Source organism: Thermodesulfobacteriota bacterium (assembly GCA_035559815.1).
In the GTDB taxonomy this organism is placed as follows: domain Bacteria; phylum Desulfobacterota_D; class UBA1144; order Nemesobacterales; family CSP1-2; genus DATMAT01.
Window position 1 is genome coordinate 1 of sequence record DATMAT010000079.1, and the last position, 47,333, is coordinate 47,333.

General features: G+C 47.8%; 37 protein-coding genes, 4 tRNA genes and 1 riboswitch. Of the genes, 35 read left to right on the forward strand and 6 right to left on the reverse strand.

Annotated features, from left to right (window positions below):
• The first annotated feature begins 655 nt into the window (after positions 1-655).
• Positions 656-2,926, forward strand: coding sequence for an FAD-dependent oxidoreductase (locus tag VNN20_17940; GenBank protein HWP94069.1), 2,271 nt, complete (start codon positions 656-658; stop codon positions 2,924-2,926).
• Positions 2,927-3,194: 268 nt separating this feature from the next.
• Here VNN20_17940 and pfp read toward each other — a convergent pair whose 3' ends face one another.
• Both pfp and VNN20_17950 read right to left on the reverse strand, forming a co-directional pair.
• Positions 3,195-4,469, reverse strand: a complete 1,275-nt coding sequence (gene pfp, locus VNN20_17945; GenBank protein HWP94070.1) for a diphosphate--fructose-6-phosphate 1-phosphotransferase — start codon at positions 4,467-4,469, stop codon at positions 3,195-3,197.
• 430 nt (positions 4,470-4,899) lie between these two features.
• Positions 4,900-5,598: a rhomboid family intramembrane serine protease gene (locus VNN20_17950; protein ID HWP94071.1), complete on the reverse strand. Its 699-nt coding sequence runs from the start codon at positions 5,596-5,598 to the stop codon at positions 4,900-4,902.
• A gap of 136 nt (positions 5,599-5,734) precedes the next feature.
• Between VNN20_17950 and VNN20_17955 the strand changes: the two genes are divergently transcribed.
• From VNN20_17955 to VNN20_17975, 5 genes are all read left to right on the forward strand, one after another.
• Positions 5,735-6,244 carry a hypothetical protein gene (locus tag VNN20_17955; GenBank protein ID HWP94072.1) on the forward strand — a complete coding sequence of 170 codons (510 nt, stop codon included), beginning with the start codon at positions 5,735-5,737 and terminating at the stop codon, positions 6,242-6,244.
• 193 nt (positions 6,245-6,437) lie between these two features.
• Entirely contained in the window at positions 6,438-7,691 is a 1,254-nt protein-coding gene (gene queG / locus VNN20_17960; protein HWP94073.1) for a tRNA epoxyqueuosine(34) reductase QueG, read from the forward strand.
• A 41-nt stretch (positions 7,692-7,732) separates the two neighbouring features.
• Positions 7,733-8,155 (forward strand): nuclear transport factor 2 family protein, encoded by a 423-nt coding sequence (locus tag VNN20_17965; protein HWP94074.1) that lies wholly within the window; start codon positions 7,733-7,735, stop codon positions 8,153-8,155.
• A gap of 1,189 nt (positions 8,156-9,344) precedes the next feature.
• A complete protein-coding gene (locus tag VNN20_17970) occupies positions 9,345-9,767 on the forward strand; it encodes a DoxX family protein (GenBank protein HWP94075.1) in 423 nt (140 codons plus the stop codon).
• A 15-nt stretch (positions 9,768-9,782) separates the two neighbouring features.
• On the forward strand, positions 9,783-10,367 hold the full coding sequence (locus tag VNN20_17975) for a DedA family protein (protein ID HWP94076.1): 585 nt from the start codon (positions 9,783-9,785) through the stop codon (positions 10,365-10,367).
• A 146-nt stretch (positions 10,368-10,513) separates the two neighbouring features.
• Here the strand turns inward: VNN20_17975 and VNN20_17980 are convergent, their stop codons facing one another.
• Positions 10,514-10,882, reverse strand: coding sequence for a hypothetical protein (locus tag VNN20_17980; GenBank protein HWP94077.1), 369 nt, complete (start codon positions 10,880-10,882; stop codon positions 10,514-10,516).
• Between the two features lie 621 nt (positions 10,883-11,503).
• Between VNN20_17980 and VNN20_17985 the strand changes: the two genes are divergently transcribed.
• The 5 genes from VNN20_17985 to VNN20_18005 all read left to right on the forward strand — a co-directional run bounded on the left by VNN20_17985 (position 11,504) and on the right by VNN20_18005 (position 18,300).
• Positions 11,504-12,115: an SCO family protein gene (locus VNN20_17985; protein ID HWP94078.1), complete on the forward strand. Its 612-nt coding sequence runs from the start codon at positions 11,504-11,506 to the stop codon at positions 12,113-12,115.
• A gap of 183 nt (positions 12,116-12,298) precedes the next feature.
• Entirely contained in the window at positions 12,299-12,760 is a 462-nt protein-coding gene (locus tag VNN20_17990) for a copper chaperone PCu(A)C (GenBank protein HWP94079.1), read from the forward strand.
• 637 nt (positions 12,761-13,397) lie between these two features.
• Entirely contained in the window at positions 13,398-14,918 is a 1,521-nt protein-coding gene (locus VNN20_17995; protein HWP94080.1) for a multicopper oxidase family protein, read from the forward strand.
• A 566-nt stretch (positions 14,919-15,484) separates the two neighbouring features.
• A complete protein-coding gene (locus VNN20_18000; protein ID HWP94081.1) occupies positions 15,485-16,036 on the forward strand; it encodes a GNAT family protein in 552 nt (183 codons plus the stop codon).
• 491 nt (positions 16,037-16,527) lie between these two features.
• On the forward strand, positions 16,528-18,300 hold the full coding sequence (locus VNN20_18005) for an alkaline phosphatase family protein (GenBank protein ID HWP94082.1): 1,773 nt from the start codon (positions 16,528-16,530) through the stop codon (positions 18,298-18,300).
• Between the two features lie 139 nt (positions 18,301-18,439).
• Here the strand turns inward: VNN20_18005 and VNN20_18010 are convergent, their stop codons facing one another.
• Complete coding sequence (locus VNN20_18010) at positions 18,440-20,344, reverse strand: potassium transporter Kup (protein ID HWP94083.1); 1,905 nt, start codon at positions 20,342-20,344, stop codon at positions 18,440-18,442.
• Positions 20,345-20,557: 213 nt separating this feature from the next.
• A riboswitch (cyclic di-AMP (ydaO/yuaA leader) is annotated at positions 20,558-20,696 on the reverse strand.
• A gap of 529 nt (positions 20,697-21,225) precedes the next feature.
• On the opposite strand from VNN20_18010, the gene VNN20_18015 reads away from it, so the two are divergent.
• From VNN20_18015 to VNN20_18050, 8 genes are all read left to right on the forward strand, one after another.
• A complete protein-coding gene (locus VNN20_18015; protein HWP94084.1) occupies positions 21,226-21,780 on the forward strand; it encodes a hypothetical protein in 555 nt (184 codons plus the stop codon).
• A 382-nt stretch (positions 21,781-22,162) separates the two neighbouring features.
• The gene (locus tag VNN20_18020) at positions 22,163-23,848 is read left to right on the forward strand and encodes a chloride channel protein (GenBank protein HWP94085.1); all 1,686 of its coding nucleotides are present in this window, start codon (positions 22,163-22,165) and stop codon (positions 23,846-23,848) included.
• A gap of 75 nt (positions 23,849-23,923) precedes the next feature.
• Positions 23,924-25,030 carry a glucose 1-dehydrogenase gene (locus VNN20_18025; protein HWP94086.1) on the forward strand — a complete coding sequence of 369 codons (1,107 nt, stop codon included), beginning with the start codon at positions 23,924-23,926 and terminating at the stop codon, positions 25,028-25,030.
• Between the two features lie 458 nt (positions 25,031-25,488).
• Positions 25,489-26,172 (forward strand): HAD family hydrolase, encoded by a 684-nt coding sequence (locus tag VNN20_18030; protein ID HWP94087.1) that lies wholly within the window; start codon positions 25,489-25,491, stop codon positions 26,170-26,172.
• 78 nt (positions 26,173-26,250) lie between these two features.
• A complete protein-coding gene (locus tag VNN20_18035) occupies positions 26,251-26,841 on the forward strand; it encodes a DMT family transporter (protein ID HWP94088.1) in 591 nt (196 codons plus the stop codon).
• A gap of 14 nt (positions 26,842-26,855) precedes the next feature.
• Positions 26,856-27,755 (forward strand): SMP-30/gluconolactonase/LRE family protein, encoded by a 900-nt coding sequence (locus VNN20_18040; protein HWP94089.1) that lies wholly within the window; start codon positions 26,856-26,858, stop codon positions 27,753-27,755.
• A 59-nt stretch (positions 27,756-27,814) separates the two neighbouring features.
• Positions 27,815-28,315 carry a gluconokinase gene (locus VNN20_18045; GenBank protein ID HWP94090.1) on the forward strand — a complete coding sequence of 167 codons (501 nt, stop codon included), beginning with the start codon at positions 27,815-27,817 and terminating at the stop codon, positions 28,313-28,315.
• Positions 28,316-28,798: 483 nt separating this feature from the next.
• Positions 28,799-29,332 (forward strand): hypothetical protein, encoded by a 534-nt coding sequence (locus tag VNN20_18050; GenBank protein HWP94091.1) that lies wholly within the window; start codon positions 28,799-28,801, stop codon positions 29,330-29,332.
• 429 nt (positions 29,333-29,761) lie between these two features.
• Here VNN20_18050 and VNN20_18055 read toward each other — a convergent pair whose 3' ends face one another.
• Positions 29,762-30,253 carry a hypothetical protein gene (locus tag VNN20_18055; GenBank protein HWP94092.1) on the reverse strand — a complete coding sequence of 164 codons (492 nt, stop codon included), beginning with the start codon at positions 30,251-30,253 and terminating at the stop codon, positions 29,762-29,764.
• 139 nt (positions 30,254-30,392) lie between these two features.
• Here VNN20_18055 and VNN20_18060 point away from each other — a divergent pair, with 139 nt between their 5' ends.
• Both VNN20_18060 and VNN20_18065 read left to right on the forward strand, forming a co-directional pair.
• Entirely contained in the window at positions 30,393-34,805 is a 4,413-nt protein-coding gene (locus VNN20_18060; protein ID HWP94093.1) for a DEAD/DEAH box helicase, read from the forward strand.
• 12 nt (positions 34,806-34,817) lie between these two features.
• Positions 34,818-35,045, forward strand: a complete 228-nt coding sequence (locus VNN20_18065; GenBank protein ID HWP94094.1) for a hypothetical protein — start codon at positions 34,818-34,820, stop codon at positions 35,043-35,045.
• Positions 35,046-35,339: 294 nt separating this feature from the next.
• Here VNN20_18065 and VNN20_18070 read toward each other — a convergent pair whose 3' ends face one another.
• Positions 35,340-35,951, reverse strand: a complete 612-nt coding sequence (locus tag VNN20_18070) for a CVNH domain-containing protein (protein HWP94095.1) — start codon at positions 35,949-35,951, stop codon at positions 35,340-35,342.
• 119 nt (positions 35,952-36,070) lie between these two features.
• On the opposite strand from VNN20_18070, the gene VNN20_18075 reads away from it, so the two are divergent.
• From VNN20_18075 to VNN20_18140, 14 genes are all read left to right on the forward strand, one after another.
• Entirely contained in the window at positions 36,071-37,342 is a 1,272-nt protein-coding gene (locus VNN20_18075) for an MgtC/SapB family protein (protein HWP94096.1), read from the forward strand.
• Between the two features lie 259 nt (positions 37,343-37,601).
• Positions 37,602-38,792, forward strand: coding sequence for an MFS transporter (locus VNN20_18080; GenBank protein ID HWP94097.1), 1,191 nt, complete (start codon positions 37,602-37,604; stop codon positions 38,790-38,792).
• Positions 38,793-39,110: 318 nt separating this feature from the next.
• Positions 39,111-39,530 carry a PaaI family thioesterase gene (locus tag VNN20_18085; GenBank protein HWP94098.1) on the forward strand — a complete coding sequence of 140 codons (420 nt, stop codon included), beginning with the start codon at positions 39,111-39,113 and terminating at the stop codon, positions 39,528-39,530.
• 190 nt (positions 39,531-39,720) lie between these two features.
• The gene (gene lysS, locus VNN20_18090) at positions 39,721-41,184 is read left to right on the forward strand and encodes a lysine--tRNA ligase (protein HWP94099.1); all 1,464 of its coding nucleotides are present in this window, start codon (positions 39,721-39,723) and stop codon (positions 41,182-41,184) included.
• Positions 41,181-42,479: an FtsX-like permease family protein gene (locus VNN20_18095; GenBank protein HWP94100.1), complete on the forward strand. Its 1,299-nt coding sequence runs from the start codon at positions 41,181-41,183 to the stop codon at positions 42,477-42,479. The genes lysS and VNN20_18095 overlap by 4 nt, the downstream gene beginning before the upstream one ends.
• Positions 42,472-43,158: an ABC transporter ATP-binding protein gene (locus VNN20_18100; protein ID HWP94101.1), complete on the forward strand. Its 687-nt coding sequence runs from the start codon at positions 42,472-42,474 to the stop codon at positions 43,156-43,158. The genes VNN20_18095 and VNN20_18100 overlap by 8 nt, the downstream gene beginning before the upstream one ends.
• Complete coding sequence (gene bamA / locus VNN20_18105) at positions 43,148-45,448, forward strand: outer membrane protein assembly factor BamA (protein HWP94102.1); 2,301 nt, start codon at positions 43,148-43,150, stop codon at positions 45,446-45,448. Before VNN20_18100 ends, bamA begins: the two co-directional genes overlap by 11 nt.
• A gap of 19 nt (positions 45,449-45,467) precedes the next feature.
• Entirely contained in the window at positions 45,468-45,995 is a 528-nt protein-coding gene (locus VNN20_18110; GenBank protein ID HWP94103.1) for an OmpH family outer membrane protein, read from the forward strand.
• Between the two features lie 47 nt (positions 45,996-46,042).
• On the forward strand, positions 46,043-46,495 hold the full coding sequence (fabZ, locus tag VNN20_18115) for a 3-hydroxyacyl-ACP dehydratase FabZ (protein HWP94104.1): 453 nt from the start codon (positions 46,043-46,045) through the stop codon (positions 46,493-46,495).
• 147 nt (positions 46,496-46,642) lie between these two features.
• A tRNA-Thr gene (locus VNN20_18120) sits at positions 46,643-46,717 on the forward strand.
• A gap of 62 nt (positions 46,718-46,779) precedes the next feature.
• Positions 46,780-46,862, forward strand: a tRNA-Tyr gene (locus tag VNN20_18125).
• A 91-nt stretch (positions 46,863-46,953) separates the two neighbouring features.
• Positions 46,954-47,027, forward strand: a tRNA-Gly gene (locus VNN20_18130).
• Between the two features lie 13 nt (positions 47,028-47,040).
• Positions 47,041-47,113 (forward strand) — tRNA-Thr (locus VNN20_18135).
• A gap of 46 nt (positions 47,114-47,159) precedes the next feature.
• A partial coding sequence (locus VNN20_18140) for a GTP-binding protein (protein HWP94105.1) occupies positions 47,160-47,333 on the forward strand: 174 nt, incomplete at its 3' end.

Sequence of the window (47,333 nt, forward strand, 5' to 3'; positions counted from 1 at the left end):
AAGGTAACAGTCAGTATGGTTATGCACGGCGAGACCGACCCGGACTGTTGTCCGACGTTAAAAGTGGTTAAAACTTATCAGTTACAAGGTGGCAACTTGGTAGAGCAGTGATAACCGGATGTTTTCTTTTTCCTTTCATTCTTGACTTTCGCTGGCTTCTTTTAGATGTAAGCCAGAGTCGTTCTACAAAAAATAATTTTTACAATTCTAGTTTAACTGGATAGTTCCATGTGGCTTAGAAGTTGCTGCATGGTTTCTGCTCTCATCGCTATCCCTACTCCTCCCTGTCATTGCGAGCCGCCGTCTTTTTGGCGGCGCGGCAATCTCGTCTTTCTTTCAACGGATTGCTTCGGTCGTTTCATTCCCTCGCAATGACGTACCTGAGGGGGATCGCTTCGTCGCGGAGTCTACCCTGAGCCTGCCGAAGGACTCCTGGCAATGACCTGTAAGACCGCTTGCGCGGGTATTAATAGTCTGCGGCTTGCCGAAAGGAGCTTCATTAGTTAAGAGTTAAAAACTCTAGTTATTTAGTCAGGTATATCCACATTCTCTTCACCAATATTTGATCCACATCGGAGACCGTGATGGGATTCACCAGGTAGAATAAATCCTTTAGATAAATCATTCATCAAATAGTTCTAAAGGGGTATCGTCGATGGTAAATACGGTCGATTATTTACTGATTGGAGGGGGGCTGGCCAGTGCAACTGCTGCGGAGACATTGAGGAAAGAGGGGGCAGGGGGAAGAATCGTTATCGTATCGGAAGAAAACTATCCACCCTATCATCGTCCTCCGCTCTCCAAGCGTTTTCTCCTCGGCAAACAGAAAAAAGAGAGGATCGTAGTTCTCAAAGAAGGTTATTATAGAGAAAACGATATCGAGCTGGTACTCGGCACTAAAGCCCTCTCGGTTGACCCTAGGGAAAGAATAGTCAGGACCGATAATTCTGGAGAGCTTCGTTATAAAAAACTACTCATAGCTACTGGCTGTAGAATAAGCAAACTATCCGTTCCTGGTTCGAGCTTACCCGGCATATATTATCTTAGGACGTTGGATGACGCCGAGGCATTGAAACAAGCTATTGAAATAGCGAGCAGGGTTGTGGTCATCGGGGGAAGTTTCATCGGAATGGAGCTTGCGTCGACCTTTAGGCAAAAAGGTAAAGAGGTGACAATTATCACCCAGGAAGAAATCATCTTCGATAAGCTGTCCTCCCCGGAGGTCTCTGAGTTCTTCAGGGACTACTATAAAGCACACGGCGTGAGCGTAATTTCCGGGGAAACGGTGAAAGAATTTATAGGAAAAAATAGTGTAAATGGTGTTATTACAAACACCGGAAAGGAATTTCCCTGTGACCTGGTTGCAGTCGGGATAGGGGTTGTTCCCAACACTGATTTTCTACTGGGGAGCGGAATAAAGCTGGATGATGGTGTAGTTGTGGATGAATACATGCAAACAAATAACCCGGATGTCTTTGCTGCGGGGGATGTAGCCAATTTTTTCGACCGGGTATTTGGGAGACGGCGCCGAGTCGAACACTGGGATAATGCTATGAAGCAGGGACAAGTTGCCGCTAGGAATATGATGGGGCACAAACAGCCGTATCGTACCGTTTCCTATTTCTTTTCGGATGTGTTTGATCTTACTTTCAATTTTCTCGGAGACACGGCGGATACAGGTGAAAGGGTGGTGAGAGGTTCTATAAAGGAGAAGTCATTCTCCGTTCTTTATCTGAAGGATGGAGTCTTGAAGGCGGCATTTTTGTTGCGAAGACCGCCCGACGAGGATAAATCGGCGGGCTCGCTCATACAAAACCGGGTTAATCTGGAGAAAGTAAAAGGTAAATTATCGGAAGTTAGTTTCAAGCTCCACAGAATACCGACTCAGACGGTGCTCATTCTTCAAGGGGGCGGCGCCCTGGGGGCATTCCAATGCGGTGTGGTTAAAGCGATGGAGGAGAAACAAATCTACCCGGATATCGTGGCCGGTGTCTCCATAGGCGCATTTAACGGGGCAATAATAGCCGCGAATCCAAGGAATGCGGCAAATGCTCTAGAGGCGTTCTGGGATGAGATTACTGTGAATATTCCCAACGTCCCAAAGGAAGGAAATCGTCGGCTAGTCTCATCTTGGTATTCGCTTATTTTTGGCTCACCCAAGTTTTTCCGCCCCAGGTGGTTGATGCCCGTTTTTAATCCTAATGAATTGCCCATAAACTGGACCAGTTTTTACGATCCCTCTCCGGTGAGGGAGCTTCTTCTTAAGTACGTTGATTTTGACAAATTAAGAGATAGCCCGACTCGGCTGATCATAGGCGCCGTGGACGTGGAGACATCAGAGCTTGTGGCTTTCGACAGTTACGTTGACGAGATTACACCGGAGCATATTATGGCCAGCGGCAGTTTGCCCCCAGGATTTCCGTGGACGACGATTGATGGAAAACACTACTGGGACGGCGCCCTTGTAAGCAATACGCCCCTTGATTTGGTCACCGAGCTATGCGGTTTAACCCAGAAAAAGGTGTATGTGGTTAATCTCTATCCGACAAGGAAGGCCCTCCCCCAAAACTTGCCGGAGGTGCTTGCCAGGAGGGATGAAATCTTTTTCTCGGAGAAAATAAGGAGAGACATACATACCAAGGAGCTTATCGAAAACTACAGAAAATTGGTCGAGGAGATAATGAGCTACATCGAGCCGGGGGTGGCCCAGCAGATAATGCAGAGGCCGCTCTATATTCGTACGATGGGAGAGCTTACCCCGATCTCCATAACTAGGATCGTTCATGAAGGAGAGGAGGGTGAACCCTCATCGAGGGATTATGATTTCTCCTGGAGGACAGCCCGTCAGCACATGGAGGAGGGTTATAGCGTGGCTAAGAAGGTGCTGAAGAGGGAGGAAAAAAAGAAAATGGAGAAATCTTACTGATTTTGAAGTTTAAGATTCCTTATAAACTTCCTCACAGGTGTTTATTTCTGCGCTTTGCTCAGGACAAGCTCTAAGCTATGGTTCCCCCTCTCCGCATGTCATCCCCGAATTCTTTTATCGGGGATCCATTTTGTGAGAAACTGGATTCCCACTTAAAGCATGTGGGAATGACAAAACAAGGAAAGATCTCAGTTTACGAGAAATCCCGAAAAATAACTATGTGAGTTGTCATTTCGAATACTAAAGGGAGAAATCTTAAAAAAGCAGTTCATTCTAAATAATCTCCCACCGCCTTGGAGAAATACTCCACAAATTCTTTGGGTTTCATATTTGCAGTGTGTGCGAGTTTTCTTAACTGTTTGGGATTTTCAAAATCCTCTCTTTTGAGCTTTATCATGTACTTCACCGGAACCTCGTAGGCCTCGGTTTTTATGTCGACATAGCGTATTCTCGTTGACCCGGTTTCCGGGTTTATAAGCTCGGTGAAGAATATAGGAACCATTCTGCCGGTCTGTATGCTGATCATAGCTCCGGTCCCGCCCTCGAACAAAAATTTAACCGCACAATACCCCAGGTCCCGGGCGTATTTGGCATCGAATGGGATTGGCGGAGCCGACCTGAGCTCATACCCTATGCTCTTGTCTACTATCCTGGCTTTTATCCCCTTTTTTGAAAGACGTTTCTTAGTTTCATCTTTGAGGAGCCTTCCGAGGTCAACCTCGGAGAGTCTTATTCGTCCGTGTTCGTCTCTGTCTAAATCGTCTAACTTTTCCAGTTCTTCCTGGTGCAATTTCTCTATGAGTCCTTCGGCCAGGATCGCCACCCCGTCTTCCCTACCCATGCTTAATCTTTTTATAATGGCTCCCTCAAGAACGGAGACCATCCTGTCCAGCGGGACTTTTCCCCTGCCGAACTCCTCCGGGATCATGGTGAGCGTTGCTCCAGATGCCTTTCCGATCCCCAGTGCCAGATGGCCGGTTTTCCTTCCCATGGTGGTGACGAAATACCATCTGTTCGCGGTTTTTGCATCCTCCATAAGATATTGGACAGTTATGGTTCCTAGATGCCGTGCTGTTTCGAATCCAAAAGTGGGAATATAGTCGGGTAGGGGCAGGTCGTTATCGATGGTCTTTGGTACGTGAGCTACTTTAATTTGTCTCTTTGCTTCTTCTTCTACGCGGTGAGCGAGAAACATAGTGCCGTCTCCGCCTATGGTTATAAGGTATCTTACCCCAAGCTCATTCAGGACCCTTATTGTATTTCTCATCCTCTCCGGACTGGTCAAGGGGCTTTCTCTGGATATCCCTATCAAGGAACCGCCGGTGAGATGTATACGGGAAGTGTCTTCTATGGTTAGTTTACGGATGTGGGTTTTATCTCCCTGGGCGATCCACCTGAACCCATCCAAGATTCCTATCACCGTTTTTCCCCGATTAATTGCCTCTATGGTAGCGGCGCTGATAACCCCGTTTATTCCCGGAGCAGGGCCGCCGCCAACTAGGATAGCCATCACGTCTGAAGAATTTTTGCGAGGAGAAGCCATATTCAATCTCCGTCAATTAAGATATATCGAAGTACACCGCTGTATAAGATAATTAAAAACCAATAGATTCACCCTTATAAAACAAGGTCTTTGGATAGATAAAAACAAAATCAGGTTTCTATCTTTAATGTTTGCTATGCAAGCGTTCTCCTAATCCTATTCACTTATTAGCCATTCTAACACCCTAATCCCTTCCCCCCTTGACGGGGTCAGGATGGGGGTGAATGGAAATAGCTCCCCCCACCTTAAATCCTCCCCCGCGAGGGGGAGGTGAGAAAAGGGTTCTTCTTTATCCATCATTGAAGTCCTTTGATTACCATCAGGCCAACTCTTACAATCAATCTCTTATCTAATACCGGTTTGATCAAACTACAATTTCAATTATTAAGGACGATTGCAAAACACTGGAATTAATAACTAAGAAATTCTTCTAATTATGGTACCTGCCGGACCATCCGGTGCGATAATATCCCTTCTTGATGAAGAACCTGGTTAGGACGAGCCCGACAACAAATCCCCCTACATGGGCCCAGAAGGCGACACCGCCGGTATCCCTCGATGCAGCGAGCGTTGCCACGCCACTAAAAAATTGCATTATAAACCAGATGAGGAGGAATACCGCAGCCGGAATCTCCACGATGTGTAAGAAAAAGAATATCGGCACCAGTGTAACAATCCTGGATTTTGGGAATAATAATATGTAAGCTCCCAATACTCCGGAGATTGCGCCGCTTGCTCCCACCATTGGGATTTCGGAACGCACATTGGTGATGATTTGGGTAAAAGCCGCTCCCAACCCGCAAATCAAATAAAAGAGGAGATACTTAAAATGACCCATCCGATCCTCGACGTTGTCCCCGAATATGTAGAGGAATAGCATGTTTCCTATCAGGTGAAACCATCCCCCGTGAAGGAACATAGAAGTAAAAAACGGATAAAAGCGATCAACAAAGCCTGTGTTCGAGTAGAATACTACTTTCGCCGGAATAAGACCATATTCGTGTATAAAGTGCTCCAACTCACCGCCCAGTGAGACCTCGTAGAGAAAAATAAGCGAGTTTAATACGATGAAGATAATGTTAATAAACGGGAAGCTGCTTGAAGGGATTTTATCGCGAAGAGGAATCATAGTTTAACCCATTATACATAACCCCTATTCGACTTCAAAAAAATTGTTAACACTTGTTTAACATCATGGGTCTTGCCAGGTTCTATTTTAGCACTTAAAATGACAGCCAGTTCCATTAAATCCAACCGGGTGACGAATGCTTCTAAAATTGAGGACGGACTTAAGAAATAAGCTTTCTCGGATAAGACTTATTATCATAAACGCAGACAGCTTTCTCAACGAGAACCTGGTTTCCTATAGCGTAAAGAACCTCAACCCTAGTAATGGTCATAGTGTAAGCGCATTAAAAAGGCTGGGCGTGGACACGGTGGCTTTCTCTACGAAGAGGTCAGAAGCGCTTTTGCCGATCATAGACCGGCTGGGTATCGAAACGCTGCATCAGGGGATCACTCAAAAGTCTGCCCTTTTTTCCACACTTAAGGTCCAGCACTCGGTGCAGGATAAAGAAATAGCTTTATTCAGCGGAGACTTAACCGACCTCCCAATGATAGAAAGGGTAAATTTCCCTGTGGCCCCTGCCGACGCTCCGCTTGAGGTCAAGGCTAAATCCTATTATGTGACCTACGGGGTGAGAGAGGAGGCGGTATGCGAGGTGGCGGAATTAATCATTAAAGCCAGGAATCACCCTGGTAGCTCGCACGAGTGATCCCTAATTCTGATAGACCTATTGCTTAAAGTAGACTCTTTGAAGTAGGGGCACGCTGCAGCGTGCCCCTACAAATCCTGACGCCGAAAGTTGTTATTGCCTAGCTGCTTTTTACCATTAAAAAGCATTTGACTGCTGAAGTCTCGAGTTAGTTCCAACCGTTTTATGAATTGGAGGATTGATCGAGTGTCGGATGCCAATAACGAGGCCAGGCTCCCTTAATTGGCTATGCAGTGACCACCGTGATAAACTAACCGTTGTGGACACAGCAAGCCTTACCAATTCCATCAAGGCAAAAGCGTTAGAGGTCGGGTTTGACCTGGTAGGGATATCCCCTGTCGGGCCGTTTCCGGAAAATCAGTTCTATAAAGAGTGGCTGGCTAGAGGGTTTGCCGGTGAGATGAAGTACATGGGGAGGGAGCCGGAAAAAAGAGAAAATATTCTGAACGTGCTTCCCGAGGCCAGGTCGGTTATATCCTGTGGCCTCAATTACAATACCGATTATCCCTACTCGACCAGACAGGATGATAAAAGGCGAGGATGGATTTCCCGCTACGCCTGGGGAGATGATTACCACGAGGTTTTAAAGTCAAAGTTATCGCTGGTGCTGGATTTTATTGAAGAGGTTGTTCCTCAAGAGGTTAAGTCCCGCTTGTATGTGGATACCGGGCCGGTGCTGGATAGGGTTTACGGCAAATATTCCGGCATAGGCTGGTACGGGAAAAATACCTGTTTAATAAATCAAGAAATCGGCTCTTGGATTTTTATCGGAGAGATAATAACAAACCTCGAGCTTGATTATGATAGTCCAGCCCTCGACAGATGCGGCACCTGCACGAGGTGTATTGACGCATGTCCCACCGGTGCGCTTTTGGAGCCTTATGTCCTAGATTCAAGGCTGTGTATTTCCTACCTCACTATTGAGCAGCGCGGTGGAATTCCCATAGAACTCAGGGAGAAGGTAGGTAACAACATATACGGCTGTGATATCTGCCAGGATGTCTGCCCCTGGAATAGAAAGGCCGAGGTAGCAAACGACCCATCGTTCCAGCCCAGGGATGGTCTATACAACCCCGATTTATCTACATTTTCAAATCTGTCTGAGGAGAAGTTCAGGTGGATTTTTAAGGGCAGTGCGATAAAGAGGGCAAAGAGGAGCGGATTCCTCCGGAACGTCACGGTGGCTATGGGCAATTCTGGGGATAAGGATTTTATCCCATATGTTAAAGAATATTTAAAGAATGATGACCCACTTGTTAGAGCACATGCAGCATGGGCTTTGTGGAGGCTTGATGGTGAGGGTTCTTACAGAGCCCTGTCAGACCAGCTTGATGCGGAAACCGATCCTATAGTTCGAGAAGAGATAGTTGCTATCTTAGGCGGATATGGGGATACAGAAGCCAGAATTCAGAATTCAGAAGTTAGTAAGGCTTCTTCTGACTTCTGACTCCCGACTTCTGCCTTCCTCTTTTTTATGCGAGAGGTTTTATGTCTGACCGGTTTGAAGATGTAGCCAAGGTTAATGAAACCTTTTACGTTGCCCTGGAAAGCGGGGACCTGGCGCTGATGGAGAAGGTGTGGTTAAAGGACTCAAGGGCAAAATGCGTCCATCCAGGCTGGCCCATGCTTTTAGGATGGGAAGCAATAAGACAGAGCTGGAAGAATATCTTTGACTCCGGAGGCCCGACCAAGATTCAGATTTCAAATATCAATGTGGAAATATCCGAAGACATAGCGTGGATTACCTGCATCGAGCATATAACCCATATCGTGAAGCAGAAGGTTCACAAAAGCCTGGCCCAGGCGACCAATATATACGAGCGGCGTGGCTCCCGCTGGTTCATGGTTCACCATCACGCCTCGCCCATACCGACCATGGGCGGAGACATGGCCGAGGATAAGCTGCAGTGACTTTTTAGAAGTAACACACATGTTTGTCTTGTACAATGAAGGCTGTCTTTACCAGAGACAAAGTCTCGAAGCAATCGAGGTAAGTAGCAACATTAGATATTAGGGACAGAGTCCCTAATAAGTTGCATAGATAAACGGCAATTCACAGCCTGTCATTCTGAACCGAAGGTGAAGAATCTAAATATTATTAGATGCTTCACTTCGTTCGGCATGACAACCATGACGGCCATATTCTCCGCAGAGTTCAAGCTGAATTTCAGCAAAGGATTGGGATGACAAACTAGTTTATCCTCATTGGAAAGGGTCGAAATTATTTGGATAGGGTATTCAGATTTAACTTGTGGAGACATTGTCCATCTGATCAAAATCAGACTTTCGCACCTTGAAATATGAGATCGCTTCGCTAACGCTTGCGATGACAACATCGGGTTTTAAATCTTTTCCTACAGTTTCCTGTCTACAATACCAATTGCTAGAGTCTTTAGCGGATAATTTGTTTAATCCAACTCTCATAGGCTTTCTGGGAAGTTTCGGGTTGTTCATAGGTGTACTTAACGCTGTATTATAAAGTTATCATTCCCGTACGTTCCTCGATTATACATTCGATTACAGGCTTTAGCGGAAATCCACCGATTAATCATTCCCACGGAAGTGGGGATCCAGTCTTTCAAAAAATGGATCCCCGATTAATACGTTCGGGGATGACATGCGGAGAGGATCCCCGATAGCCTCCTGGTTTAATCGGGAAAAGGACAGGTATGACTAAATGAATGATGCACTTTGTGAGTCGCTTAGCTTATAAGCTTCAATACATCTCGGTGTGGAATTACTTCAGATGGTTTTCTTAACCTTTGCTCTAATCGTTTTCTAAATGCCTCTTTCAGTTGAAGACCTCAATCCGGATCCCCAATAATTTCAAGAAGTTTTTGCTCTATAAAATTCTCTAGGTCATCAATCGACATATCTTTTATTTTTACTTTAGCCATTATCGCTCACGTTTTTCGATAGGTTTAGTTAAGAAACTTATCTTTATTTTATCTATGATTTCTACTTCTTTAAGAATAAAGAGTTGTAGGAGGAAAAATGAGAAAAAAGACTCGATCACATCTCTTGTCCCACACCCTTTTCCTGAGTACTATTACCCACTCAATTTTTGTGACATTTCAGGGTAAAGAACGGAGGAATTACCATGGGTTCGTGGAGAGATAAGAGTCTGAACATCGGACTTCTCTGGCTTAGGATGCTAATGGGTCTGGGCATTTCCGTGTTTCACGGCTACGGGAAAATATTCAACGGGCGAATGGAGCAATTTACGGAAGGCGTGGCAAAATTGGGGTTTCCCACGCCGGAGTTCTTTGCCTGGTCAGCGGCATTGTCGGAATTCCTGGGCGGGATACTGTTGGTTTTGGGGTTGGGCACGAGATTGGCCGCATTCTTCGTCTTCATCACCATGAGCGTGGCTGCCTTTATCCGACATGCGCCCGACCCTTTTGACGTGAAGGAAACGGCTTTACTATACTGGACGATTTCGTTGGCGATTGTGCTCTTGGGCCCCGGTCTTTTTTCATTGGATAATCTGATCACTAAATACCTGAGGAAGAAGATTAGTTAAAATGTTTTCCACTCCATGGAATTAGTCGTTCACTGGATTACACAACATGGCTATCTGGGCATATTTTCCTTGCTCGCCATCGGTGTTTTCGGAATTCCGGTGCCGGATGAAGGGGTGCTCGGATTTTCCGGTTACCTCGTTTACAAGAACAAATTAAATATCGTTCCTGCTTTCATCTCCGCTTATCTGGGCAGTGTATTCGGCATCACTATGACTTATGGATTGGGACGGATTTTCGGTAAGGGCTTGGTCGCCAAATACGGTAGTACTTTTCACGTAACCGAAGAGAAATTAAATCGCATTCACCGCTGGTTTAATCGTATGGGGAGATGGGTACTGTTGTTCGGTTATTTCATCCCGGGCATGAGACAAATAGCGGCTTTCACTGCCGGGACGTCCAAACTGGGATTTCCGGTGTTTTCACTATTTACTTACACCGGAGCCTTTCTCTGGTCTCTGGCTTATATAGCGTCGGGGTATTACTTAGGAGAGGAATGGATTAGGGTATCGACAAACATACGTCATGTCCTTGTGGCCTGTTTGGCGGTACTGGTCTTATCACTGGGGTGCTATTTATTAGTCAAACGAAATGTAGCTTGATTAGAGATTTCTTTTATATAAGACCGGAAGATAATACTGAGAATAAACCTCTCTTCTATGCCAGGTATCTAAGGAATCTAGGCTGATATTACTGTTCACGCAAATGTACTAACTGAAGATTGGGGTAAGAAATAACTTCTCTGGGCTTAGTAGTAGCAGGCCCAGTGTCCGGGAACCCAGTGCCAGTAGCCTTGCCAACCGCGGATCCAGTGACCGGGTATCCAGGTTCCGCAAGGTCCATGGGGCGGCACCGCCCATCCTCCGGGCACCCATACCCAGCTATTCCCCTCCTTCCAAGTCCAGAAACCAGGCTGCCACACATGCTGAGGAGAAGGCTGTGTTGGTACGACATCCGCTTGCGGGGCCGCTGGTGGCGCCTCTTTTACCGCCAATGGTTGTGAGCCAGGAGGCGGGGTTTGTGCTGTCTCTTCCGCGGCCATGGCCTGGATGCAACTAATACTCGGAATAAACGTAATGGCCACAAGTAAAATCACCAAAAGCTTTTTGTGTATCATGGTGCCATGCTCCTTCTGCGAGGATTTGGTCTCTACCATAAATCTTCAAATTCAAAGTGTCAAGTGAGAGGATTACAAAAATGAGCGCTATGATTTAATTTGGGAATTCACCGTAGCTTGCTAGAGCGTTACAACTACTATATTGTCATCTGGGTTGCTGTTCCCTAACTATACTCCCTTGCTACGCCCCCACTGCACAGACTCTATGGTTACATCCGGTCCCGGCGAAGTAATCTATTTAGATTCCTCACAAGTTCACTCACATTCGTTCGGGACAGGGGTGAGAAATCTTAGACTTCGAGAAATGATACTTTTTCAGATTGCTTTGTCACAGCGTCTATCCCTACGCTTTCCCTCCTTAGTTTTTTCTAATTATAAGAAGGGAACCGTTTATACTTAACCCCTTTTTAACATAATTCCTCAGGACAGATTCTAAGTGAAATCTGAGGACTCATGGCAATGTTCCTCTATTTAACCGGGACCAAGACGCCATAATTGTATGACCATACTCTACCGCTTCTCGAGATGTAGTTGATTCAGGTAACTGAAATATTTGCGTTGTGTTATATTATCAAACTACATTATCCAGACTCGGTAAAGATGACAGGGCGGAAATACTTGGTGAAAGTAGCAGTTCTGGTTTTAATCCTTTTGGGCTGGGGGCTTTTCTTCTTCCAGTACTTCCAAGCCAGCAACAGAGACGTATACCACGGCATTCTTTATAAAAAGGAAGCACCCAGTTTTACTCTTACCGCGCATGACGGGAAGAAGGCGACCCTCTCCCAGTTTCGGGGTAAAGTTACCCTTATCGTCTGGGGATACACCCACTGCCCGGATATATGTCCGTTAACCCTTTCCATGCTCAGGGGTGTGATGAATGAGCTCGGCCAAAAGCAAGACCAGGTTCAGGTTTTGTATATAACGGTTGACCCGGAGAGGGATACGGTGGAAAGGTTAAGAGCTTACATCCCCCACTTCCATGAGAGTTTTATCGGACTGACCGGGACAAATCAGGACATAGAAAAGGTAGCTAAGGATTACGATGTTTTTTACATCAATCACGGCGATTCTTACGGGAGGAGCGAGTTCGATACCTGGGCAGAATATCAAATGACCCACACCAGTACTATCTACCTGGTGGACCAAGAGGGTAAATTATTCATGACATATCCTTACAATAAATTCGACTCGAAGGGTATAGCGCAGGATATAAAGAAGGTCTTGAATAACTAAAGCACGTTAACGCACTGCACGCGTTATGTCATGCCCGAATGTATTAATCGGGCATCCAAAAACGAGCAAATTAGATGGATTCCCACTTCCGTGGGAATGACGTATAGCCGTCGACAAACTAGCTCTTATAAAAAAAATGCTGCTCGATTATGTATAACTCGGGTATCCAGGAGGGGATATTAAATGGTTAAATGGCCGGAAGTTATATTGAGTATAACTTTACTTATCCTTATTCCCCTCGTGTCGCTGGGGGCTTCGAAGATCGAGGTTAAGAAGCCCTGGGTAATGGAGGTTCCCCCCGTCTCGACCGTGACAGCGGTATATATGGTAATAGAAAATAGCGGCGACGAGGACGACAGGCTTATCGGAGTGAGCACGGGCGCTGCGGATAGTGCTGAAATTCATACCACGGCGGTCGACGAAAGGAGCATCGTCAGTATGAAGAAATCCGCATCCTTAGACATACCCTCCGGCGGTGTTGTTGAGTTAAAACCGGGCGGGTCTCACATCATGTTGATAGGGTTGGAGAAGCCCCTCGAAAAAGGAGGTCAGGTGGAACTTGACCTCAAATTCGAGAAATTCGGTGCGGTCAAGGTGCGCGCTTTTGTGATGGGTATGGACAGCGGCGAATTGCATGGTCATTAGTTGGTTAACCGGATAGCCCTCTATATGTCCTGTCTGAGCCTTTTATCTGCGGCCTCAAATTAGGGTTTTCGTTGCTTCCCTGTTCCGGTACTTCTCCAAACATTAAAAGCTCGGCTTCAAACAAACTTATCCAAAATAAGTGATTACTTCGCCACAAAAGAAAGGATAGAATTTTTTGAGGTATTCGCCCTTCGACTCCGTCCTTCGTCAAGCTCAGGACGAACGGGTCTTTTATTCATGATTATTTTGGACAGTAGTGAGCTTCAAATTTGGTTAAGTTCTGTAAAATGCCCCTTGACATAAATATCGCCAATATGCTATAAACTACAAAAAATGTAGTAGTCGTTAAGGATGGGGATATGATGTCTGGTTGTTATTTCTTTGATTATCTAAACAATTTAAAGAAGTACAACTAGCGTCAAGTAATTGTTACCTTCCTCAGGCGCTCCATTAAGCCTCCTTTTCCGCTAATATCCTCGTCGGTATCATGAAACGTTCTTTGTCGGTGCTTTTAACTTGTGAAATGGTGATGACAGGAAATAGTGAGTAAACGTGCACACAGGCTATTGATTGTGTGTAGTGAATTTTTACTCTCATTTTATAATTCTTTTGAAATTAATGTTAAAGGAGGCAATCCATGGAGGAATCAAAAGCGGCTCGTATGGCAGAGAGGGCCACTGAGCCGGGATGCGGGATCGGTAGCCCCAACAGCGACGGACAAATCAGGATTAGAGTTTTGCTTGGATTGATATTCCTGTTAGCGTTTTCTCTCTCTTCTTGTTTCGATTTCTGGGACGATGATGGCGGCGGCAAGAAGGAGACCTTTCAGAATCCGGAGGAAATATCCAGCGTAAACGGCGTGCTGGACACTACGCTGGTTGTTGATTTTGCGGAATTCAGGATAGGAAACAGAAGGGTTACAGCCAGGGTTTATAATGGGTCTTTTACCCCGCCAACCTTACGGGTTTTCCCCGGGGATTTAATAAGGATCAGGCTTGAGAACCTTATCGACCAAATGACCAGCCTGCATACCCACGGACTCAACGTTTCTCCGCTTAGCCCAGGGGATAACATTTTTATCATGATAACGCCCAATTCGGCATTCGACTATGAGATTCAGCTACCCGACGAGCACCCCGAAGGAACCTTTTACTATCACCCTCACTTATACGGCTTAACTGAATTTCAAATAATGAGCGGTATGTCCGGTACCCTGATCGTCGAAGGACTGCTCGATCCCTTCCCCCAGCTTCAAGGCATCCGAGAATTGGTAATGAATTTAAAGGACATTCAGATAGACTCGGACGGCCAGGTCCCTATGGATATCGACCCCGGTGCTCCGACCCATATCACCCTGAACGGCCAGATAAACCCGAGGATCAGGATTCGTCCCGGAGAGACACAGTTATGGCGGATAGCCAATATTGGGGCGGATCATTATTATCCCCTGGTGCTGGAAGGTATGCCCATGTACATAATAGCCCGGGACGGGAATCGTCAAAACCAGCTAGTGACCATACCCCCTGGTCAAACCTTTCTGTTACCGGTAAGTTCCCGTATCGATGTGTTGGTACAGGGTGGGCCCAAAGGGACTTATCGGTTCAGGACTTTGCCATTCAATACCGGACCGGTTGGCGACAATTACGAAGGGGCTACACTTGCCACTGTGGAATCAAGGGGAAATGCGGTGGACCTTATTCCACTTCCTGACCCATCCCAATTCCCGCCTTTAGAGAATTTATGTAATCAGCCTGTCGATGAAGAAAGGACTATAGTGTTTTCCGAGAGTGAAGACGGCAATACCTTCTTCATAGACGGAAAGGAGTTCGACCCGGATCGAATAGATACCACGGTAAGTGTGGGCACTTTGGAGAGGTGGACGGTGCTGAATGCCTCCGAGGAGCTGCATGTCTTCCACATTCACCAAACGGATTTTCAAGTCTGCTCGATAAACGGAGTACCCCAGCCTTTCGTCGGCTACCAGGATACGGTTAATCTACCTTATGAGGGACAAGACCCGGACTTGGAAGGCCCGGGCGAAGTGGAGATCGTAATCAACTTTAGGGACCCGATAATCGCGGGGAAGTTCGTCTACCACTGCCACATCGGCGAGCACGAGGATAACGGTATGATGGCAGTGATTGAGGCTGTTGATTAAAAAGAATATGGTCATTGATTGAATCCATGATCTCTATCATGTTTTTCCTTTTGCCTTGGGGTGTGTTCGGAAAGAAACATATCCCAAGGCATTTTCACAGATAATGCCTAAAAGTTGCTTCTGGTTGATATAACAGCAATTCCAAATTATCTTTCAATCATGTACTTGTCCAAAATAAGGGATTGATTGTCGGAGTTGGACTGATGATAATCAAAGGACTTTAATGACAGACAAAGAAGAAGCAACCCCTCTTTAATTCCCCACTTACTAAGGGGGTGGACACAAGGGGGGTTAAATTCCTTCCCCCTTGTGGGGGAAGGTTAGGATGGGGGGTAAATACAAGTTATCCCCCCCACCGTTAATCCTCCCCCGCAAGGGGGGAGGAGAGACAGAGTTAGGACAGCTCTTGCATAGCAAACATAAAAGAGGGGAACCTGATTTTTGAAAGACGTTTGTTATCTATATAAAAACCTTCTATTACGAGGGCAAATCGTTGGTTTCTAATTATTTTAGACTGCCGTGCTTTCAATCATAAGGCTGAAGTTACATTTGGAATGATGAATCTTATGTTAGTTAGTGAACTGCTCGATATGATTAAGCCCAAAATAGCCAGGTTTGAGCCTTGCATCAGGGAAGAAGATTTTGTTCTTAGGCGTTATGAACTGAAAGACATATTTGCTTTACGCCCTCTCTTTAATCCGGAGCTTTTTCTTAGTGCCAACGGACTGGAACGCAGGGCTTTTGGCTCGTTCTTTTCCTTTTTCAGATGGATGGTAACAACTTTTCAAGTGTTTTATGTATGTGAAATCGAGGTACCTCGGAGATGTCGAGTGGTCGGCTTTGTCGGAATATACGACCTTGAAATAGGAAGAAGCCTTTATTTAGCCATTGCCGTTTTTAATCCGGAAGACAGGGGACGGGGGTATGGAAGCCGAGCAGTCAGGCTTCTTTTGAATTATCTCAACAAGCACGGCGTAGCTGAAAGGGTGTGTGTGGAGGTCTTAAAGACCAACTTAGAATCTTTACGGTTTTTCGAGAAATTAGGTTTTGAAGTTTGCGGGCAGGACAAGGATACTCTCTTACTGGAGAGGAGTCTTTCGACGCCGATACTAAACTGATAAAGTATTAGGAAAGATTTTTGTCTCCTCATAAGTGACGTAAAATCGGATGAGATAATTTACGAGAAAATACAAACTGTTCTTTTTAGATTCCTCACAGAGTTTATCGTGGTCGATGATCCCCTGGTTAAACCGGGGAAGGGGCTCAGGCTCCGAGCGATGGCTAAACCGGGGGATCAATCGGGGATACTCTCCGCATGTCATCCCCGAATTCTTTTATCGGGGATCCATTTTTTGAAAAAACTGGATTCCCACTTAAAACATGTGAGAATGACAGGACGGAGAAAATATTTGGTAGGTCGAGGGGCTCAAATGATATCTGAGGCCATTGCATAGGGATTGACAACCTGTAGCTTGCCCCAGGTAGGCTTATTGGGAGTTCAAATTAATAAGGTCGACTAAACAGCGAAAATGTTCAAAATGAAAAATCAAGTTAAAGCGAGGAATATACATATATGAATCATTTTCTGTTCTTTTTAAGCAGACGAATAATGGGTGGTTCTCTGATTATTCTGTTGGTGATTGTTCCCGTTTCTCTTTTAGCGGAGAATCAAACCACGACCGCTGATAAAACAAGCAATGCACGGATATTGAGCGAAGGGCCTGCCGGGAACTCCAACTGCAGTGACGGTATAGATAACGATAAAAATGGTTTGACCGACCTGGCTGACTATAAATGCCGGAGGGCAATAATCATAGACATAGACGGCCTAAGATGGGACTCGTTCAACGACGCGTTGAAATCAGGTACCTTGCCTTCCTTTCAGAAATTGCTGGGCGGAGATGAAAAGTGTGAGACAAGTTCGGTCTTCTTCGACCGGGCTACCACTATCTTTCCCTCGGTAACCCTTGCCGGACATGCCTCCATCTTCACCGGTGTTTACCCCGGCCAGCACGGAATCGCCGGCAATCAATGGTTTGACCGAACCGGAGAGGCTTTTAAGCCCCCGTTCATTCCATCCGAGCCGTTTGATTACATGCATCCCTGCTCTCAGCTTTGCATCTACGTTACCGAGCCGCCCCTTACGAGTGAGATGAAGGAAATAGCTTTCCTCAGATGCCATTCATTATCGTCTAAACAGGACCTGCTACTCTCCTGTTCAAACCCATCTCCTCCCGGCCTGGTGAATAAGCATCTAAAAGCGCAAACGATTTACGAAGCAGCGGGGGAAGCGGACAGGTCGAGCGCGGTCATTTTCAGCCAATATTGGAAGGGCGTTCCGGAGGAAAACGTAGTTCATCCCAATCAGGTAGAACAATACCTTTACGGGATAACCGAGACAAAGTTCCTTCCCGATCCTCAGAATTTTGCTGAATTCGACCGGGGTATGATGCTCCATGCAATAGACAAGATTAATGCAGATGGGTTTCCGGATATTCTGACTGTCTACTTCTCGGGACTAGATGCTACCGGCCACATGCATGGAATAAAATCACAGATGAATTATCTTAGCAAATCCGTCGACCCGGCCGTAGGCGATTTATTGCTGGAATTAGAAGGTCGCGACCGGAGTTGGTGCAGGAACACTTTGTTTGTCATCGCCGCCGACCATGGCCAGATGCCGATCGACAAAGAGAACGAGGCATCTCAAAGTGCAGTTAACTCTGCCCTGGACGGTGCCGGTTTCAAGAAAAATTATGTCGTTGCCGTAAACGGCGGAATGGCCCATATCTACCTTAGAAACAGGTCGACTTCTAAATGGTCTGACTCACCCCGATTTGATAAGGATATAATCCCTGCTGCGGAGGCTTTGTGCGGCAGGATCGATGATAACAGATTATGGAAGATTTTGGTCAGGGCGGATGACGGCATGTATAAGGTTTATAATGCCAGCAAAAAGGAGAGCGGGGATAAGGATGTATGTAAAACCATAGGTACTGTGGAGCTTTCCCAGGACCAGGATTTAAAATCGCCGGATAACTTAAATATCATTGAGCTAGTCAATGAGTTAAATTCGGAAAGGAGCGGAGATATTTTGATATTATTGCAGCCTTCCTCCTATTTTGAGCATGGTGATCTTTTAAGGTGGGGTAAAAAAGCGGACCACGGCAGCCTTCACGAAGGAGGGTTAAAGATTCCTATCGTCCTTGCAGGCGGTGGTGTGAGACTGGATTCGGAGAAGTGCAAGGTAATAAACAAGGAAAACCACTGTGACGACGTCGTAAGAAACGTGAACGTTGCCAGAACAGTTGCCCGGTATCTCGGGTTCGAAGATAAATTGAAAGAGGCTAAAGAAGCCCTGCCGGTCAAATTTTCGGAGTAAGCAGGGTTGTTTTGGCCGAGGCTGGTTACGAAATTGAAGTCACTGAATGGGGTAGTCTAGAAGCACCAAAGAGACAAAAAGGAAGATAATACAAATTCAACTAATAGATTCCTAAAGCTAGTATGTGAGTATTATGATTTTATATCTCGACCTCTGTACCGATTTCGATTACCCTATTAGGAGGGATGCCGAAATGGACAAGTGGTGTCTGTGCATTCCTAGACATTAGGGCAAATAACTTCTTTCGCCAGCTAGACATCTTTTTTGATTTCCCCAATATTAAGGTCTCGCGACCAAGGAAGAAAGTCGTTTCCATAAGATTAAATTCTATTTTGTAATCCACTTCCGCCAGGCGCAGAATCGCTGGTACATTGGCATTCTCCATAAAACCGATATGTGCAATAATTCTAATGACATTGGGTGTGATCTCTTTAATTTCAAGTTTCTTGGATCGAGGGATACGCGGCACCTCCTCGGTGACTATTGTCAGTAGGATTACACGCTCGTGAATGACTTTATTATGCTTTATATTGTGGAGCAAGGCTTGAGGTATACCTCTGGGATTGCTAACCATGAATACCGCGGTTCCCGGCACTCGGCTTACTGAATTACTGCTATCCAAATCAGCCAGAAGGATTTCAATTGGCACTTCCTCCTTTTGGAACTGCTCTCTAAGGATAGCCCGTCCTTGATTCCATGTAGTCATTAAGAAGTAGATAACAGCCCCAACTAGAAGCGGAAACCATGCCCCCTGCCCGAGCTTGAGCATGTTCGCACCGAAAAAGGCAAGATCAATAACGAGAAAGAACGTTGTGACGGACGCGGCTGTCAAAATGCTCCAGTCCAGGTGTGTTCGTGCATATACAAACATAAGAATGGCAGTGACAACCATCAATGCCGATATAGCTACTCCGTAGGCACCGGCCAGGTTTTCCGAGGATCGGAAGCCCAGAACCAGGCCGACAGTACCAACCAAAAGTATCCAGTTCATCGAGGGGGTGTATACCTGCCCAATCTCTTCCGGGGAGGTGTGGCGGACTTCGAGGCGAGGCAAGTAACCGAGTTGTATGGCTTGACGGGTAAGAGAGAATGCCCCGGAAATTACAGCCTGAGATGCAATGATAGTTGCTGCTGTTGCTAGCCCAATGAGCGGGTATAATCCCCAAGATGGCGCAAGCAGATAGAAGGGGTTTCTTATGGTCTCTGGCTTGCTGATGAGTAATGCCCCCTGCCCAAAGTAATTGAGAAGCAGTGCAGGTAGTACCAATACAAACCAGGCCAACCGGATCGGTTGCTTTCCAAAATGTCCTATATCGGCATAAAGTGCCTCACCTCCGGTTACCACGAGGAAAACGGCACCAAGAACGACAAAGCCCCTGTAGCTATTGTTAGCAAAGAATTCCACAGCATGAAGTGGATTTATAGCTCCAAGCACCTCTGGAACCTTGATAATTTCCAGTGTTCCAAGAATTGCCAGAGTAATAAACCACAGGAGCGTAATAGGCCCAAAAACCTTGCCTACTCCGCCCGTCCCTCGTTTCTGGAAAAGGAACAAGGCAACTAATATTCCGACTGTGATAGGGATTACATAAGGGTCAAAGATTGATGTTCCGACCTTGAGCCCTTCGATTGCGCTGAGTACCGAGATAGCAGGTGTTAGCATTCCATCTCCATAGAAGAGGGCGGCTCCAAAGAGGCCGATAACGAGTAATACACTACCCTGCGCAGGTTTGACCTTGCGCTGGGGAACAACCAGGGTAAGCAGTGCCAGAATACCGCCTTCTCCTTCATTATCCGCTCGCAGCACAAAAGCTAAATACTTAATAGAGATGACGATTATTAGTGACCAGAAAATTAGTGAAAGCACACCAAGGACGTTTTCATCGGTAACCCTGAGATTATGTTGTGAGGAGAAGCACTCTCGAAATGCATAAAGCGGACTCGTCCCAATATCTCCAAAAACAACACCAAGCGCGAGAAGAGCAAGAGAGTAGGTTCGAGGTTTATGCGGCTCTGATGGAGCTGAGTTTTTGATGACGTTCATGTTTCAAGCTCGACTTGACGTTTCTCAAGTTAGGTTCCTTTACTTCCTACTTCCACTTATTCATACAGCAAGACCCTTTGCCCAAAGAAATCTAAGGAAAGATTAAGCCCTAAGGGAATAAGCCCTTTCATGCAGAACTTACCCATAGCTAGTAGGAAAAGAAATCTCTTAGGGTTGTGGTATTGATAATTAAGAGGTCAAAGAGGCGGTATTTCATGTTCCTCCTGACGCCTACGAGGTTAGCTGACGGGCTCGGGTCGAAAGGATAACCCTACATCCCCCTGGATGACTCGCCCCAAAATCTCGGGTCCCCCGCTTTCTCAATTTGTGAGAAATTCGGCGCTCTCACATTTTAGGTTGTTTAGTTTAATACGTCGAACTTTCTTGTCAATTTAATCGCATTGATTCATCAGAAATCTATCTGAGTAAGAACCGTTGCCTCATTTAAGAATTTCTTTAAGCCGTTTTGACTGAAACTGTTGAAGCGCGGAAATCACCCTTCGACACAAGCTCAGAGCCCGTCCTGAGTGCGACGAAGGATTTAGCGGATTTACACATCCGCTAAATCTCAATATGATGCTGTTCGTCCTGAGCCAGGTCCCCCAGTTTAACCGGGGGAAGAGCGAACACCGCCTATTTAACCCATCCTTCGATTAGACTCAGGATGAGCGGATTCTCGTCCGCTAGGTATGAGGAATCTAAATAGATTGCTTAGTTGTTTAACTCCTCGCAGTGACAAGACATGGGGTGTCATTGCGAGACAATCTCGTATTTTGGGCAAGTTTGCTAACCTTTAAAACTTAAGCCTTCAAAACCATTGATACTTCATCGAAAAGCGGATAGTGTATGTGACCAAATCAAATCGGAAGAGGTTAACCGGGATGAAAATATTCTCAAAAAAAATATTGTTAGCTATGTTAATCTTCGCACTCGATTTTGACCTATCTGCCGATGAAAAGGAGCCTGCACCTACCGAGGCAGATTATCACCATATGTTATCGACGGACTTGATAAATACTGCTCAGTACGCAGGAGCCCTACGCGACTTGGCGGCCGGGGGTGGCCTCAAGCAAAACCTGGAGCTGGTTAAAGCGCAGGTAAAACAGATCGGCAATAGCCTGGACTCTGCAGAAAAAGACCTGACCGCTATCATGAACAACACGGAAGGAGAAATGAACGGGGCACAGGAGCATTTCCAATCCATAAAGAAATCCCTCGATTTAGCCGAAAATGCTTACGATGGAGTGCTATTCGAAGTTAATAGCGGCGATATGAACGCCGACGTTATACGCGATAATGCGGCGACTATACATGATGCGGCCAAGGACGCTGAAGAGAATCATCACCGTAAGATAATGGAGATGGTTGGGGTATTTGAAGCGCCGCTGGATGCACCGCCGGATATCAAAGAGGACCTGGAAATAGAAGATGAATAGGGGAGAGCTATCGTGAATTTTAGTTTAATAATTCATTGTGACTTGCTATAGGGTTTCGAGTGTACTGTTTTGTCAATGCGAACACAACGAAGCAATCAATTTAGATTCCTTACCTGCTCCCTCACCTTCGTTCGGGACAGGGTTCGGAGTGACAAAAGTGGTTTTGCTGTATAGGACACACAAATAGGGTACTGTCATTTCGACCAAAGGGAGAAATCTTAGACTTCGACAATGATACCTTTATCAGATTGCTTCGTCGCTTTACTCCTTGCAATGACCATGATGATATTATCGTTATACGACCATATCCCTTTTGTTGCGAGGTTATTGATTTACATATTTATAGAATTGAAATTCATGACTTTCTATTCATGGCTCTTTGATGCGAAATGAAAAGAACCTAATACTGGATTCTCTTCTTTTAGGTGTGGTCGGGGCTCTTAGCGCCCAGGTATTCACGTTTCTGTTAAATCTCTGCCAAAATTTCTTTCTCACCTGGATGGCCGGATATACCCCTCCCGGTCTGCCCAACGAGGGCGGAAGGTTAGCCCAGGTCATTGGCAGCCACGGTCTATATCTGATCCCTTTAGTCACCGCTTTGGGTGGTTTGATTTCCGGTCTTCTTGTGTATACGTTCGCGCCCGAAGCGGAAGGACACGGGACCGATTCTGTGGTGAAGGCCTTCCACCGCGCCGGGGGGTACATACGCCCGAGGGTAGCGCCTATTAAAATGCTGGCGTCGGCTATAACCATCGGGTCCGGCGGTTCTGCCGGACGAGAAGGCCCGATAGCCCAAATCACCGCCGCCGTCGGGTCTATATATGCCACCCTCAGCCATCGCTCGGACGAGGAAAGGAGGCTGATAGTCCTTATAGGTATGGCCGCCGGTCTATCGGCCATATTTCGCTCTCCTATTGGAACGGCTTTTTTCGCCGTAGAGGTTTTATACGGCAGGATGGAATTCGAGGGACGCGCCCTTCTCTACACCATGCTCGCTTCCATAGTGGCTTATGCCGTTAACAGTCTTTTTGTGGGCTGGGAACCCCTTTTCCGGGTCCCGGCAGACATCGGAGTGACCAGTATATTTGGCTATCTTTGGTACGTTCTGCTGGGTTTAGCCAGCGGCTTGATAGCGACCATATTGCCTTTTGTTTTCTATAGAGTCCGGGATCTATTTCAGAGTATTGCCATACCACCTCATATCAAACCGGCGATCGGGGGCCTTTTAGTGGGTTTAATAGCTATAGCGCTACCCCAGGTGCTTGGCGGGGGCTACGGCTGGATACAGGAGGCAGTTAATGGCGGTCTGACCGCTAAGTTGTTTCTTGCTCTTCTCTTTGCCAAGATCATCGCCTTCAGTCTGACGGTATCGTCCGGCGGTTCCGGCGGAGTCTTTGCCCCCAGTCTTTTTGTAGGCGCTATGCTCGGCGGATTCATAGCACAGCTCTTTAACCTGCCTCAGGCCGGGCTGGTTATAGTGGGTATGGCGGCCGTATTTGGCGGAGCAACCCGAGTGCCGATCGCCACTTTGCTGATGGTGACCGAAATGACCGGCGGGTATCAGTTGCTCGTGCCGGCGGCCCTTGCCGTCATGCTCAGCTATCTGATTCAGGTTAAGTTATCGAGCGGCCTCAAGTATAAGAGTTTATATGAGGCACAGGTGCCCGGTCCTGATGATTCTCCGGCTCACTATGTTGGCGAGGTGCAGAGCGCCTTACGTCTTTTTGACGAGCACCGTGTCTCGGCCCCGGCGGAGATTGGACATCTGGAACTGCAGTCACTCTTGCAATCCGGTGTAGGGGTGGACCTTTCGGACGGCAAGCAATTAACCATCGCTGCACTCAAGCCGGAAAGCCCTTGCACCGGCAAGCCGATAAAGGCCGGTTGCTTGTACGAGCCTGGCGACACTCTAGAGATCGTGGCAATCATGCGAGGAAAAGAGGTTTTATTACCCCATCCGGAGATTGTACTCAGGGCAGGAGACCGAATACTATTTATAACCACGCCCCATGGAAGGGAACGTCTTTCACGGCATTTCTCGGATATACCAAAAGAAGAAAAGAACTAGTTAATCCAGATGATAGTTGAAATTTCGTTTTTAGCGTGTGTAATAAAGTCGGTTCATTAAAGAGGGTAAAGATAGATGAAAGCCATTGCCATTGTGCCGGGGACAAAGATAATCCAACTGGAAGATCGTCCGGAGCCGTCGATTAGCGTCCCGGATGAGGTCAAAATCAGGATGAAGCGAGTGGGTATATGCGGCACCGACCGCGAAGAAGCGGCCGGGGGGCGCGCCTTGGCACCTACGGGCCAGAAGAGTCTCGTGATTGGTCACGAGATGTTCGGGCAGGTAGTAGAGGTGGGTAAGGACGTTACCCAAGTAAGACCGGGAGATTATGCCATCTTCACCGACCGCCGGGGGTGCGGCAAATGCATGCCTTGTGCTATGAACCGTTCCGATATGTGCAACACCGGCGATTTCCGGGAAAGGGGCATCTGGGGGCTCGATGGATTCCAGGCGGAATACGTGGTGGATAAAGAGCAGTATGTTGTTCGTGTGCCGCCTGAGCTGGAGTCCGTGGGGGTGCTTGCAGAGCCTCTTTCCGTGGCGGAAAAGGCCATAGACGAGGCGGTAAGGGTGCAGTTTGCCCGTTTGCCGGATGCAATGGCCACACCGGACTGGCTAAATGGACGGCGTTGTCTGGTGGCTGGACTAGGGCCAATCGGTCTATTGGCTGCGGTGGCGCTTCGTCTCCGCGGCGCGGAGGTATACGGTATGGACATAGTAGATGAAAACTCCCCGCGCCCGGAGTGGCTTGAGAAGCTCGGCGGGAAATACATAGACGGCCGCACCGTATCTCCGGATAAGATAGGCGCCATGGTCGGTCCCATGAATCTGATATTTGATGCCACCGGGGTGGCTAAGCTTGAATTCAACCTCTTGGATGCACTTGCCTATAACGGTGTATATGTGCTGACCGGGATTCCCGGCGGCGGACGTTTGTTGGAGGTCTCCGGCGCAGAGCTTATTCGTCAGTTGGTGCTGAAGAATCAACTGGTTATAGGGAGCGTCAACAACCCTCGCGCCTACTTCCAGATGGCCGTGGATGATCTAACAACGGCACGTCTACGCTGGGAAAATCACCTGGAACGCCTCATCACCCACCGTCATCCCTACACCGACTTTGCTGCGGCATTGGAACATCATGGAGATGATGAGATAAAGGTGGTATTGGAATGGTCGGCGTGAAAGAATTAAACTTAGGAATTCCATGTGGCCTTGCCACAGTGTTTCCGATGTCATTGCGAGCACATTCGCTCAGCTCAATGTATACTTCGCTGAGCAATCTGTTTAGATTACTCACAAGCTCCCTCACATTCGTTCGGGACAGGGTTCGGAATGACAAGAGCGTTTTGTAGTATCGGAAACACAATTAACGTTTTGTTCCTTCGACCATGCTCAGGACAGGCATTTCGAGCAAAGGGAGAAATCTTAGACTTCGAGAAATGAAACCTTTTGTCAAATTGATTCGTCGCAGCGTATCCCGAGAAATCGAAGGACTCCTCGTAATGACATATGAGGCTAATTGTACAAGTATGGATACCATGCGGCTCGCTGCGGAGAGGTTCATTTTTCGGGATCATATTTAACTTTTATAGGTTCACATCCTTGGTCATGCACCGGAATGTGAATCAGGGCGGCTCTTTATGGCACAAGACCAGGTAGTATTCTTGCTTGACGTCGATAACACCTTACTCGACAACGACCGTGTGGTCATCGACCTGATGCGCTATCTCGAACGCGAGGTGGGGCAAGAGCGACAACAACGCTACTGGGAGATTTTCGAGCAGTTGCGGGCCGAGCTAGGTTATGCAGACTATTTGGGGGCGCTTCAGCGCTACCGGGTAGAGAACCCGCGAGATTCCCACCTTCTTACCGTCTCCCATTTTCTGATTGACTATCCGTTCGCAAACCGTCTATTTCCGAACTCGCTTGATGTGATTGACCACCTGAAGAGGTGGGGAAAGACGGTCATACTCTCGGACGGAGACGTGGTCTTCCAGCCGCGGAAGATCGAGCGGTCGGGTCTGATGGACGCGGTCGAAAAAAACATCCTGATTTATATTCATAAAGAACAGGAGTTGGAGGATGTGGAAAGGCGCTATCCTGCCGACCATTATGTTTTGGTGGATGACAAGCTTCGCATTCTGGCCGCGGTGAAAAAGGTATGGGGCATGCATGTTACCACGGTATTTCCAAGGCAAGGCCATTATGCGCACGACCCGGAGGTACTTAAAAAATTTCCATCGGCAGACATAAACCTGGAGAGGATTGGAGACCTTTTGAACTACGACCTTGCCGCACTCCTCGCCGCCGGTCACGGCAGTTAACGCACGGATGCGACGTAGCCTCATCGGTGGTTCTACTATCTTTTGCGTCTAACGTTATGAAGGAGGGACGGAGTAGTAATGGCGGAGGCATCGGCAACACGAACGAGCAATCTCGAACTGGGCATTTTGCTGACTACCCTGGCGTTCTTCTTCGTCGCCGTCATGAGCGCTTTTGGAAAGATGGGGAAGGACGTGTTTAGCTGGGCTACCCCTCTAGCAATTCTGGCCGGTATCTTCTCGGCTATAGCGCTTGTTTCGGTTGGCCGCTTGAACACAACCGAGCCTTCTCTACGCATCCTCTTCTACTATTTCTTGATTTCCAGCATACTGACGGTGCCACTCTTGGCAACCAAGTGGTCTCCGCCTGAACCGAGGGCCTGGGTTTACCTGATTGGCATAGGCTTGACTATGGCTATCGCTCAATTTCTTCTCATTCTGGCTTACGAGCAGGCTTCACCATCCCGGGTTTCACCGTTTAACTACTCTGTGGTCTTGTTTTCAGGGCTAATTGGCTGGGTCGTCTGGGACGAGGTTCCCAACGCCTTGTCCCTGGTGGGAACCGTCCTGGTCTGTGCCGGCGGCATTCTCTCTGTAATCGGCCATCACAAGGTACACGGCCATCTTTCCATGAATCAGGTAAGGAACGAACTACCGATAGGGCAAGGCTAAAAGGAGGAGATGAAATGAAAGATAAGACCGTTAGCTCCGTCCCTGTTGAGTGCGTCTTTAGGGCTGAGGCGATTGTGGGGGAATCCCCTTTATGGTCTCCTCGGGAGCGAGTCCTTTATTGGGTGGACATTACCGGCCAAATACTCCATCGCTTCGACCCGAGGACAGCAACGGAGGACACATTCAATTTCCCTCAACCGGTAACTGCGGTAGGGCTTCGGAAGAAAGGGGGTTTGGTCCTGACCCTGCGGAAGGACTTCGCCTTCTTTAACCCCGATACCGGGGATTTGGAAATCCTCTCCGACCCGGAGGAGGACAAGCCTTATGACCGATTTAACGACGCCAAATGCGACCGGCAGGGGCGATTCTGGGCGGGGACGATGGATGACGTCAAATGGAACGCCCCTATGGGAAGCCTCTATCGGCTGGACCCGGATACCAAGGTTAATTGCATGCAGACGGGTGTTATCTGTGCAAACGGCCTGGGCTGGAGTCCGGATGACTCGGTGTTCTACTTCACGGAAAGTTTTCGGTACGGCATTTATGCTTATGATTTCGAACCGATATTAGGTAGCATCTCCAACCGTCGTCTCTTTGCCTCTCTAGACCGGGATTCGGATGGATTTCCGGACGGCCTTACCGTCGATGCCGAGGGGTTCGTCTGGAGTGTTCATAACTCTGTGGGCCGGGTGGTGCGCTACACCCCGGCAGGCACTGTAGACATGGTGATTGAACTGCCCGTGCCCCGTCCGACGAGTTGTATCTTTGGCGGGGAAGAACTTGACGTACTTTACGTTACCTCGGCAAGGGAAACCATGACCCCCGAGCAGATTGCCCGATTTCCACTGTCCGGGAGCTTATTCGCCATAAGGCCCGGAGTACGAGGGCTGCCCGAACCCTATTTTGCTGGATGACGGAGGGGACGAGGCGCTGCCCTGCCACTGCGCATTTTTATAGAGGCTGTGACAGAACCGTGGCTCAAAATACACTTATAATCATTCTGATGGGTGTCTCCGGTTCCGGCAAAACCACGGTGGGTAGGCTGCTTGCCGGGGAGCTGGGTTGGATGTTCTACGACGGAGACGACTTTCATCCTGAAGCAAATATCGAGAAGATGAAAAAAGGTATCTCTCTCACCGATGAGGACCGTAAACCCTGGCTTGACGCGCTCCAAAATCTGATTCTCGACTTGGTTAGAAACACTCAGTCCGCCGTCGTTGCCTGCTCTGCCCTCAAGAAGTCATACCGGGACATTCTGGTGAAGGACAAGGAGAATGTAGTATTTGTATACTTGGAGGGCAACTACGACCTCGTTCACCAGCGTCTTCTTGAACGGAAGGGTCACTTTTTCGATGTAAAGCTCCTGGAGAGCCAGTTTGAGACACTGGAGGAGCCGGAAGGCGTACTCACTATCAATATAGCCCAGGAGCCCGTGAAAATAGTTAGTCAGGTCAGACGAGGGTTGGGGCTATAGCTGAAACTAGAATAAGAACTGTTTTTGCTCTCTGATCTAAATCAATGATAACTCCCTCTTGCTTCTAAAGGGCTAATACTGTTTTGTCATAGCCACTTTCCATTGTCTGTGAAGAGTCCTTCGTCAGGCTCAGGACAGGCTCTACGACGAAGCGATCCCCCTCAGGCACGTCATTGCGAGGACCCTGAGCAAAGCGAAGGGGACGAAGCAATCTGTTGAGATTCCTCACGTTCGTTCGGAATGACACTTCGTGTCAGATTGTTTCGCTGGGATCTGAGGTAGCGATCAAGAGGGAGGAACTCAGGGAACCGCATCGCTCGCAATGACATGTTAGAGTGCATGCGCATATATTGATCTCCTGCGGCTTACCGCAAGGGGGGTTCATTTGTAAGGAAACTTGACTGGACAATAAATTTTCCATTATGATGATTTGGCGGTTTTGAGTAAAAGATTTCAAAGTTCTAATTCATCTTAGAGAAAATCATGAGCGAAGAAAAACTCAACAGAGCCTGGCATGAAAAGAACAGGATGCCCGATAGACCGACGATGAAAGAACGGATCAAGTGGCACCTCGACCACGTCAGAAATTGCGGCTGCCGGCCGATACCGAACACGGTTTTGGAGGAGATTAAAAAGCAGGGTATAGGAATAACTAAGCGGAAACAAGGGAAAAAAGAGGCGAAGAAGCCGGTATTTGAGCCGAGGCATAAAGCCGTCCTCGACTCTATCCTTCTGAATCATCCCGATGTGGTGGGAGGAAGGATGTTCGGATACCCGGCCTACTATGTTAATAAGAAGTTATTCGCCTGTGTTTATAGAGATGCTGTTGGAGTCAAGGTGCCGGAGGGAGTGGCTAGCCAGCTTTTATCAAGACCGCATATTACCCCATTCCAGCCCATGGGAAAGCCAAAGATGAGGGAATGGATACAGATAAATCGAAAAAGGTCGTCGGACTATGAGAAAGATATGGAAATTTTCGAGGCGTCGATAAATTTCGTGAAGAAACTATCGAAATGATAGTAAACAACTTGGCAAGCTCCGTTCACTGATTCGAAGGATGAAAGGATAGGTTCATTGTGGTGTTCATCCTTCGATAGTTCGACAAGCTCACTACTCAGAATGAGCGGGTTTATTTTAGGTTTGCAGCGGATGCAAGCATCCGCTCATCCTGAGCTGCGTCGAAGGATGTGGATTGTTGCGGAGCTCGCCCTTCGATAGTTCGACAGGTTCACTACTCAGAGCGAACGGCGTTATCGAAAGATTGTTCACTAATTGTGAATTCTGGCTTTGACGAACGGTCCTTTACTGAACTAACAATAAGTAGCTTCTCAAGAACTTTAAACCTCGGCATGGGTAAGATTTTTCCATCCGGGTCCAGGAGGGCAGCTTATCCCTGGATAGAGCTTACGCCGGGATGATCTGAAACCTCAAATTCTGACTATTACATCAGTCGCCGGCAGGCATAGTCTTGATGTAGTTCCTGAGTATCTCGCCGCGGCTCCTCACAAAGTCGTCCGGGTCCTGTTCGGCAATTGTTGCCGCCTGTTCCAGGACCGACCGGGATGCGCCCATATCCCGTAGCGCCATCAATGCATCGCCGCGTGTGAATGCGCTGCCACCAATCTTACCGATCTTGAGCAGGACCGGAGTGGCCTGCTCAAGAAGATAGCGCTTGACCTCCGGAGGGCTGTTACCATCGGGGCGTCCCATCCAGGAAATCTTGTCTATTAAGCGACGCCTGTCCTCGTCCGTCTTTGCCTGCTTTAACGCTTCGACCAGGGGTTTCAGGTCGCGGTCAGGCGAGACGTTACCAGAATCGATTGCCTCTTCTGCCTGCTCGATCAACGCCTCGTAATCGGGGCCAACAGCTAATGCGTAATCGGCCGCCAATATAGTCGCGACTAGCAGAAAGAGGTTAAGATGTCGTTTCCATTTCATCACGCTTTTCCTCCAAGAGGTTCATTTGTAACATAATCTGCACTCACCACAAAATACATTTTAATGCCAAAAAGTAATCATATATAATATTGGAAAGTTTATTTCTAAAAAATTCTGAGATAGCTTAAAACAAGTTAATATGGTTTTAGATAACTTCCATCAGGCCGTTATCAACTGGTTTCAAAGAGCCTTTGATACTCCCACCGAGATTCAGGCCAAGGCCTGGCCTGAAATCCAAAAACATCACAATACCCTCATCGCCGCCCCCACCGGGTCGGGTAAAACTCTGGCCGCATTTCTGGCCACGATTGATTACCTGGTCAAGCAGGGATTAGCCGGTGAATTGCCCGACCAGACAGAGGTGCTTTATGTATCTCCGCTTCGGGCTTTGAGCAACGACATAGAGCGGAACCTCCAGGTTCCGCTTCGCGGGATTCGAGAAGAGCTTAGTAGGTTGGGCTTACCAGAAATAGAACTGAGAGTACTGGTTCGCACCGGAGATACTCCCGCATCGGCACGAACGGCCATGATAAAAAATCCTCCGCATATCCTGGTCACCACACCGGAGTCGCTTTATCTCCTTTTGACCAGCAAAAACGGTCGAGCAATGTTGTCTAGTGTAAATACGGTCATCGTCGACGAGATACACGCCCTGGTAGGAAGTAAACGCGGCTCGCATCTATCTCTCTCTCTGGAGAGGCTAAACGCTCTGACCGGGAGGGAATTGGTCAGGGTAGGGCTTTCCGCTACACAAAAACCTATCGAGACGATAGCTCGTTTTTTGTTGGGTAGTGGCGGAATAGACCAGTCCGGTCATTTGGACTGTGTAATAATCGATGCCGGGCACAGGCGAAGGTTAGACCTGGGGATCGAGGTCCCTCGCTCGCCGCTCACTGCGGTGATGTCAAACGAGGTGTGGAGAGAGGTTTATGACAGATTAGAACAGCTCATACAAGAGCACAAGACCACTTTGATATTCGTCAACACCAGACGCTTAGCCGAGCGTATGACCCACAACCTGACGGAGAGGCTCGGCTCTCAGGTAGTTGCCGCCCATCATGGGAGCATATCGAAGGAACTCAGGCTCGATGCGGAGCAGAGATTGAAATCAGGATTGCTTAGGGCGCTTGTGGCAACCTCGTCATTGGAGCTGGGCATCGACATCGGCTCGGTAGACCTGGTGTGTCAGATAGGCTCACCAAGGTCTATTGCTTCGTTTTTACAGCGAGTAGGCCGTTCCGGGCATACGGTCAAGGGAACTCCCAAGGGAAGGCTCTTTCCTCTCAGCTTGGATGATTTGGTGGAATGTACAGCGCTCCTGGATTCGGTAAGGCGAGGCGAGTTAGACAACATTGTCATGCCGGAAAAGCCGCTCGACGTCCTGGCTCAGCAGATAGTGGCCGAGGTGGCCTCTCGGGAATACAAAGAAGACGAACTGTATCAGTTAATTTGTCGCGCGTACCCTTACCGGAATTTAACCCGTGGTCAGTTTGACGATGTGATAAAAATGCTCTCCGAAGGTTATGCCACCCAGAGGGGAAGACGGAGCGCATATTTGCACCATGACATCATGAATGAGCGACTGAGAGCGCGTAAAGGCGCGCGACTGACAGCAATCGTCTGTGGAGGCACCATACCGGACAATTTTGATTATGACGTTATACTCGACCCTACCAATACCTTCATCGGTACGGTCAACGAAGACTTCGCCATAGAGAGTGTGGCCGGCGATATTTTTCTTCTGGGAAATAATTCCTGGAGGATACTGGGGGTCACCGGGGGCAAGGTAAGGGTGGAAGACGCCCAGGGCCTGCCCCCGACCATTCCGTTCTGGTTTGGCGAGGCCCCGGGAAGGAGCGCCGAGCTGTCGCTTTCCGTTTCCAGGCTGAGGGAAGAGATTTCAAACAGGGTAGGGGACTTGAAAGAAATTGGCCAGGAAGAAGATGGAATCGAAAATTCCTCAGACGATAGCTGGAAGAAAAATTCACTCGGTTGGCTCACCGACGAGATAGGATTGACACCGGAGGCCGCCGACCAGTTGGTAACCTATTTGGCCACGGTAAAAGCCGCTCTGGGTGTAATACCTACCCACAAGACCCTAGTGATGGAGAGGTTTTTTGATGAAGCGGGAGCGATGCACCTGGTCATACATTCTCCATTCGGAAGCAGGCTCAACCGGGCCTGGGGTCTCGCTTTGAGAAAGCGTTTCTGCCGGAAGTTTAATTTTGAGCTACAGGCGGCGGCCACCGAGGATTCGATAATTCTGTCTCTCGGTGCTACTCACAGCTTTCCGCTCGAGGAAGTCTATACATACTTACACCCCAAGACCGTTCGCGATTTGTTGATTCAAGCCATGCTTGACTCTCCCATGTTCGAGGTGCGCTGGAGATGGAATGCCACCACTTCTCTGGCAGTATTGAGACGAAGGGCCGGGAAGAAGGTTCCTCCGGCTGTACAGAGAATACAATCGGAAGACCTAATCGCCGTCATCTTCCCGGATCAACTGGCCTGTCAGGAAAATGTTGTAGGAGACAGGGAAATACCCGACCATCCCCTGGTCAATCAGACGGTTCATGATTGCCTATACGAGGCGATGGATATAGAAATGCTTGAGGGTCTTTTGACCGACATACATGAAAACAAGATCGGCCTCGTAGCTCTTGACCTGAGGGAACCTTCGCCGTTGTCCGAACAAATCTTGAACGCCCGTCCTTATTCCTTCCTGGACGATGTGCCGCTCGAAGAAAGGAGAACCCACGCCGTTCAGAACCGCAGGTGGCTGGACCCGGCGGAGGCTTCTGATCTGGGCAAGCTGGATTTAGCCGCAATAAACGAGGTAAGAGAGGAAGCTTGGCCCCAGGTGGGGAATGCAGAGGAATTGCATGACACACTGGTTTTATGCGGGTTTCTGACTGTAGAGGAAGGCAAGAGGGGCGACGGCGTGAACGGGTGGGGAGGTTATCTTGAGGAGTTGATCGAGGAAAACCGCGCCGTTCTTTTGCGGGATAAAAAAAGCGGGAAGGAATTTTGGGTAGCCGCCGAACGCGTATTGCAGATGAAGGAAATCTATCCTCAAGCTACTCTTATTCCGGGGATTCAAATGCCGGAGAGGTTGATAAAGCGTTCATCTTCCGACGAGAATCCTTTAGTAGAAATTATTCGAGGGAGATTGGAAGCCCTCGGCCCTATACGCGCGTATACGATTGCCGAGACGATGGGGCTTTCTCTCCCAGAGATTGAGCAGGCGCTTATGGCGCTTGAGAACGAGGGTTTCGTTTTTCGGGGTCATTTCACACCGGATTTGGATGAACTGGAATGGTGCGAACGCCGTCTCTTAGCCCGTATCCACCGTTACACCTTGACAACATTGCGAAAGGAAATACAGCCGGTCTCCGCGGCAGATTTTATGCGGTTCCTCTTCTCCTGGCACCAACTGGATATCGAAGACAAGCCGGAAGGTCCCGAAGCCTTGCAGGAGGTACTCAAGAAACTAGAGGGATTTGAGGCGCCCGCCGCTTCATGGGAAGGGGATTTATTGCCCTCCCGAATGAAGGACTACGATTATGTGTGGCTGGATATGCTCTGCCTCTCCGGCAAGACGGTTTGGGGTAGGTTCAGACAACAGAGCAATTATTCAAATGGAAGTAAGAGCGCCGGTCCGATTAAGGCTACTCCCATTACCCTGGTCAACAGGACAAATTTGCCGATTTGGAAAAAATTAAGTGCACCTTCCAACGGCGGTTTGGAGAACTTGTCGCACGAGGCTCAGAAGGTTTTGGAATACTTGGCCAACCAGGGCGCTTCTTTCTTCGAGGATATCGTGGAGAAAACGGGACTAATAAGGGTGAAGGTAGAGGAAGCGATTGCCGAGCTTGTGGCTATGGGAATGGTTACGTCGGATAGCTATACCGGGTTGAGGGCACTTCTCGTTCATTCCAAATACCGTACGGTCAGGGGGAGACAAAAGCGGTCGAATATAAGCTTTAAAATGGAGCAAGCCGGACGCTGGTCTCTTCTGCATACTAACGGGCAGCCGGAGAACGACAGGAAGCTTGACAAAGAATCTTTAATAACGATAGCCAGGGCATTGCTCAGAAGATACGGTATCGTGTTTCGAAGGCTCATAGAGCGGGAGAATGTTGCTCCGCCCTGGAGGGAGTTGGTTCGGGTTTTGAGAACATTGGAGGCGAGGGGTGAATTAAGAGGGGGAAGGTTTGTCGAGGGTTTCTGGGGCGAGCAATTTGCCTTGTCCGAAGCAGTGGCCATGCTCAGGGACAAGAGGAGGGAGGCCAAGAGCGGGAAGCTCGTCTCGGTGAGCGCCGCCGACCCGCTCAACCTGACCGGAATCGTCACCCCGGGCAAGCGTGTTTCCTCTCTATTCAATAATCGCATTCTTTACAGAGACGGCGTGCCGATAGCGGTCAGAGATGGTAAAGAAATCAAATTCCTGGCCGAATTGGACAGGACGGAAAAATGGTATATCCACAGCGCCTTAATCAAAAGGAATATCTCGCCAAGGCTCCGAGCCTATTTGGGAAAGGGTGTGGTTTAGCATCAACAATATATGGGCACGTTCAAGTTGTCCTTCTGGAAGTTAAGCCCGACAGAGCTTAGAATAATTTTTATAACAGGAAACATCGTCTTGCTCTACTATCCCAGTGTTAAAATCTTTGGAAGAGCATTTTTGCTTTATGATATTGTCGGAATCGTATCAATCGTGGTGATGTCTCTCATGCTCATACCCTCGGTAATCAAAAACACAAAGTCCCTATACCATTTAGAGCGGATTTAGTAGTCCTAACTGGGTTACTCTTGGCTAACTCAAATCCTCGAAGAATCGGTGTCAAAGAGGAGAGGGGTGTTGAAATATCCGGTCTTTTTTTCTTCTCTGTTAATTTGGTTGCCGTATTCAAAGAATTTGATAAATATACTGGCTGCCATGAGTCTTAATGATTCGCAATCATAGACCTATCACTGAATTTTAGTTGTAAGGAAAGCATATATGCGTTCCTTACATTTCGATTCACAAGGGCTAGTGATAGGTGTTAATTAGGGTTAGCTGTTAAAGACCAGGTCTGACTGTAGATCATTTACACTTAAGCCTTCCGTTGTCGTTGTATATATCGCCGGAGCAATTCTTCCAGTTGATGCCCGTGTCACGCCAGCCGCCGTCTATTTTTTTACATTCGGCTTTTAATTGTTTTCCGTCCACCCAGATATCCCTACAACTCTGCTTGTAGCTCCCCTTGGGCAGTTTCTGGGATTGATTACACTTTAGCCTTCCGTCATCGTTAAATATATCCCCGTCACAATCCTTATAATTGATGTCCGAGTATTTCCAGCCGCCGTCTTTTCTCCTGCAATCAGCCTTCAAGTATTTCCCGTCAACCCGAATGTCCTTGCATGTCTCTTTGTAGCTACCTTTAGGTAAATGAGCCGGTCTCCACCGGTCACATTTCAGGTTTCCATTGTCGTTAACCACATACTCGCAGTCTCTATAATCTATCCTAGTCGCTGCCCACTCGCCGTTACGTTTTTGGCACTGGGCGATCAGAATAGGGCCAAGAACAGAGAAGTTTTTACACGTCTTGGTGAAGTCCCCGGGAGGTAGGTTTTGCGCATAGGTTGGGGCCGGTAGAGTAAGGGGAATTAGCAGTAAGGAAAATATTATTACAGGGTTAGTAAAATTTCTTTTCATCGTCTGTTCTCCTTCTATTACCGTCTGAATATACAGTTTTGCCTGTTATTGTCAATTTTGGCCAACGGCGGTGTATTCAACTCGGTGGCGATGAACCTAATCCTGTTATAATTAAGTCCATGCTTGAAAACCTCGAGCTTCTGCAATCGCTCCTCATCGCTCTGGCGCTGGGAATTCTGATCGGGGCAGAGAGGGGGATGGCCATTGCCCGTGAGGAAATAGAGGAGAAGAAAACATTTGCCGGGATTAGGACCTTTGCCCTGATCTCGCTTCTTGGTGCGCTTTCCCAGCATTTTACTAGCCAATTCGGAAGGCTTTTTTTTGTTTCCTCTTTTCTGGTTTTTGTATTACTGGTTATTGCTGCCTACTTGCAGACGTCGAAGGAAGAGAAAGACTTGGGGACAACCACAGAAATAACGGCCGTGCTCACCTTCCTCTATGGTGCAATGAGCATGACCGAATATCGGTTGGTTGCCGTTGCCCTGACTATTTTTACGACCGTTATACTATATACCAAGAAATACTCCCACGCCTTCATAACCCGCGTAACCGAGAGGGAATTCTATGCAACGTTGAAGTTTGCCATAATCGCTTTTGTTATTCTCCCGTTTCTACCACAAAATGATTATCTTGGATTTTTTAACCCCTATAAGATTTGGGTCGTAGTAGTGATAATCTCGGGCATTGAGTTTGCCAGCTATATATTGATGAAGCTCATGCCCCCAAGGAAGGGAATTGCCGTAATCGGCTTACTGGGCGGCATTGTGTCCAGCACCGCTTTTGTGATGAATGCTTCCCAGAGGAGCAGAGAGGAAAAGTCTTTGACCCATTCTCTGGCCTTTTCCTCCACTCTGGCCTCCTCGACTGTTTTTCTCAAACTGATTATCGAGGTTTATATATTCAACAAATCCATGGTCACGGAAGTTTCCATTCCGTTGGTGGCGATGTTCTTCTTGGGAATAGCCGGCTCTTTATTTCTCTGGAGAACAAGCATGAGAGAAGAAGAGATAGAAAGAATCGATTTAAAGAGTCCGTTCACCCTCGGTCCTGCTCTCAAGTTTGCGGCAATTTTTACGGCGATAATATTTTTTACCACGCTTGCAAGCACTCATCTGGGTACGGGAGGTATCTACCTTACATCGGGTCTGAGCGGGGTTGTTAACCTGGATGCCCCTACAGTCTCACTGGCCAATCTAGCCTATAAAGACATCACGGCGCAGGTGGCCACGCTGGGGATCGTCATAGCCGCATGTGTGAACACCGTGTCTAAGGTGGTAATTGCGCTTTTATTGGGCACGAGGGAATTCTCACGTCTGGTGGCCCTCTCATTTTCTTTCCCCACGGTCGGCGGACTGATATACATAGCCCTGTCGATTGTAGGGTTGATTTGATATTGATAACTCATATACAAAAAAATTTGATGAGTCGGGACTTACAGAAATCGTAGAAAAAAACCTTGAGGCACTTTCAAAATTGGGTAAAAAACGTTTTGGGGAACGCATATATGCGTTCCTTACATCCATTCGTATTCCGGAATATACCCTTCAAGGGGACTTGCTTAATCACTGCTAAATAATAATGTGTGTCCGGAACTTGATTATTCTCCCCAAGTGGGTATTAATTCCCTGTTTTAAACCATAAGTTAAGGCTATGACCAGATATGTAAATGGCTTGAACGGAACCGGTGCGGACGAAAACCGGTCTATTATAAACCGCCAGTTCGTGCTGATTACCCTCTCCGGGTTTATTTTCTTTTTCAACTTTCATTCTTTTTTGCTCTTGCCCCTTCGTATCAAAGAGCTGGGTGGAACCGAGTCGGATATAGGGTTTATCATGGGAGCCGCTTCACTCAGCACGATCGTTACCACCCCGGCGGTGGGTATATTGGTGGATAGATGGGGAAAAAAATGGTTCTTGGCCCTGGGCGGGTTAATTATGTCCCTTACCACTATTCCGTTTGCCTATATTCACACCCTGGATTTCCTTTTTCCTCTGCTCAGGCTCCTGCACGGAGCGGCCTTTTCTCTCTGCTTCATAGCGGCGGGGACGCTTACGGCGGATGTCTCTCCGGCTTCGAAAAGGAGCCAGGCGCTCGGGCTTTTCGGCGTTTTTACCATCGTGAATTATGCCCTTGCTCCGTTTATCGGTAGGCGTCTCGTGGAGAATTATGGTTTCAGCGGATTCTTCCTGATTGTTTTCATATTCGGATTTCTTTCTTTTCTGATTGCCCTGTTCATAAAGGAGCCTGAGAGTGAAACCAGTGATATGGTTATCAGGAACGGAATCTTCACGACCCTATTTCGAAAGGGGGTATTTGTTGCCGCATTCACCCTGATGATATCCGGCTCCGGTTTTATTCCAACACTGACATTCATCCCGGTATTCGCCAAGGAACTGAGGATTGAATCGTTCGACGTCTTCTTCATAGCCTACACCCTATCTGCCCTTTTGATGAGGATATTCGGCGGGTGGATACCAGACCGGTTTGGCAAAAAAAGATCAGCCGCTCCTTCTCTCCTCTTCTTTGCCCTGAGTATAATCTGGATAAGCCATGCTGCGAGTGTAACCGATTTCATAGAATCTGGAATTCTCTTTGGACTTAGCCACGGGCTTGTCTATCCTTCGATCTATGCCCTGGTTATTGATCTTTCTCCGGAAGCGGATAGGGGGAAGGCGTTTGCTATATGTAGCGCCTCTTTCACACTAGGCGGAATGCTGGGCTCTTTCATATATGGCTTAGTTGCCGAATATCGGGGCTTTCCCATTATGTACTTGTCTGCCGGGCTAGTTTGTATGACCGGGTTTATCGCTTTTACCCTTTTTGGAAGGGATAGGCCTTGATGCAGTTCTTATCTAAACGCAGCCGAATAAGTACACTAGCATCCTTCGAAGGACGAATACCTCAGGAACCACATCCTTTGATTGGACCCAGAGCCTGTCCTGAGTAGATCCCCGATTAAATCGGGGAAGGAATGAGCGGATGTACATCCGCTAGAAAAACATTAAAAAACTGTCATTGTAGAGACTCTTCACCGAGTTTATTCCCGGGCAGTGTTTAGACTGACTGCTGCAAATCACTACCTCAGGTCCCGGCGAAGTAATCTCTTATTTTGATAAGTATGAGTTAAAATAATATAAGTTAATTTTCAGGAAATAATCATGACCGACGGCATCAAGCATGAAGAGATAAAACTGCCCTTCCCTTCGCCGCCCTTCTGGGAGCTCTTGGGAATCGAGGTGACGGAGATGGGTGAAGGCTATGCCAGACTGGTTATGCCTTTTCATGAAAAACTTACTCAGCCCTACGGCATCGCCCACGGTGGAGCTCTCTTTTCCCTGGCCGATTCTGCCGCTGCCATAGCCATCTTGTCTGTTAGCGAGAGTTCAAAGAAATTTCTTACTGTGGAGATGAAAATAAATTTCCTGGCTCCGGTCAAGGAAGGAACTACGGAAGCCCGGGCCAGGGTCTTGAGAAGGGGAAGAGTCGTTCCGGTGGAAATTGAGGTTTTGAACAACAACGAACTGGTTGCAAAAGCGATTGCAACATATATAATTCTTGATGAAAACAAAAAATTATAGCCTTTTGATGCAAATAAAATTTAGAGACCTCGAGCCCCGAATCCCAAAAAATTTTCAAAGTCTAAATTCTCAATTCCAACGTTTAATTGGTCAAAAATTATAATTTGTTAAGGGTGTGGAGTTATGGTCGTCGGAGTGTTCATATCCTTGACGGCCACTCCCTGATTAGGTAGATAAGATAGCTCGAATCATGGAAAATGAACTGATAGCGCAGAGAAGACAGAAATTAGAAGAACTAAAAAATCTAGGAATAAATCCATTCTCCAACGATTTTAAACCTCTTAATGAATCGGCAGAAATTCTGGCTTCCTATGGGAGCTTTACCGAAGAGCAGTTGAAAGACTTAACCAGGGAGTTCTTGCTCGCTGGCCGTGTAGTAGCGATCAGGGATTTCGGGAAAAGTTTGTTTTTCCACCTCATGGACAGAACCGGGAAGATACAGGGATATGTGCGCAAAGACGTTGCCGGTGAGGATAGTCTGAATCTCTTCAAGGATTATGTCGACGTCGGGGACTTCATCGGGATTAAGGGAACCCTGTTCAAGACGAAGACCGGCGAGCTTACAATAAGCGTGAAAGACTTCCAGATTCTGACGAAGGCGCTTCGTCCTCTTCCGGAGAAATGGCATGGACTCAAGGATGTGGAAACCAGGTATAGGCAGCGATACCTGGATTTGATCTCGAACCCGCAAGCAAGGGATATCTTCGTCAAGAGAACAAGGATAATAAGACTATTAAGGCAGTTTCTGGACGATAAGGGCTTTTTAGAAGTAGAAACCCCCATACTTCATTCGGTGGCCGGGGGCGCTGCGGCCAGGCCTTTCAAAACCTATCATAATGCGCTGGATATGGAACTCTTCTTGAGAATTGCGCCGGAGCTATATCTAAAGAGGTTAGTTGTCGGCGGGTTGGAGAGGGTGTACGAGATTGGGAGAATGTTCAGGAACGAGGGAGTTTCCACCCAGCATAATCCAGAATTCACCATGGTGGAGCTTTATCAGGCTTATGCCACCTATGAGGACCTGATGGGGTTGATAGAAGAGCTTATCTGTTTCATCACCAAAAACCTTTTGGGCACGTTGGAGTTTAAATACGGTGAGCTGAATATAAACATGAATCGTCCCTGGAAAAGAATCAATATTATCGAATCGCTGAGGAGTCAACTGGGAGAAGATGTTCTTAAAGATGAGCAGAAGCTTTTCCAAAAAGCCGATTCCCTGGGAATAGCACACAGGGGGATAAAGGGAAAAGCGATGGTGGAGATATTTGAACATCTGGTGGGCACGAATATTGTTGACCCGACTTTTGTGTATGAATTCCCGCTCGACGTGTCCCCCTTGGCCAGGAAAAATGACCAGAACCCGGAGTTCACGGACAGATTCGAGCTTTTCATAGCCGGACGAGAGATTGCTAACGCCTTTTCCGAGCTCAACGACCCTATTGACCAAAATGAGAGATTCGTCAAACAGCTTGAGTTGAAAGCTAGAGGGGAGGAAGAGGTGCATGAAACGGATAAGGATTTTATCACCGCACTGGAACACGGGATGCCCCCCACCGCCGGAGCGGGGATCGGTATAGACCGTCTGGTCATGCTTCTCACAAATTCACCCTCGATCAGGGAAGTAATTTTCTTCCCCCATCTTAGACCCGAATGAAATACGAAATCTTCATCGGACTTAGATACCTCCGGTCAAAAAGAAGGCAGGCCTTTGTGTCGATCATAGGCCTAATATCCATCCTCGGTGTATTCATCGGGGTAATGGCCCTAAACGTTGTCCTCGGTGTCATGAGGGGGTTTGAGGAAGAGCTGAGGGAAAAGATATTGGGGGTAAACTCGCATCTGGTAGTCCTTAGCTACGACGGCCCGGTGAAGGATTATGAAAAAGTAACAAAAGAGGTATTGAACTTCAGGGATGTGGTCGGCGCTAGCCCTTTTGTCTATGGACAGGGAATGCTGGTCGGAGAAAACAACGTATCTGGTGCGGTTGTTAGGGGTATAGACCCGGAGACCGCCGGGAGTGTAACCAATATAGAGGAGGCCATCGGAAGAGGCGTTGTGGGGAGGGAAGAAAAGGCCAAAAGCGAGAAACTTGTAAGCGTAGGCAAAGAGATAATCCTTAAGCTCGGGAAGGATACAAAATCAGGAAGACCTCCCATAATTATTGGCCGGGAGCTGGCCACCACCCTGGGCGTTTCTCTTGGGGACGTGGTCAACCTGGTGTCTCCTTTTGGCCGGGTTGGTCCATTCGGCCCCCAAGCGAAGATAAAAAGGTTTGAAATTATCGGCATATCCGACTATGGGATGGTTGAGTACGATTCTTCTATAGCCTATATCGACTTGACGGATGCGATGGAGTTCTTCGAGATGGGGAACAGCGTTACCGGGGTCGAGGTCAAGCTGAAAAATATATACGAGGCAAAAAAGCTAGGCGAGGAAATCAGCACTCAACTGGGATTCCCATTTTACACCAGGAACTGGGAAGAGGTTAATAGAAGCCTGTTTCGAGCACTCCGTCTGGAGAGGATGGCCATAGCTATATTTCTCGGATTCATAATACTGGTCGCCGCCCTGGATATAGTCAGCACCCTTACCATGGTGGTTATGGAGAAGGGCAAGGATATCGCCATCCTACGGGCAATGGGTGCAACCCGTCAGGAGATCATGACCATATTCATAACGGACGGCATGATAATCGGGTTTATCGGGACCTTTCTTGGGACAATTGCCGGGCTGGGAATATGCTATCTGGTGAAAACTAGCGACGCCGTAAAGCAGCTCATTCCTTTTGATACCCAGGTCTATCCTGTTTCTGAGTTTCCAGTTAAAATTGAACCGCTTTATTTTTTGGCGGTGGCTTTTTTCAGCCTGCTGATATGTTTCTTGGCTACCCTGTATCCGTCGTATCAGGCATCCCAAAAGGATCCGGTCGAGGCATTGAGGTATGAATGAGGGAAAATTTATAGAGGTAAAGGGTTTAAAAAAGGTGTTCACCACCAATGGCAGCGAGGTTGCCGCTCTCAAGGGAATCGACCTGGAGATTAAAAGGGGAGAGACCCTGGCGGTCGTTGGCGTATCCGGGTCGGGAAAGAGCACGCTTCTGCACATACTGGGAACCTTAGACCGGCCCAGCGACGGGCTGGTGCTTTATGAGGAAAAGGACGTATTTAATCAGAATGAAAAGGAGCTAGCTATTTTTAGAAACCGGGAGATAGGGTTCGTGTTCCAATTTCATTATCTTCTACCCGAGTTCAGCGCAGTCGAGAACGTCATGATGCCGCTTCTCATACAAAGAATCGGCGAGAGGAGTGCTAAAGAATCAGCCGTCGCCGTGCTAGAGAGGGTTGGACTAGGTAATAGACTGGACCATCGCCCGGGGGAGCTTTCCGGGGGGGAACAGCAGAGGGTGGCGATTGCCCGGGCGGTTGTGTTAAAGCCAAAGGTTATACTGGCAGATGAACCAACCGGTAACCTGGATTTAGAGACAGGGGTATCGATCCTGGAATTGTTCTTGAAACTTAACCAGGAAGAGGGGATAACATTAGTTTTAGTTACCCATAATCCGGCTGTGGCCACGCGGCTCAAAAGGAGAATTAAACTCTTGGATGGAAGAATCGTTGATGAAACCTAACAGCTCTGATGCCGGGCGTTTGATACTGTTCTTTATAACTATCCTATTCAATATTGTTTTCTTCCCGGGCTTGGGACATGCGGAGGAGGAGAACGTAGTTGGTATTGATATAAGGGGCAATAACCGGGTGGAGACCGAGCTAATAAGGGTCAACATATCCTCTAAGACCGGGGAGCCTCTCTCTCCCGGGACGGTCAGCGAGGATATAAAGAGAATCTACAAACTGGGATTTTTCGAGGACGTGTCTGCAAAAGTAGAGAAGACCGATGAGGGGTTGCTCCTTATTTACGAGGTTAAGGAAAAGCCGGTGCTGGTAGACCTCCGGGTCAGGGGAAATAAGGAAGTCAAGAGTGACGAGATCTTGGAGGTTGTGGATGTAAAAGAGGGCAGGATAATCGAGCTTGAAAAAGTGCAAAAAAGCGTCGAAGCCATACAAAAGCTTTACTCCGGAAAAGGCTTTCATGGTACGATCGTGGATTATAATATCGAACCCAAGGGTGAAGGAACCGTCGGCTTGACATTCGACATAAGGGAAGGCAAGGAAGCCTATATAAAGGAAGTGGAGATAATCGGAAATAAGGCAATAAAGACCAAAGAAATAAAGAAAGAGATTTCTGCCAAGCCAAGGTATTTCCTCTCCTTCATTACCAAAAGAGGCTTATATAGAAGGGAAGACGTGGAGAATGATACTGATAGGATCAGGCTTCTCTATCTGGATAAGGGATTCCTCGATGTTAACGTCAGCAAGCCGGAGGTAGAATACAGCGAGGAGAAAGAGGGATTCATAGTTACTTTCAGGATTGAGGAGGGCAGCCAGTATAACGTAGGCCAAATCGACTTCCAGGGTGATTTGCTCGAGCCAGCCGAGGAGTTGAGCAAGCTTCTTAAACTGAAGAGCGGCCAGGTTTTCAGCCGCGCCGACCTGGCCGAGGATATCACCAAGCTCACTACATTTTACGGAGACAAAGGTTATGCATTCGCCAACGTCGAACCGAGCTTCAGACAGTTTAAAGAGAATCTCACCGTAGATATAACCTTTAACATAGAACAAGGCCAGCAGGTGTACGTAAGAAACATAGACATAGTGGGAAACAGAAGGACCCGGGATAAGGTTATAAGAAGGGAAATTCCGATCGAGGAGCAGGAGCTTTTTAGCTCGACAAAGATACAAAACATCAAACCGCGGGTTTTTAGGTTGGGTTATTTTGAAGACAATATCGAAGTGGCCACAGAGCGGGTGCCGGAAGAGGATGATAAGCTCGACGTCAAGGTTAAAGTAAAGGAAAGGCCCACGGGCTTCTTTAGCGTTGCCGGGGGATTCAGCTCGGTTGAAACCTTTATCTTTGCCGGCCAGATTCAGGAGTCCAATCTTTTTGGGTACGGGAAGACTTTAACCCTTTCTGCCCAGATTGGCGGCGTCACCCGTCTCTTTTTCCTCAATTACCAAGACCCCACTTTTCTCGATACTAACTGGACGTTTGATATAGTCGCCTTCAACACGGACAGAGAATTCCAGGATTTTGATAGGGCGTCTTACGGCGGGACCATAACCTTCGGCCGGGGAATATGGAAATACCTGGGGGGGAGGGTGACCTATAGGTATGAAAAACTGGACATAGAGGATGTGGCGGGAGACGCAAAACTGATAATCGACGAAGGACCTAGGACAATAAGCAGCTTCGGTCTTGGTCTGATATGGGACAGCCGCGATAATTTAATAGACCCGTCAAAGGGGAATATTAGCCGGTCGTTTGTCGAGTTCGCCGGGCCTTTTGGCGGCGATACCGATTTTATCAAGTACACTTTGTCGACCAGGTTTTTCTTCCCGCTATGGTTTAATACGGTGTTCTCAGTTTTAGGACAGTATGGCATAATAGACCTTATGAACGTGGGCGATGACCTGGTTGTAGGCGAGAGGTTTTTCCTGGGAGGGCCTAATTCGCTCAGGGGATATGAGTTCAGGAGGGTTGGTCCACGGGTTCCTACGGAGGATGGAGGCTTCGTGATCATAGGCGGGACGCAGGAGCTTCTATTTAGCGTTGATTACATAATTCCGATACTACCGCAGGCCGGACTTAAAGGGGTTTTGTTCTTTGACATGGGCAACGCCTTTAATGATAACGAGGACTTAACCTTTAACCCTGCTGACCTCCGGAAAGACGTTGGCTTCGGGTTCAGGTGGGTATCGCCTTTGGGGCCTCTCCGGTTGGAGATCGGCTTTCCCATAGGTAAAAAGCTTTCCGGTGAGGATCCTTACGAGGTACAGTTTACTATAGGCACTTTATTTTAATAATTTTAAGGAGGCAAGTATGAAACTTTTTATGTTAACTCTGAGTTTGCTGGTCGGAATTTCCGGCCTGGTATATGCCCAGTCCTCTGGAAAGGTAGGCTATATAGACCTCCAGCGGGTCATAAGGGAATCACAGGCGGGTAAGACGGCAAAGGCATCTTTCGAGAAGGAGTTTCAGCAAAAAAGGGCCATAATAGAGCAGAAAAAGCAGAGGCTCGACAGCATGAAGCAGGAGTTTCTCAGTCAAACCTCGGTCATGGGCGAAAGTGCCAGGAAACAAAAGGCCGAGGAGATTGAAAGGCTGGAAAAGGAATACAACAGAACAAGGGATGATTTTAGGGACGAGCTACAAAAGCGGGATTTTGAACTGACCCAAAAGATTCTATCGGAGCTGGAGAGTGTGATAAAAGAAATTGGGGATTCTCAGGGATACTCCATGATTTTTGAGAGGACTGAGGCCGGTGTGGTATATGCCGGCAAGGACGGCGATTTAACCGACCGGGTCATACAGGCATATGACAGCAAAAAGGCTGGGGCTAAGAAGTAATAGGAAGAATGAAATGGGTTATAATCCCCCTTTTTTGAGTGACTTATATGGTCGATAGTGCATTAAATACGGTAATGGACAAGGAGCAGATAAAGCGGCTTATTCCGCACAGGGAGCCCTTTCTCTTTGTGGACAAGGTAATTGACTTTGAGCCAGGGGTCAGAATTCTGGCGGTAAAGAGATTTGACCCAAAAGATTATTTTTTCGAAGGCCACTTTCCTGGAAAACCTATCGTGCCGGGCGTTATCATAGTCGAATCCCTGGCACAGGCCGGGGCTATCTTGGTTTACGCCTCCCAAATGGAGGAACTCAGGGGAAAACAACCAGCCTTGGTTGGGCTTGAAAGTGTTAAGTTCCGGAAACCGGTTCTACCCTCCGATGAGGTTAAGCTTCAGGTGCAAATTTTAAAGAAAAGGTCGCAGATGTGGAGAATGCATGGCGAAGCTTTTGTGGGAGAGGCTAAGGTCTCGGAAGCCGAAATACTAGCTTCTCTATTTTGAATCCCGGCCATTATACCTAATAGACCGCCAGGATTTGACAAATTCGATAGATATATGATAGTATATAACCTTTTATAGAATACTCACGTACCATTCCTAAATTCAACTTGATGCAAAATACAAGAGAACTGTCTTCAGTGTTCGGAAGCTGGCGTAGCTCAGTGGTAGAGCAGCTGACTTGTAATCAGCAGGTCGGGGGTTCAACTCCCTTCGCCAGCTCCACCGCCAAGATGCAGGATATTGCAAATAATATTGAAGACGTATCGTGCATCTTTTCTGACCAGGGGGAGTTGGCCGAGTGGACAATGGCACCAGACTGTAAATCTGGCGGGGCAACCCTACGGAGGTTCGAATCCTCCACTCCCCAAAACAATTTTGGATTTCGGATTGGGGATTTCGGAGGAAAAGGTAGTCTTTTAAAATCTGCAATCCGCAATCTGCAATCCGCTATTGAAACCGCGGGAGTAGCTCAGTTGGCTAGAGCGTCAGCCTTCCAAGCTGAGGGTCGCGGGTTCGAGTCCCGTCTCCCGCTCTGCTGGTGTATGGCCCACGTAGCTCAGACGGTAGAGCACATCCTTGGTAAGGATGTGGTCGGCGGTTCGAGTCCGCCCGTGGGCTCCGGGTTCTTGGGAGTGTGATAACTAACTAAGGAGGTAAGGGTACGATGTCGAAGCAGAGATTTGAGCGGGGGAAGCCGCATTTGAACATAGGGACGATAGGGCATGTGGATCATGGGAAGACGACGTTAACGGCGGCGATAACGAAGGTATTGGAGAAGCAGGGGCGGGCGAAGTTTGTGAAGTTTGAGGAGATAGACAAGGCGCCGGAGGAGAAGGAG

Bases quoted from the DNA above. Each gene is read 5' to 3' on its own strand.
- VNN20_17940 (HWP94069.1), top strand. From the start codon at position 656: ATGGTAAATACGGTCGATTATTTACTGATTGGAGGGGGGCTGGCCAGT.
- pfp (HWP94070.1), bottom strand. From the start codon at position 4,469: ATGGCTTCTCCTCGCAAAAATTCTTCAGACGTGATGGCTATCCTAGTT.
- VNN20_17950 (HWP94071.1), bottom strand. From the start codon at position 5,598: ATGATTCCTCTTCGCGATAAAATCCCTTCAAGCAGCTTCCCGTTTATT.
- VNN20_17955 (HWP94072.1), top strand. From the start codon at position 5,735: ATGCTTCTAAAATTGAGGACGGACTTAAGAAATAAGCTTTCTCGGATA.
- queG (HWP94073.1), top strand. From the start codon at position 6,438: ATGCCAATAACGAGGCCAGGCTCCCTTAATTGGCTATGCAGTGACCAC.
- VNN20_17965 (HWP94074.1), top strand. From the start codon at position 7,733: ATGTCTGACCGGTTTGAAGATGTAGCCAAGGTTAATGAAACCTTTTAC.
- VNN20_17970 (HWP94075.1), top strand. From the start codon at position 9,345: ATGGGTTCGTGGAGAGATAAGAGTCTGAACATCGGACTTCTCTGGCTT.
- VNN20_17975 (HWP94076.1), top strand. From the start codon at position 9,783: ATGGAATTAGTCGTTCACTGGATTACACAACATGGCTATCTGGGCATA.
- VNN20_17980 (HWP94077.1), bottom strand. From the start codon at position 10,882: ATGATACACAAAAAGCTTTTGGTGATTTTACTTGTGGCCATTACGTTT.
- VNN20_17990 (HWP94079.1), top strand. From the start codon at position 12,299: ATGGTTAAATGGCCGGAAGTTATATTGAGTATAACTTTACTTATCCTT.
- VNN20_17995 (HWP94080.1), top strand. From the start codon at position 13,398: ATGGAGGAATCAAAAGCGGCTCGTATGGCAGAGAGGGCCACTGAGCCG.
- VNN20_18000 (HWP94081.1), top strand. From the start codon at position 15,485: ATGTTAGTTAGTGAACTGCTCGATATGATTAAGCCCAAAATAGCCAGG.
- VNN20_18005 (HWP94082.1), top strand. From the start codon at position 16,528: ATGGGTGGTTCTCTGATTATTCTGTTGGTGATTGTTCCCGTTTCTCTT.
- VNN20_18010 (HWP94083.1), bottom strand. From the start codon at position 20,344: ATGAACGTCATCAAAAACTCAGCTCCATCAGAGCCGCATAAACCTCGA.
- VNN20_18015 (HWP94084.1), top strand. From the start codon at position 21,226: ATGAAAATATTCTCAAAAAAAATATTGTTAGCTATGTTAATCTTCGCA.
- VNN20_18020 (HWP94085.1), top strand. From the start codon at position 22,163: ATGCGAAATGAAAAGAACCTAATACTGGATTCTCTTCTTTTAGGTGTG.
- VNN20_18025 (HWP94086.1), top strand. From the start codon at position 23,924: ATGAAAGCCATTGCCATTGTGCCGGGGACAAAGATAATCCAACTGGAA.
- VNN20_18030 (HWP94087.1), top strand. From the start codon at position 25,489: ATGGCACAAGACCAGGTAGTATTCTTGCTTGACGTCGATAACACCTTA.
- VNN20_18035 (HWP94088.1), top strand. From the start codon at position 26,251: ATGGCGGAGGCATCGGCAACACGAACGAGCAATCTCGAACTGGGCATT.
- VNN20_18040 (HWP94089.1), top strand. From the start codon at position 26,856: ATGAAAGATAAGACCGTTAGCTCCGTCCCTGTTGAGTGCGTCTTTAGG.
- VNN20_18050 (HWP94091.1), top strand. From the start codon at position 28,799: ATGAGCGAAGAAAAACTCAACAGAGCCTGGCATGAAAAGAACAGGATG.
- VNN20_18055 (HWP94092.1), bottom strand. From the start codon at position 30,253: ATGAAATGGAAACGACATCTTAACCTCTTTCTGCTAGTCGCGACTATA.
- VNN20_18060 (HWP94093.1), top strand. From the start codon at position 30,393: ATGGTTTTAGATAACTTCCATCAGGCCGTTATCAACTGGTTTCAAAGA.
- VNN20_18065 (HWP94094.1), top strand. From the start codon at position 34,818: ATGGGCACGTTCAAGTTGTCCTTCTGGAAGTTAAGCCCGACAGAGCTT.
- VNN20_18070 (HWP94095.1), bottom strand. From the start codon at position 35,951: ATGAAAAGAAATTTTACTAACCCTGTAATAATATTTTCCTTACTGCTA.
- VNN20_18075 (HWP94096.1), top strand. From the start codon at position 36,071: ATGCTTGAAAACCTCGAGCTTCTGCAATCGCTCCTCATCGCTCTGGCG.
- VNN20_18080 (HWP94097.1), top strand. From the start codon at position 37,602: ATGACCAGATATGTAAATGGCTTGAACGGAACCGGTGCGGACGAAAAC.
- VNN20_18085 (HWP94098.1), top strand. From the start codon at position 39,111: ATGACCGACGGCATCAAGCATGAAGAGATAAAACTGCCCTTCCCTTCG.
- lysS (HWP94099.1), top strand. From the start codon at position 39,721: ATGGAAAATGAACTGATAGCGCAGAGAAGACAGAAATTAGAAGAACTA.
- VNN20_18095 (HWP94100.1), top strand. From the start codon at position 41,181: ATGAAATACGAAATCTTCATCGGACTTAGATACCTCCGGTCAAAAAGA.
- VNN20_18100 (HWP94101.1), top strand. From the start codon at position 42,472: ATGAATGAGGGAAAATTTATAGAGGTAAAGGGTTTAAAAAAGGTGTTC.
- bamA (HWP94102.1), top strand. From the start codon at position 43,148: ATGAAACCTAACAGCTCTGATGCCGGGCGTTTGATACTGTTCTTTATA.
- VNN20_18110 (HWP94103.1), top strand. From the start codon at position 45,468: ATGAAACTTTTTATGTTAACTCTGAGTTTGCTGGTCGGAATTTCCGGC.
- fabZ (HWP94104.1), top strand. From the start codon at position 46,043: ATGGTCGATAGTGCATTAAATACGGTAATGGACAAGGAGCAGATAAAG.